Genomic DNA, 57,377 nt, shown 5'->3' on the forward strand with positions numbered 1-57,377 from the left:
CCGCGTCGCTCGACGAGCAGCTGGCCCGGCGCCTGAAAAAGCCACTCGCGCAATTGCGCTGGGGCAGCGTCGACGCGGCCGTCGCAAGCGCCAATCCGCAGGCCGGCTTCGATGTCGCGTGCGCGATCTGGCGGGCCGAACGCGACGCGATCGTCGCGCTACTGGCCGAGGCACAGGAGCGCCTGAGCAAGACCACGCACAAGCCCGATCACGTGAGCGCCGCGATCGCCGCGTGGACCGACTACTTCGCGCAGGGCGACTGCCATGCGCCGCCGCCGCGCGCCGCGCTGAAGCTGACGGCGTCGGCGTTGAAGAAGGCAACCAAGGTCAAGTTCGAGCCGCCCGCACATCCGTTCTTCGAGCATGCCGACGCGCTGGCCGCGGCCGTGGTCGCCGCCGAGGCCGCACAGCGCGCGCGCTGGCTCGCGCTGGTGCAGACATGGCTCGACTACGCGCCGGCCGAGTTGGTGGCGCGCAAGCGCACGCGCCGCGTTGTTTCGTTCGACGATCTGCTCGCGAATCTGTATCGCGCACTGGCCGCGCATGCCTGGCTCGCCGATGCATTGCGTAGCCGCTATCCGGCCGCGCTGATCGACGAGTTCCAGGACACCGATCCGCTGCAATTCACGATCTTCAGCCGCATCTTCGCGCCGGCGGGGCCGCTGTTCCTCGTCGGCGATCCGAAGCAGGCGATCTACAGTTTTCGCGCGGCGGATCTGCATACGTATCTCGCGGCGCGCGAGTCGGCGTCCGCGTGCTACACGCTCGCGGTCAACCAGCGTTCGACCGCACCGATCGTCGAGGCGTGCAACCGGATCTTCGAAGCGAACCGCCAGGCGTTCGTGCTCGACGGGCTCGACTATCAGCCAGTGCGTGCGGGCGAGCGGCGCCGCGCGCCGTTTACCGATCCTGACGCGAGCGGCGGCGATTTCCGCATCTGGACGTTGCCGCGCGGCGAAAGCCCGCTGGACAAACGCAGCGCGCAGCGCGCCGCGAGCGAAGCGTGCGCGGCCGAGATCGTGCGGCTTTTGCGAGGGGCGCGCGGAGGTGTCGTGACGATCGGCGACAAGCCGCTTGCACCGGGCGATATCGCCGTGCTCGTGCAGACGCACAAGCAGGGCAGCCTCGTCAAACGCGTGCTCGCGGCGTGGGGCGTCGGCAGCGTGGAGCTTGCGCAGGCGTCGGTGTTCGCGACGCTCGACGCCGAGCAGATCGAGCGCGTGCTGGCCGCCATCGACACGCCCGGCGATCTGCGTCGCCTGCGCGCCGCGCTCGCCACCGACTGGCTCGGGCTCGATGCCGCCGCGCTGTGGCGTCTCACGCAGGTCGCCGATGCGCCCGCGGCCGAGGCCGTTGACGAACCCGCGCCAGCGCTGGATCCCGCCGACGCGATGGGCTGGGTCGAGCGTTTTTCGCGCTACCGGATGCTGTGGCACGAACGCGGCTTCGCGGTGATGTGGCGCACGCTGATGCGCGAGCTGCGCGTCGCGCAGCGGCTCGTCGCGGGTGTCGACGGCGAGCGTCGGCTGACCAACGTGAACCATCTCGCCGAGCTCGTACAGGCGCGCGCGGCCACCCAGCCCGGCATCGCGCCTACCTTGCGCTGGCTCGCCGCGCAGCGCGAGCAGGGCGGCGGTGACGAGGCGCAACTGCGGCTCGAGTCGGATCGCAATCTCGTGCAGATCGTCACGGTCCATAAATCGAAGGGACTCGAATACGCGGTCGTGTTCTGTCCGTTTCTGAACGATGGCGGCTTGCGCGAGCCGCCATCGTCGGGCTTGCCCGATGCGCGCGAGTATCACGACGACAGCGGCGACGCCGTGCTGCACTACGGTTGCGACGAAGAGGAAGCCGAGCGCGCCTCGCGTTCCGCGGTGCGCGAGCAGGCGGCGGAACGCGCGCGGCTCGTCTATGTGGCGCTCACGCGCGCGGTGTATCGCTGCTATCTCGTCGCGGGCACGTATCTGTCGTCGCGCTCGACGAAGGAGTCGCGGCGCAGCGTGCTGAACTGGCTCGTCGGCGGCAGCGGTCACACGTTCGACGCATGGCTCGCCGAGCCGCCCGAAGAAGCCGCGCTCGCGGCGAGCTGGCAGGCGCTCGCGGGCGGACCGGTCACGTTGGGGGCGCTGCCCGAAGTGACGCGCCGCGTGCCGCTCGAAAGTCTGCGGGATCAGGGCGCACATCTGCACGCGCGCGCGAATCGGCGGCCGTTGCGCGATCAGTGGCGCATGGCGAGTTTCAGCGGCCTGATCGCGGCCGGCGGCAGGAGCGGGGATGCGCACGCGCACGCGCCGCAGGAAGACGTGCGGCCCGACCACGATGAAATCGCCGATGCGCTACCCTCCGCGCCGCTGCTCACGCCGCTCGCCGCGGCGAGCGCCCCGGCGCATGCCGACGACGACATCCTCGCGTTCCCGCGCGGAGCGGCGGCCGGCGATTGCCTGCATCGCATGTTCGAACTCGCCGATTTCACCGAGGCACGCACCTGGCCAGACGCGATCCGCGGCGCGCTGCGCGAGCGTCCGGCGCCGGCCGCGCCCGAGCTCGCCGCGCGCTTGCCCGCGATGATGCATCGGCTGATCGCCGACGTCGTCTCGACCGAACTCGTGCCGGGCATGACGCTCGCGCGGCTCGATCCGCGTCGGCGCCTGAACGAACTCGAGTTTCTGTTCGCGGCCCCGTCGCTGTATTTTCCGGCGCTGCGCGAGCTGCTGATCGAGTACGGCTATCCCGACGTCGCGCTGGAGCCCGGCGTGCTGCGCGGGTTCGTCAAAGGATTTATCGACATGATCGTGGAGCACGACGGCCGCTTCTGGATCGTCGACTGGAAGTCGAACCATCTCGGCGACACCGCCGCCGACTACGCGGCCGCGCCGCTCGAAGCGGCGATGGCGAGTCACGCGTACCACCTGCAGGCGCTGCTTTATACGGTCGCGTTGCATCGCTATCTGAAGACGCGCGTGCGCGACTATGCATATGACACGCATATCGGCGGCTACCTGTATCTGTTCGTGCGCGGCGTGCGGCCCGACTGGCGCGATGTCGACGGCGCCGCTGGTGTGCACAGGCGGCGTGCGCCGTTCGAACTGGTGGCGCTGCTCGACGCGGCGATGATCGGAGGTGGCGCATGAGCACGCCCGGCACGCTTGATGAGCGCGCGGCCGCGCCGCTCGGGCTCGAAGACATCGGCGTCAACCTGCCCGCGCCGGCCGATTTCAGCATCGCGCTCGCCGAAGGGTTCGCGCGCCGTATCGGCATGCTCGCGCGGCGCGGTGGCGCATCGACCGAGGTGGTGAGGTGGGCCGCGCGCGGCGCGTTCGCCGCGAGCCGCGCGACCGCCGAAGGGCACGTGTGCGTGCCGCTCCCGACGCTCGCGCGCCGCTTCGACGCGTCGAGCGCCGAAGTGCGCGCGGCGCTGCTCGCGAGCGGCATGGCAAGCGATGGCGCGGCGGACGCACCGGACGGAACGGATGCGGCGACGTTGCGGCCGCTCGTGATCGACGCTCAGGGGCGTCTTTATCTGGCGCGCTACTACGACTATGAGCGGCGCCTGGCCCACGCTCTGGTCGCGCATGCGACGGGCGAGGCGAGGTCCGCGAACGCCGGCGCCGACACCGCCCCCGCCGCTTTGCGCGAACGCCTGCTGCGCTACTTTGGCCCGTCGAAAGACGACGACGTCGACTGGCAGCGCGTCGCGGCCGTGATGGCGCTGTCGGGGCGGCTGACGATCGTCAGCGGCGGCCCGGGAACCGGCAAGACCACGACCGTGGTCGGAGTGCTCGCGTGTCTGCTCGATGCGCGCACCGATTTGCGCATCGCGCTGGCGGCGCCGACCGGCAAGGCGGCGCAACGGATGCAGGAAGCGTTGCTGGCGCGTGCGGGCGACCTGCCGCCCGAACTCGCCGCGCGTTTGCCGCAGACGTCGCACACGCTGCATCGATTGCTGGGGTCGGGGCCGGGCGGGCGCTTCCGGCATCATCGTGATAATCCGTTGCCGTATGACGTGGTCGTGATCGACGAGGCGTCGATGATCGACGTCGCGATGGCCACGCTTCTGCTCGACGCGATCGGGCCGCAAACGCGGCTCGTGATGCTCGGTGACAAGGACCAGCTCGCCGCGGTCGAAGCCGGCGCGGTGTTCGCCGAACTCAGCGCGCGGCCGACGTTGAGCGCGGGCGGATTGCGACGGGTCGCGCAGGCGCTCGACATCGACGAGGCGCGGCTCGCGCGGGCTTTGCCGCGGGCGTCGAGTGAGGTCGATGAAGCACCGTTGGACGATTTCTTTGTGCCACCCGAGGCACTGCAGACCTTCGAGCTACCCACGTCAGGCGATCTGTTCGGTGACAACGTGACCTCGGCGACGGACGAGCAGGCGGACCGCGATATGCGATCGGCGAACCAACGCAACCCGCTCGCGGACTGCGTCGTCTGGCTCGAGCGCAACTACCGGTTCGGCCTCGAGTCGCCGATCGGCCGTTTGTCCGTCGCGATTCGCAACGGCTCACCGAGCGCGGCGCTCGACGTATTGCAGATCGACCCGACCGAGGTCTGCGCCGCGGCGCTGCACGAGGACGCTCACACGACGCTGGCCGAGCGCACCACCGCAAGACTTGCCGGTGGCTTCGCGCCGTACGCCGACGCGCTTGCCAGGGCGCTCGCCGTCGATACGCCCGATCCGGTGCCGCTCTTCGACGCGCTCAACCGCTTCCGCATCCTCTGTGCGACGCGGCTCGGACCTCGCGGCGTCGATCAGGTCAACGCGGCGATGGCGGCTGAGGTGCGCCGCGCCGCGGGCGTCACGCTCGCGGTCGGCGCGCAGTGGTTTGCCGGACGTCCGGTGATGGTGACGCGCAACGATTACGCGCTGGGTCTGTTCAATGGCGACATCGGCATTGCGCTGCCGGGCGCGGGTGGCGCGCTGCGCGTGTACTTCCGCACCGGCGACGGCGGTGTGCGCGCGGTGTCGCCGGCCGCGCTGCCGCCGCACGACACCGCGTTCGCGCTGACGGTCCACAAGTCGCAAGGTTCGGAGTTCGAGCACGCGGTGCTGGTGCTGCCGTCGGCGTTCAGCCGGGTGTTGTCGCGTGAGCTCGTGTATACGGCGATTACTCGCGCGCGCGAACGCGTCGAGGTGATCGGCGCGCGGGCCGTGCTCGCGCAGGCGATCGCGACGCCGACGCAGCGTGATTCGGGGCTGGCCGCGCGGATTGCCGAAGCATCGCGTTGATCGCGCGACGGGAGGCAGAAAAAGCGAAGTGGCGGACTTGTGGTGCGAGCGGCGCTCAACCGGCAACCCCGCTCGCCCGCTCGATGGCCTCGACGCGGCTGCGCATCGTCCTGCGATACCACAGTGTCCACAGCGCGAGTCCCGCGTAGATGCCGTAGCCGATAAAGGGCGACACGACGAGGAAGCGTTCGATCGGCCACGTCAGCGCCATCCACGCGCGTAGCGCGGTTTCGGCGGTCAGCCCGATGCCCCACACGAGCGTCATGGTTCGCATCGCGGTGGCGAGACCGGGGCGCTCGCGCCATAGCGCCTCGAAATGCGCGGCGCCGCCTTCCATTTCGCGCGCGACCGTCGCGCGCGCGAGGTAGAAGATCAGCGGACGACGCATCGGCAGCGACAGCAGGAACACGACGCCGACCGCGCCGGACACCAGCGACTCGCGCAACAGCAGCATGCGCGGACTGCCCCCGAGCGCCATGGCCGCGACCGACAGCACGATGCCCGCCACCACCATCACGCTGAGCGCATCGACGCGCCTGAAGTGCGCGAGCTCGATCGCGCTCCACACGAGCGGCGGCACGGCGGATGCGATCAGCGCACCGGTCTCGCCGACACGCGGCAACGCGAGCCGGTAAGCAAGCCACGGCAGCAGAAAGTTGACGGCCAATTCGAGCACGAAACCAGGGCGGATTTTCATATGAATTTACGCCGTAAGCGAAAGAGCCAGTATCGATGAACCGGTTGGGCCGACGCAAATGGTTTTTGTAGCGTTCGCGAGCCGCTGCCGCCGAGCACTGCACCGTGCGCGCAGGCGCGGTCTGGCCACCTCGGGCATCTCGCGTCGAGCGCTTGTACACTGACGCATCTTCCTTCCCTACCACCAATGACATTCCGCTATCCGATCCCGCCCAACGAAATCGAATTGACCGCCGTGCGCGCGCAGGGGGCGGGTGGTCAGAACGTCAACAAGGTGTCGAGTGCGATCCATCTGCGTTTCGACGTGCGTGCCTCGTCGTTGCCGGAAGTGCTGAAGATGCGTCTGCTCGCGCTGTCCGACCACCGGCTCACGCGCGACGGCGTCGTGATCATCAAGGCGCAGGAGCATCGCACCCAGGAAATGAACCGCGCGGCGGCGCTCGCGCGGCTCGATCAACTGATCGAAAGCGTCAGCGTGACCCGCAAGCATCGCGTCGCGACGCGGCCGACCCGCGCGTCGAACCTGCGGCGGCTCGACAGCAAGGCCAGGCGCGGCGAGGTCAAGTCGGGGCGCGGCCGCGTGCAGGAGTAGCGGCGCGGGTCGCTAACGTCTGGCGCCGCGTCTGCCGGTGCGCACATCCGGCGGCGACGTCTCCGGCACGAAGTCGACGCACAGCACGTGCGTGCCGTCGCGCTCGAACGCGATCGCCGCGGTGTAGCAGTCCTGACCATCGGCGAGCGAATAATGCGGCCCCATCATCGCGACACGGCCCGGCGCTGCGAGCGCGTGCCGGAAATACGCGCGACGCGACCAGTTGCTGCGCGTCTCCGTATAGAGCGGCGCGAGCCGCTTCGGAGGCGGCGGGACCGACGCCGCCGTCACCGAAGGCTGGGTCTGCTCGCCCAGGCCGTCGGTGAGGAACACGCGGCGCGCTTCGGGCAGATGCCAGATCTTTTGCGCGGCCTGTTCGAGGTCACCGGTCGCCTTGTAGGTGTCGACGGCGGCCAGTACCGCTTCCGCGAAGCCCTCGAACCCGAGCCGCTGGTGGCCGGCGTGCGCACGCTCGTACTCGGCGAACTTGCTCCAGATCGACGCGACGAGCGCAGGCACCTTCGTGCAGGCGGCCAGCACGCTGCTCTTTGGCTGACCGAACCAGAACCCCTGTACGAAATCGACGTCGGCCTGCATCAGGATCATCAGCTCTTCATCGGTTTCGACGCCTTCGGCGAGCACGAGCGTGCCCGACTGATGCAGCATCGCGATCAGATGGCTGATCATCGATTCGTCGCCCTCGCGCTTGCCTGCGCGCGCGACGAGCGAGCGGTCGAGTTTGACGATGTCGGGGCGGAAGCGCCACACGCGATCGAAGTTCGAGAAGCCGGTGCCGAAGTCGTCGATTGCGATCAGAAAATCGCGCGGCTGCGAGGCGGCGAGCATGCTGGCGACGGCGGATTCATCGTCGGCGGGCTGCTCGAGCACTTCGATCACGATGCGCTCCTGCGGCAGCCCGAAATGCGCGGACAACTCGTCGATGAAAGCGCGCTGCGGCCAGCCGGTTTCGAACACCTGCGGGCGCGTGTTCAGAAATAGCCACCCGGTGCTGATGCCTTGCTCCATGAAGTTCGCCACATGCAGGCAGCGCGCGATGCGATCGAGTTCGCGCGCTTCGGCGGCCGAGCGCGTGCCGGAGAACAATACTTCGGGGGAGACGGGCAGACCGACGGGATCGAACGCGCGCAACAGTCCCTCGTACCCGACCACGCACTGATGCGTGACCGACAGCACCGGCTGGAACACGCTGTGCAATGTCAACGCGCGCCAGGTCGCGGTCCAGCCCGACTCGCCGCGGACCAGGTGCGGGAGCAGGCCGCTCACTGTCAATTCGCTGACGGATGGCATGGAAGCGGGCACGAGAGCTGACATGGGATCGTTGCGGCAAGGGAATGAAGGGGCACGCAAACCCATTCGGCACGCAGCGCTCGCACACCCGAAGCGCCGCCGGAACGAAACGAATGCGTCCCGCGAACACGGAGGGCGGTACCAGCCACGCTGGACTCCGGCGAATTGGTCAGAGTGAGTCTAGCAGTTTGCAGCGCGCGACAATGTGCGGGTTATCACAAACGCATGGGCGCGAAAATTGTCTGCAAAACGGCTGCCTACGGCCGTGCGGGAATCCGTTGCGGTAATGCGCCGGAGCGTCCCGCGCGCCTGCCACGCGCGAAACCGATTCTCAATCGCAATGAGTTGCCCTACCACGCCGAGGGTAGCAGGGCGCCCAGTGGTCGCCCGCCAAACTCCAGGCGCCGACGGTGCTCACATGCTGGTGCCTCTGTAGGCGCTGATGTGGCCAGTCGGGCGGCGGGCTTGTCACTGCTCTGCCGGGCGGATTCTGGCGCGACGTGACGGTGGTGCGGCATGGCGGGCAGAGGCGAGATTCGTGCGTCGCTATGCTGGCCGGCGCCCTCGCCGGCAGGTTCAGCGATCGGCGGGTATGCTGCTGATTTTTCGAAAATAGGAGATCGGGCATGGCGGAAATCGCGGTGGTTGCAATTTCGGTGGCGAAAGCGGGACATGAGGAGCGGTTGAGGGAGGCCCTCGAAGGCATCGTCGGACCGACGCGCAAAGAAGCGGGCGTGCTGCTGTACGACTTGCACCGCGACGTGCAGGAGCCGCGCCGGTTCGTGTTCATCGAGCGGTGGGAAAGCCAGGATGCGCTCGCGGCGCATGCGAAATCCGCGCATATCCAGGCTTATAAGAAGGCGGCTGCGGATTGGATCGAGCACGCGGAGATTCGCGTGGTGTCGAAGATCGCCTGAATTCGGGCTCGGGTCTCAGCGGCGCGCGGACACGCTGGACAGGTGAGGCGGCCCTGAGGCCGCCGGCGCGCCGTCAGCGATCAGTGGGTTGCTTGCGGGACATCGAGAATCAGGATGATGGTCCAGTCGGCGTCGCCTTCATGGTGATACTGGCGCTCCGCGACGATGAACGGCTGCTGCTTGCCAGCCGGGCCGAGAAACAGCACGTCGCCTTCCATCGGCAGGCATTCGACGGGCGGCAGTGCGAGGTACGCTTCCTGACCGCCACGCGGCATCAGTTTTTCGATCTTGCGAGATGCTGCTTCGGTCCATTCGATATCAAGCTGGATGTTGCTCATACTGTCCTCCGCACCAAGGTGCGCACGGGTTAGGGGATGCCGGCGGCTCGCCGGTCGGTGCGCGACTTTAGCATACAGAAAGCAGTGCGCCGGCGGCTTGCCAAGCCGGTGCGCGCTCGGAGTACCTTGCCAGCGGCGAGCGGGTCGCACAAATAAAAAAGCCGAAACCGGCGCTGCCAGCTTCGGCTTTTTCACCTTCACGACGAGGCCGCGAGGCGAGATCCGCGAAGTTGCTCAGGTGCCCGACGCGTCGGCACCCTTCTTCGGATGATGCGGAGCCATCTTGTGATGCTTGGCCGGCGCGGCGGGTGCGCTTCCCATCGACTGCTCGCGGTTTTGCAAATCTTGCGCACGCTGCTCGACGTCGGCGGCCTTCGCCGGATCGGTGCTCGTCGTGATGCCGTTGTCCTGCGCGTAAGCCGCGCCGGCTGCGGCACACAAGGAAACCAGGATCGCCATGGACACTTTCTTCATCGTTACCTCCGTAGAATGGTGGTGGACCCGAGTATTGCCTGTCCAGTGGAAAGACAATGCATTCTATCGAGCAAACTCTTCTCCAGCCGATGGCTTTGTAACCGTGCCCAACACTTGTTACGTTTTGTAATAGCTGGACGCTGGTTGAATAAACCGCGACGTCCTCAAGTGCGAGAGCGGAGCGGCCTACATCGTTCGTCAGAACCAGCCGATCGCGCGATACAGGTGAAACTGCGCGAGGCCGATTAGCTCATGCAACGCTATCTCCGCGGCCACGAGATTGGCGAAGCGCGGCAGCACGCCGATCCGCGCACGCCGCGCGCTCGAAATCTGCGGCTGCGGCTCGACGCCGAAGCGCTGAAAATCGAGCAGCGCACGCGGCATTTGATACGCGGAGGTGACGAGTATCAACGTGTCGTAATGTGATTGACCGACAATAACCGAGACGTTGCGCGCGTTCTCATAGGTCGTGCGGCTGCTTTGCTCGAGCACGATGTCCGAGCGCGCCACCTGCTGACGCAGCAGATAGGGCAGGTAGGTGTCGGCTTCGGTCGCGCTATGCCGCTGCGGATTGCCGCCGCTGACGATCACCCGGCACGTGCTCGCCGTGCGCTTGCAGGCCGCGTAGTTCTGCGCGCTGACCTCGATGCGCGAGAGTACGTCGCGCGGTGGCACCAGCACGTGGTCGTGGTCGTAGATCGTGCCGCCGCCGAGCAGGATGATCGCGGTGCGTGGCGCGAAGGTGGCGGCCGTGGCGCTCTGTCGTTGCGGCTGCGCCAGATCGAGCAGTGGCGCGGTCAGCCAGCCGGCCGCGAGCAGCCAGAACAGCGCGATCATGCAGACGATGAGCGGCCGGCGCGCACGTTTCCATAGCACGATTGCTGCAAAAAAAAGCGCTAATAAAGTGAATAGAATCAATTTAAATGGGGTAACGTATGTCTTTCGGGACAAATCCACGGGCCTGCCATCGCGCCGCGGCGGTTGCATCGTCGGTTCGTGGAGAGAACGCTAACATGCCGTTCTGACGGGGGTTCCGAAAACGAGACCAGGCAGCACCTGGCGGAAATCCGCTGTCAGACAGGCGGCGAGCTTCTGACCAGGAGCGGGTGCTACGCGCGTCGCCGGTGGCGCAGTGACGCGTGGGCATGAATGTGTCATAGCTGCACTTTAAGAAAGAAGTGAGATGACCACGTATTCCAACGAAGCGGTACTTGAAGCGCTGCGGCGAGCGCAATATCGTCAGGTTCCCTGGGCCAGAAGGCCGGGTGTCTTCCAATATCTTCGCGCGCTGGGGCTGATGGACACCGTTCGCCAGCGAACCGTCGCACCGGCGCCAGGCTTTCATGCTCCCGTCGACATCGCCGTGCTCACCGAACGCGGCAAAGCGGAGTTTGCGCGGCTCGAGCACGACGAGCGTCTGCTCACATGGACAGCGCAACGGATGAACGATTATGTTCTCGGCGCGGCCGAACCGCAGTCCGCCGCGACAGCCGAAGTCAGGTCTTAGCTCAAGGTTCATCGCTTATCTGAACTGAGTCACGGTCCGCCTGAGCCTGTCACCCCCTCGGCGGGCCGTCGCTAACGTCGACCGGTCGCCGTGCGCGTCCGGGGGCGAATCTCGGCTTCCCCATCGACGAGGCGGCGACGCGATCCGCGCAGGCCGTTGCGCGCCTTTCATGCCATCAACGCATCGAGGGCGAAAAAAAGCCCGTATCACGAAGATACGGGCATACCGGAATTACTACTGCCACGCTGTGCTAATGGCGTTGAGTCAGACTGGTGCCGCGTCCGGTGGTTCCCCGTTCGTAAGTGCGCAATGCAAGATACTGGGCACCGCGTCGCGCGACGCGCCGTCCCTAGCTGCGACTTACCGAATCAACGCCGCCGCTGATCCTCACGCGGCGCATCGGGCCGTGCGCGCACATTGCTGGCGATATCGCCGCGCAGATCGCCACGCGGCGTCGGCGGCGTGAAGTCGCGATTATGGGCCTCGCTTTGCTGCCACGCTTCCAGCGTGGCTTGGCGGTCCGGGCGCCAGTTCCACCCTTGCGGGCGTTGTTGCGCAATTGCGGGCGCGGCCATCGATGAAATCACAATGCCGCACAACAGCAGTGACATTGGTTTCATTCCGAAATCCCCCTCAACCTCGAGCCCGTCGACTCAAGGCCTGTTTGCATAAGTATTAAGGTATGCCGGGGTACGAAAGCACGCTGTAATTAATAGTAAATGGATGTTTCACCCGGACCTATCGGGTAGTTTGGGAGTCTGAGGCAGCGCGCAAGCAGCGCTGTGGCGGTCATGCGGGAGGCGCGACGAAAGGGCGCGCGAAGGGGAAAGACAGCGTCTCGAGGCAACCGTCAAATACTGGCGCGTCGTGGGCGCGCACGCAATCGTGGAAAAGTCGGCTCGATAAAAAACCGGGCACCCACAGGCGCCCGGTGACAGCGTAGTTTCGCGTCAGGCCATCTTGACCGGCGCGCGCCACGATTCCGGATTGGTCCAGAACGCGCCGCGTAGACGGTCGCGGCTCGGCGGTGCTGGCGGTTTCGCGGCCGTTGCGCCGATCCGGCCGCGCAGCGAGATTTCGCGGCCGCTCGTGCCAAGCCGTTTCACAATTTCAGCGAGCGTGCCATCGGCTTGCCACTCGTCGAAGCGCCGGCGGCAAGTCGGCGGGGACGGGTAGCGGCCCGGCAACTTGGACCAGCCTTCGCCTGTCGACAACACCCAAAGCACGGCGTTGACCACCGCCCGAGCTTCCACGCGCGGTCGACCGCGCCGTTCGCTGCGCGCCGGCTCGGCGCAGAACAAAGCCTCGACCAGCGCCCACTCGTTATCTCTCAAATCGTCGAACAGCATCATGTTTCACCTCAGCGAAGCTAACTCCGGTGCGCTGCCCCGCGCCGCGCACTCTTCACGCACTCGATGGGCGAGTGCCAAAGGGGACCGGCTTGCCACGGATTGCCATCGGAAATCATGGCGCCGACCCTGTGCGTTTCACAACGCACGAAGTGTGCCAATTTGCTGCCGATTGCCTGAAAGCCCCGTGGCGGCGGGCCAACGCGGGCGCCAACCAGGGCCGTATAAGAATCCAAAAAACCCATCTCGCAAATCGGGACAATCACCAATCTTGGGCAGATAGGCCCGGCCGGCGTGCATCCGCGCCTTTTTGCTGCATTGCAGCGACCGCGTGGACAGTGTTATGCCGCATGGATTTGGTCGTACAATGCGCATCAAACTGCGCTATTGATGAGGTGAACAAATGAATGTGACGCTGCGACAGCTCAGGGTTTTCATCGAGGTGGGGCGCTTGCAAAGCTTCAGTCGGGCCGGCGACGAAATCGGGCTCACGCAGTCGGCGGTCAGTCGCTGCGTGCGCGAGCTCGAAAGCGAGATCGGCCTGAAGCTCATCGATCGCACGACGCGCGAAGTGCAACTAACCGACGTAGGCGGCAACCTCGTGTCGAGCGTGTCGCGACTGCTGTCGGATCTCGACGACGCGTTGCGCGAGATCCGCGAAATCGGCGAGCAGCGCCGCGGACGCGTGGTGGTCGCGGCGAGCCCGACCGTCGCGTGCCGGCTGATGCCGCGCGTAGTCGCGTCGTGCGGACAGCAGTTTCCTTATGTGACGCTTGGGCTGCGCGACGACGTGCAAAGCGACGTAGTGCGCAAGGTGAAGTCGGGTGAAGTGGACTTCGGCGTGATCATCGGCCCGTTCTCCGACGACGATCTGCTCAGCGAGACGCTGATGACGGACTCGTTCTGCATCGTGTCGCGTGACGATCACCGGCTCGCCGCGCGCAAGCAGGTTACGTGGAAGGACCTCGACGGCGAGCAACTCGTGATGCTCGATTATGCGTCCGGCAGCCGCCCCCTCATCGATGCCGTGATGCAGGCGCAGGGCGTGAACGCTACCGTGGTGCAGGAACTCGGCCATTCGGCGACGGTGTTCGGGCTCGTCGAGGCGGGCGTCGGGATCAGCGTGCTGCCGTGGCTCGCGCTGCCGCTGCCGGCGGGGGCGGCGCTGGTCGCGCGTCCGCTGGTGCCGCGAGCGGAACGCCGCGTCGAACTGGTGCGGCGGCGCGACCGGTCGCTGTCGCCCGCGGCCGAGGCGGTGTGGGATCTGATCCGCCAGTTGCCGGGCCGGGCCGAGGAGTTGAATTAACGGGAGGGATCGCGTGCGATCCGTCCGACTGGTGGATTGGCGCCGGGCGCGGCCCGCCGTCCACACGCCGCCTACTGCTACGCGCTTCGCCGCTGTCCGGTTACCCGGCCCGCTCATATGACTCCCGGTGTCAATCGGGATCGGTTTTTCAGTTTCTCGAATTCATATTGTTGGAATTTCCTGAGGGCGACGTAGCAGTACATCTCGACGGTGGATCATGCTGATATCCGCGGGTTGGGTACCGCATTACAGAGGTCCGTCCGATGAGCCTTCCGCTATCTAAAGCCGCAAGTCGGATGCAATCCGTTGCGTAGCGGGCTCGCGGGTTACTCACGTGCCGGGCTACGCCGCCTTCAGGAAACTCCTCCTCCAGTCGTTGGGGTGGGTAGGGGTTACTGCTCGTGTGTTATGTCAGGCCGTCAGGCCCTCGCGCCGTGTGGCAAGCGACATCGATTGCCGACTGATGTCCCAAATGAACCCGGCGAGTTCACGGGCGATGGCGACCACCGCGATGTTCTTCTGCTTGCCGCGCGCGACGAGCTTCCGGTAGCGCCGACACAGGCGAAGCTGCGCGTCCCAGGCGCGGTCAACGATGGGCTTCGGGATGCCTTCGTGCCGGCGCTGGATCTCGGGGCTCACGCGGGCGGGGTACTGGTAGCTCCAGGCGGCTTCGACCAGCAGTTTTCGCGCGTAGCTGTTGCCGTTCTTCGTGATGCTGCCCTGACGGCGCTTGTCGCCCGACGAGTGTTCCGAAGGCGTCACGCCCAGCCAGGCCATCAGCTGACGCGGATGCGTGAAGCGTGACAGATCGCCCAGCTCGGCGAGCATGCCCACCGCCGTGGTGAACTGCACGCCGCGCATGGTCTGCAGGCCCAGCACGGCCGGATAAAAGCGCCAGTTGAGGACCGCCTCGCGCAGCGCGGCTTCGAGACGCTCGCATTGCGCGAGGCGGTCCTCAATGGTGCGCCGAAGCTCCTCGAACGCGAGTTGCTGCCATGGGCTGTCAAAGGCATACGTGCTCAGCCAGCGCCGGTGCGTCGGCCCCCAGTCGGCTCGGCCGGTGTAGCGCACGCCGTGCGAGAGCAGAAAGGCTTTCAGTCGTTGCCGGGCACGCTTCAGATCGTCCTTCGCGCTCACCCACGCGCGCGCCAGATCGCGGAACGCTTCGTCTTCCACGCTGGGCACGTACACCGCTGACAGGTCGCCGGCGCGCAGCGATCGCACGAGCTTGACCGCATCGCGTCGATCGGTCTTGACGCGCTCGCCGGGCTTCCTGGGAATCAACGATGGTGCGCACACCATGCACTCGAATCCCTTCTGCACGAGCTGACGGTAAAGCCCGTAGCCGCATGGACCCGCCTCGTAGACAACGCGGATGTGCCGCGCTTTCGACTGCAGGCGCTTGCACAGGCGATCGATATCCGTCTTTGTCGTACCAATCTTGCCAGGCAGTTCGACTTCGCCTGCGCCGAGCGCATAGGCAACCGTGATCGAGTCCTTGTGAACGTCAAGACCCACGTAGAGCGTGCTATCGTGTTCCATGCTGGCCTCCGTGTCGGAAATCGCCGGGTGTGGCCCTGTCCACACCGTGCGGCTCTGGCGGCAATGCTAACCCGCGTTTGATTCCTCACGGCGGGCCAGCCTTTGCCTCACGGGAGTCATACTGTCTAAACTACCACCTTCATCGCGCACGCCTTCGCGGTTGCGCCCCGAGCCTCTTATCCTTCACCCACCCGGAAGCCTCGATGAGCGAATTGGACCTGCCCGTGCCCTCCATCCCAATTGCGCGCGACGCCGTACGCGCGCTGCGTCCATCGCAAATCCGTGAAGTCGCGAACGCCGGTTTCGGCGTCGACGACGTGCTGCCGTTCTGGTTTGGCGAGTCCGATCGCGTCACACCCGCATTCATCCGCGACGCCGCGAGCGCTGCGCTCGCCGCCGGCGCGACGTTTTACACGCACAATCTCGGCATCGCGCCATTGCGCGCGGCACTCGCGGGCTACGTCAGCGAGTTGCACGGGGCGACGTCGCCCGAGCACGTCGCGGTCACGAGCGCGGGCGTCAACGCGCTGATGCTCGCCGCGCAGCTGGTGGTCGGCGGCGGCGACCGCGTCGTCGCGGTGACGCCGCTATGGCCGAATCTGGTCGAAATCCCGAAGATTCTCGGCGCGCATGTCGAAACCGTCGCGCTCGGCTACGGGGAACGCGGCTGGGAGCTCGACGTGGGGCAATTGCTGACCGCGCTGACGCCTGACACGAAGATGCTGATGATCAACTCGCCGAACAACCCGACCGGCTGGGTGATGAATCGCGACGACCAGCGCAGCGTGCTCGAACACTGCCGGCGGCACGGCATCTGGATCGTCGCAGACGAGGTCTATGAGCGACTCTACTATCCCGGCGACGACGCCGCCCAGGCGGCCGGTGTGCGCACCGCGCCATCGTTTCTCGACCTCGCAACACGCGACGAACGCGTGATCTGCGTGAATTCGTTCTCGAAAGCCTGGCTGATGACGGGGTGGCGGCTCGGCTGGATCGTCGCGCCGACCGCGTTGATGAACGACCTGGCGAAGCTGGTCGAGTACAACACTTCGTGCGCGCCGTCGTTTGTGCAGCAGGCGGGCATCGCGGCGCTCCAACGGGGCGAGCGCTTTACGCAGCAGCTGGTGCGCGATCTGAGGACGTCGCGCGATCATCTGGTGCGCGCGCTGTCGGCGGTTCCCGGCGTCGATGTGAAGGCTCCGCTGGGCGCGATGTATCTGTTCTTCTCGATGCCGGGCTCGACGCGCAGTCTCGATTTGTGCAAGGCGATGGTGCGGGAGGCCGGGCTCGGCGTGGCACCGGGCAGCGCGTTCGGGCCGCAGGGCGAGGGGTTCGTGCGCTGGTGCTACGCGTGCGATACGGTGCGGCTCGATACCGGCGTCGAGCGCTTGACGCGGTTTCTGGCGCGCCACGCCGGTGCCTGAGCATGCGGCCTCGTACGCCCGCGCTCCGTCTTAACTTGCCGCGAGCGGCGAAAAGCCGCGAATCGTGAGAATCTTGTTGCTGTCGACTCGACCCGGGCGGGCGCGGGGCACACTGTTCAGCGCCGCAGCGGAAGATGCAGGGCAGATCGCGGCTTTACGCCCCGGTCGTTTTTGCGTAATATGGCGCTCAGTCACGCGGTTCCTTTCAGGAATATCGCCGCTCCGTCCGGCTGGGTCTGGCTCGATAAGTCTGTTCGCCACCCCCCGGTGCGTGCTCCCATCAATATGACCGATCAAAATCGGGCGAGCGCGTCTTCAGTTCCACATCGTCTGTTTGATCCGGTTCTTTGACCACAGGGTCTGACCTAGCTGCATGAATACCCAAGAGGCGAAGATCGTCCTCGAGACTGCCTTGATCTGCGCGCAGGAGCCGTTAAAGCTCGGCGAATTGCGCAAGCTCTTTGCCGACGGCGTGTCGGCAGACACTGTTCGGACCTTGCTCGAAGACCTGAAGCGGGACTGGTCTGGGCGCGGTGTGGAGCTGGTCGGGCTGGCGTCGGGCTGGCGGTTTCAAAGCAAGCCCGCGATGCGTTCGTACCTGGATCGGCTGCATCCGGAAAAACCGCCGAAATATTCGCGCGCGGTGCTCGAAACGCTCGCGATCATTGCCTACCGGCAACCGGTGACGCGGGGCGATATCGAAGAAATTCGCGGTGTGACGGTGAATACGCAGGTCGTCAAGCAGCTCGAGGATCGCGGCTGGATCGAGGTGATCGGTCATCGCGACGTGCCGGGGCGTCCGGCGCTGTATGCGACCACGCGCCAGTTCCTCGATGACCTTGGCCTAACGGCGCTTGACGAGTTGCCTCCGCTTGCCGATCCGTCCGCACAACTGAACGCGGATCTGCTGGGTCAGCACGCGATCGAGTTTGCCGAGGGCGACGCGCAAAGCCTGCAGCAGCCGGTGCAGGATGCCGGGCACGACATGGCGGGTGAGGCTGGCGAGCCGGCTCCGCCGGAAGCGGCGCAGCACGCCGCGTCGGGATTTGAAGCAGCGCCGCCCGAGACGGTAGCCGAGTCGACGCTCGAACCGGAACCCCGTGCGGAAGCGAGCGGGCAGGCCGGCACGACGAATGCGTCAGACGCGTCGAGCGCGCCGCACGACACGCAACAACAGCCCGAACCGGCACCCACGGCAGCGCAGACCAGCGTCGCCGGCTCGGCACAGCATTACGATCCGGTCGCCCAGACCGATCCGGCAACACCCGCGCACGGCTCGGGCGTAGCTCGCAATACGGAGCACGCTGCCGAGCCGAACCCGATCGAGGCGGCGCACGACGATCCCGAGGATCGCCGCGATGCCGCGCAGGACGCAGGTTTTCTGACCGACGACGAAACCGAGTCGCGCAGCGCCTGACGTAACCGAACTTTTTTGCCGCGCCCGCAACGGGCGCGCGCGACCTGACATTTTGAGGTTGTTTTGACACATACCCACGACACCGATTCGTCCGAATCCGAGCGCCCCGTGCCGTCGGCACGGACCGACGAACGCACTACGCAAGCGTCGACAGGCGAGGGCGAGCGCCCGGCTCATGGCGCGGCGGAAGCAGAGGGCGAAGAGCGCCCCCGCCGCGGTCTGCGTCGCGGGCCGCGCAGCCTGATCGCGCGACGCCGCGCCGGCGCGAAGACGAAGGCAGCCGAGGGCGCGCCCGCGCAAGGCGCGCAGGTCGTCGCCGAAACGCCGCCGGACGGCGAGGTCGTCGCCCAGGTCCGCACGCCGCGCAAGGACGCGGGTGCGAAACAGGGCGGGCGTCGTAACGCCGGCGGTGCGAAGCGCGAGGGCGCGTCACGCGAAGACCAGCGCGAACGTCAGCCGCGCGAAGGTCAACGTGAGGGCCAGCGCCAGAATCGCCGCGGCGCCGATGCGGCCGCGGAGTCAGCTCAGGACGATCTGTTCTCATACGTGACGTCGCCCGCATTCGATGCCGACAACACCACGACTGGCGGCGTACGCGCGCCGATGCTGCGCCGAGGCAAGGCAGCGGGCCCGAAGCGCGTGCTGTCGCCCGATGACGACGCGCCGAAGCTGCACAAGGTGCTCGCCGAGGCGGGCATGGGCTCGCGCCGCGACATGGAAGAGCTGATCATCGCCGGCCGCGTGTCGGTGAACGGCGAACCGGCGCACATCGGCCAGCGCATCATGCCGACCGACCAGGTCCGCATCAACGGCAAGCCGGTCAAGCGCAAGGTCGCCGGCAAGCCGCCGCGCGTGCTGCTGTACCACAAACCGACCGGCGAAATCGTCAGCCACGCGGACCCGGAAGGCCGTCCATCGGTGTTCGACAAGCTGCCACCGATGAAAACCGCCAAGTGGGTCGCGGTCGGGCGTCTCGACTTCAACACTGAAGGTCTGCTGATGCTGACCACCTCGGGCGATCTCGCGAACCGGTTCATGCATCCGCGTTATAGCGTCGAGCGCGAATACGCGGTGCGTGTCGTCGGGGAACTCGCCGAGGGTATGCGTCAGAAGCTGCTAAACGGCGTCGAACTCGAGGACGGCCCGGCGAATTTCTTGCGCATCCGCGACGGCGGCGGCGAAGGCACGAATCACTGGTACCACGTCGCGCTCGCCGAAGGGCGGAATCGCGAGGTACGCCGAATGTTCGAAGCGGCCGGCCTGATGGTCAGCCGGTTGATCCGTACGCGCCATGGCCCGATCTCCCTGCCGCGTGGTCTGAAGCGCGGCCGCTGGGAAGAACTCGAGGACAATCAGGTGCGCGCACTGATGGCATCGGTCGGCCTGAAGGCGCCGACTGAGGAGCGCGGTAGCCGCAATGCGGCGCCGGAGCGTCGTCAGCCGGATCCGATGCAGACGTCGATGGGCTTTATCAATCGCGAGCCGGTGCTGATGTCGCACAGCCGCTTCGAGCAGCAGCCGCGCGGACAGGGTCGCCGTGGCGCGGCGGGTGGTGGCTTCGGCGCGGGCATGGGGGGCGGCACTGGTTCTGGTGTCGGTGTGGGCAATCGCGGCGCCGGGGGGCAGCGCGGCCGCGACGTCGACGGCAATCGCGCGTCGTCGCCCAACGGCGACCGTGCGCGCACTGGGGGCAAGCGGGCTAGCGCGGCCGGCAACAGCGGCGGCAATCGAGGGCCGGGCGGCAATCGTGGCGGCAACGCCAACCGTACCGGCGGCAACGCGGGTTCGGGCGGCGCGAATCGTGGCGGCGGCACGGCGCGCGGTCGCTCGCGCGGCCGTTGAGCGGGGCGCTGTACCGCGTTTGAGGGGTGGCCGTTGAACGGCCATACCCTTCGTGCAGTTCGCATGACCTGCCAGGCTGATATGACTTCCGGTGTCAATCGCGATCGGTTTTTTAGTTTCCCGAATTCATGTTGCCGGAATTTCCTCAGGGCGGCGTAGCAGTACATTTCGACGGTGGATCAAACTGATATCCGCGGGTTGGTTACCGCACTACAGATGTCCGTCCAATGAGCCTGCCGCTATCTAGAACCGCAAGTCGGATGCAGTAGTCCGTTGCGTAGCCTGGTCGCGGGTTACTCGTCCCATGCGAGAGTAGAAAGGCTTCACGCGTTCCCGTGCGCGCTTCAGGTCGTCTTTGGCGCCACCCACGTCCGTGCCAGATCGCGGAACGCTTCGTCGTCCTCGCTCGGCACGTACACTGCGGAGAGGTCACCGGCGCGCAAAGACCGCACAAGCTTGATCGCATCACGCCGGTCCGTCTTGACCCGTTCACCCGGTTTTTTCGGAATCAGCGATGGGGCGCACACCATGCACCCGAATCTATTCTGCACGAACTGCCGGTAAAGTCCGAAGCCGCATGGACCGGCCTCGTAGACAACGCAGATGTACCGCGCTTTCGACTGCAGGCGCCTGCACAGGTAATCGATATCCGCCTGCGTCGTGCCGATCTTGCCCAGCAGTTCGACTTCGCCCGGGCCCTGCGCATACGCGACTGTGATCGAGTCCTTGGGTATGTACATCGAGACCGACGTACAGCGTGCTATCGTTTTCCATGCTGGCCTCCGTGCCGAAAATCGCCGGAAGCGGCCTTGTCCGCACTGTGCTGCTCCGGCTGCAATGCTAACCCGCGCTTGATTTCTCACGGCAGGCCAGCCATTGCCTCACGGAAATGGAATGGACGCCTCCCACCGCGCGAGTGGTGGAAGCGATGAACAGACACACCTACTCACTCACGGACCGACCGTATCGGTACGGTCGGAATGGAAGATCTTTGAGGTCTTCAGCGCCAACCGGAGGAGGTCTGCCATGAACCATACGGCCGTAGGCGTCGACATTGCCAAAAGCGTCTTTCAGGTGCACTGGGTCGACCCGCACACAGGTGAAGTTGTCGACAAGGCAGTCAGGCGAGACAGGTTTCTCGGCTACTTCGCGAACCGGGAACCTTGCCTGATCGGTATGGAAGCGTGCGGCGGGTCGCAGCATTGGGCACGCCAGCTCACGACGATGGGTCACCAGGTGAAGCTGATGCCGCCGAAGTTCGTCAAGGCGTTCAACATCGGCAACAAGAACGATCCAGCGGATGCGCGCGCCATCTGGATGGCTACACGGATACCCAGCAAGCCGGTCGCGGTCAAGGCGGAAGCGCAGCAGGCCGTGCTGGCACTGCACCGGATGCGGCAGCAACTGGTGAAGTTCCGCACGATGCAGATCAATAGTCTGCGAGGCCTGCTGACCGAGTACGGCGAAGTGATGGGCAAGGGCCGCGAGGCCCTGGACAAGGCTATACCGGGAATTCTGGCCAAGCTGTCGGACCGTTTGCCTGCCATGCTGATCGATACGTTACGGGAACAGTGGAGTGGCCTGACGGGGCTGGACCGGCAAATTGCCGGGATGGAACAACGCCTGCAGGCATGGATGAAAGACGACGTCGCATGCCAGACAATCGCGGCCATACCGGGCGTCGGCTTGTTGAGCGACACGGCGGTTGTCGCGACCATGGGCGACGCGAAGGCCTTTCGCTCCGGTCGGGAATTCGCAGCCTGACTCGGCCTGGCGCCCAAATAAACGGGCTCTGGGGGCAAGGTTCAACTGCTCGGTATCAGCAAGAGAGGCGACACCTACGCGCGAACGCTGCTGATTCACGGCGCCCGTAGTGTGCAGCGACATCCAGACAAGGCCGGCGCATGGGTCGAGCAGCTCGGCAAACGCGCTGCAAATTGTTGGCGTAGCCCGACCGGCTCCCTTTCCCGACGGCTCGGGCGACCTTGCAAAAGCCCGGATTTGCCGCCACATTGTCGAAAGATTCCTATCAAATCAAGCGGAAATGCGCATCGCCCGGCGTTCCGCAGATTGCGTTTGGGCCGAAAAATGGCTACAATCGCGAAGTCGCTGGGCGTACGGTTTCATCATGTGCGGCTCAGGTGCGACCACCGGCAATAAGATGATGGGCGTTCAGCCCATTTTTTTTTGCCGCTCAGTTCATCGTGGTTCGGCATCTCGGGTTCGCACGAACGTGCGCCGGCTTGGCGCGCGGCCCGCATTGGTTGTTTGCAGAAGAGGCGAGGCTCGCTGCGCGAACATCTAAGAGGGCACTGTGCAACTGACGGAACTGATTGAAACCACGGTCGTGGGACTCGGCTACGAGCTCGTCGATCTCGAGCGCACCGGGCGCGGCATGTTGTGTATCTATATCGACCAGCCAGCCGGCATCGCAATCGAAGACTGCGAGAAAGTCACGCGTCAGCTCCAGCACGTTCTGACGGTCGAAAATATTGATTACGAGCGGCTCGAAGTATCGTCGCCCGGTCTCGACCGCCCGCTGAAAAAACTGGCGGATTTTGAACGTTTCGCGGGCAGCGAAGCGGTTATCACACTGAAAAAGCCATTGGACGGTCGGAAGTCGTACCGGGGTATTTTGCATGCTCCGCAGGGCGAGACGATCGGTCTGGAATTTGAAGGAAAAGAAGGTGCCGCGATGCTCGATTTCACGCTCGCGGACATGGACAAGGCGCGCCTTGTTCCGAAAGTTGACTTTAGGAGCCGCAAACAATGAGTCGCGAAGTGTTGATGCTGGTGGATGCGCTGGCACGCGAGAAGAATGTCGACAAGGACGTGGTATTTGCCGCGCTCGAAGCGGCTCTCGCTTCGGCCTCCAAGAAACTCTTCGAAGAAGATGCGGACATCCGCGTCCACATCGACCGTGAAAGCGGCGAGCACGAAACGTTTCGCCGCTGGAAGGTGGTGCCGGACGAAGCAGGTCTGCAGGAACCGGATCAGGAAATTCTGCTGTTCGAGGCGCGCGAGCAGCAGCCCGATATTCAGCTCGACGAGTTCATCGAGGAGCCGGTTCCGTCGATCGAATTCGGCCGTATCGGCGCGCAGGCCGCCAAGCAGGTGATCCTGCAGAAGGTGCGCGACGCCGAGCGCGAGCAGATTCTGAGCGACTTCCTCGAGCGCGGCGAACACATCATGACCGGCTCGGTGAAGCGTCTCGACAAGGGCAACTTCATCGTCGAATCGGGCCGCGTCGAAGCGTTGCTGCGCCGCGACCAGCTGATCCCGAAGGAAAACCTTCGGGTGGGCGACCGCGTGCGCGCGTATATCGCGAAGGTCGACCGCACCGCGCGTGGTCCGCAGATCGAGCTGTCGCGTACGGCGCCGGAATTCCTGATGAAGCTGTTCGAGATGGAAGTGCCGGAAATCGAGCAGGGCCTGCTCGAGATCAAAGCGGCGGCTCGCGATCCGGGCGTGCGTGCGAAGATCGGCGTGGTGGCTTATGACAAGCGCATCGATCCGATCGGCACTTGCGTCGGTATTCGCGGCTCGCGCGTGCAGGCCGTACGCAACGAGCTCGGTGGCGAAAACGTTGACATCGTGCTATGGTCGGAAGACCCCGCCCAGTTCGTGATCGGCGCGCTCGCGCCGGCAGCCGTGCAGTCGATCGTCGTCGATGAAGAAAAGCATTCGATGGACGTCGTCGTCGACGAGAACGAACTCGCGGTTGCGATCGGCCGCAGCGGCCAGAACGTGCGGCTTGCCAGCGAGCTCACCGGCTGGCAGATCAACATCATGACGCCGGACGAATCTGCGCAGAAGCAGAATCAGGAACGCGGCGTCCTGCGCGACCTGTTCATGGCGCGTCTCGATGTCGACGAGGAAGTCGCCGACATCCTGATCGACGAAGGCTTCACGAGCCTCGAAGAGATCGCCTACGTGCCGCTCAACGAAATGCTCGAAATCGAGGCATTCGACGAAGACACCGTTCACGAACTGCGCAACCGCTCGCGCGACGCGCTGTTGACGATGGCGATCGCGAACGAAGAAAAGGTCGAGAATGTAGCGCTCGACCTGAAGAGCCTGGACGGCATGGACGCCGACCTGCTCGCGAAACTGGCCGAACATCAGATCCAGACGCGCGACGAACTCGCCGAGCTGGCCGTGGATGAACTGGTCGAGATGACTGGGATGGGAGAGGATGCCGCTAAGGCGTTGATCATGAAAGCACGTGAACACTGGTTCCAGTGAGAAATGACCATGGCGCACTGAATTGAACGCGGCCGTCAGGCCGCATGACCCGATGCTAACCGCAAGGAATCGGTCCTTGCATTAAGAGGAATGAATGGCGAGTAACAACGTAGCCCAATTTGCCGCGGAACTGAAAATGCCTGCAGGCGTGCTGCTTGAGCAGCTGCAGGCAGCTGGCGTCACAAAAGCGAGCGAAGCCGACTCCTTGTCCGAAACGGACAAGGCGCGTCTGCTCGACCACTTGCGCAAGTCTCACGGCTCGACTGATGCAGACAAGCGCAAGATCACGCTGACGAAACGGCATACGTCGGAGATCAAGCAGTCCGATGCGACGGGCAAAGCTCGCACCATTCAGGTCGAGGTGCGCAAGAAGCGCACGTTCGTCCGCCGCGACGAGACCGTCGCGGAAGGCGGGGATGCATCGAATCATGTGGCCGAGAACGCGGACGCCGAAGATCTCGAACTGCAGCGTCGTGAGGAAGAAGCACGTCACGAAGCCGAGCTGCTCGAAAAGCAGGCGCAGGAGCTGAAGGCGCGCCAGGAACAGCTCGAGCGCGAAGAAGCCGAGCGTCAGGCGCGCGAGCAGTCCGCGGAAGCCGAGCGTCAGCGCGCGGAAGAAGATGCGAAGAAGCGCGCAGCGGCTGCGGCCGAGGCGGCGGCTCGCGAGAAGGCCCAGCAGGCGGCGGCGAAAGCCGCTGCACCGGTTGCCGAGAAGGCAAGCGAGCAGGACGACGAACGCGCGGCAGCGGAACGCGCCGCGCAACGCGAAGCCGCGAAGAAAGCGGAAGACGCCGCGCGAGTGGCCGCCGAGAAGGCGCGCGCCGAACAGGAGGAAATCGCCAAGCGCCGCGCGGCGGCCGAAGCCGAAGCGCGCGCGATTCGCGAAATGATGAACACGCCGCGCAAGGCGCAGGTGAAGGCGCCGGAACCGGCACCGAAGCCCGCCGAGCCGGCCAAGGCGGCCGAAGCCAAGGGCACGCTGCACAAGCCGGCGCGTCCGGCTGGTGAAGCACCGGCGCGCCCGGCAGCCAGGAAGCCGTCAGCCGCCGCGACTCCGGCGCCCGCGAGCGCACCGTCGGCGGGCGACAAGAAGAAGCCGGGCGGCGGAAAGAGCGGCTGGCAGGACGACGCAGCGAAGCGCCGCGGCATCAAGACGCGCGGCGATTCGAGCGGCGGCGTCGATCGTGGCTGGCGCGGCGGTCCGAAGGGGCGTGGCAAGCATCAGGAGCAGGCCACCACGTTCCAGGCGCCGACCGAACCGATCGTGCGTGAAGTGCATGTGCCGGAAACCATCACGGTCGCGGATCTCGCGCACAAGATGGCGGTGAAGGCTTCGGAAGTCATCAAGGTGATGATGAAGCTCGGCCAGATGGTCACGATCAACCAGATGCTGGACCAGGAAACGGCGATGATCATCGTCGAGGAACTGGGCCACCATGCGCTCGCGGCGAAGCTGGACGATCCGGAAGCCATGCTGGTCGAAGGCGAAGCGAGCGACGCCGAAGCGCTGCCACGTCCGCCGGTCGTCACGGTGATGGGCCACGTCGACCACGGCAAGACCTCGCTGCTCGACTACATCCGCCGCGCGAAGGTTGCGGCAGGCGAAGCTGGCGGTATTACGCAGCACATCGGCGCCTACCACGTCGAAACGCCGCGCGGCGTGATCACGTTCCTCGACACGCCGGGTCACGAAGCCTTTACGGCAATGCGTGCCCGCGGTGCAAAGGCGACCGATATCGTGATCCTGGTGGTGGCCGCCGACGACGGCGTGATGCCGCAGACGAAGGAAGCGATCTCCCACGCGAAGGCTGGCGGCGTGCCGCTCGTCGTCGCGATCAACAAGATCGACAAGCCGGAAGCGAATCCGGATCGCGTGAAGCAAGAGCTCGTCACGGAAGGCGTCGTGCCGGAAGAGTACGGCGGCGACTCGCCGTTCGTGCCGGTGTCGGCGAAGACCGGCACGGGCATCGACGATCTGCTCGAAAACGTGCTGCTGCAGGCCGAGGTGCTGGAGCTGAAGGCACCGGTCGAATCGCCGGCCAAGGGTCTCGTCATCGAAGCGAAGCTCGACAAGGGTAAGGGTCCGGTCGCAACGATCCTCGTCCAGTCGGGCACGCTGAACCGCGGCGACGTCGTGCTGGCAGGCAGCGCCTACGGTCGCGTGCGTGCCATGCTCGACGAAACCGGCAAGCCGACCAAGTCCGCGGGTCCGTCGATCCCGGTCGAAATCCAGGGTCTGTCGGAAGTGCCGCAGGCTGGCGAAGAAGTAATCGTGATGCCGGACGAGCGCAAGGCGCGTGAAGTTGCGCTGTTCCGTCAGGGCAAGTTCCGCGACGTCAAGCTCGCAAAGCAGCAGGCCGCGAAGCTCGAGAACATGCTCGAGCAGATGGGCGAGGGCGAAGTGCAGTACCTGCCGCTCATCGTCAAGGCCGACGTGCAGGGTTCGCAGGAAGCGCTGGTGCAGTCGCTGCAGAAGCTCTCCACCGACGAAGTACGTGTGCAGATCGTGCACGGAGCGGTCGGCGGCATCAGCGAGTCGGACGTCAATCTCGCGACGGCGTCGAAGGCGGTCATCATCGGCTTCAACACCCGCGCGGATGCGCAGGCTCGCAAGCTCGCGGAAGCGAATGGCGTCGACATCCGCTACTACAACATCATCTACGACGCCGTGGATGAGGTGAAGGCGGCAATGTCGGGCATGCTGGCGCCGGAGAAGCGCGAAGTCGTGACGGGCACGGTCGAAGTACGCCAGGTATTCAAGGTGCCGAAGGTCGGCACGGTGGCCGGCTGTATGGTCACGGACGGTTTCGTCAAGCGCTCGTCGTCGGTGCGCGTGCTGCGCAACAACGTAGTCATCTTCACGGGCGAGCTCGATTCGCTCAAGCGGTTCAAGGACGATGTGAAGGAAGTCCGTCAGGGCTTCGAGTGCGGTATGTCGATCAAGAACTTCAACGATATCGTCGAAGGCGACCAGTTCGAAGTCTTCGAGGTCACCGAAGTCGCGCGTACGCTGTAATTCACGCGGCACGTCACAACGGGCGGAACGGGCTTGACGCCCGCTCCGCCCGTTGTTTTTGAGCCAGCAGTGTCGAGTTTGTTGCTGGCTTGGTTGCCGCGTTCGTCGCAAATGGACTCTCACCCGCCGCGGCGACCGCGACGCCGTCGTATCGAACGAATATCGAACACGGCTCGCGCGAACCAATTTTTTGCATCCGTCTTAGCGGAGCACACAACACCATGCCTAAGAAACGTACTACTCCCAATCGCAACGTGCAGATCGCCGATCAGATCCAGCGCGACCTGGCTGAGCTGCTGCGCGAGGTCAAGGATCCGCGCATCGGCATCGTCACGTTTCAGAGCGTCGAGCTGACGCCCGACTACGCGCACGCGAAGGTCTACTTCACGACGCTGACGGGCGACCCGCAGCAAACGCTCGAAGCGCTGACGCACGCTGCCGGCCATCTGCGCAATCTGCTGTTCAAGCGCCTGCATATCCACACGGTGCCGACGCTGCATTTCCACTACGACAAGACGATCGAGCGCGCCGTGGAGATGTCGCGTCTGATCGACGAGGCAAATTCCACGCGCGCGAAAGACGACTGAGCGTCCGCCATGCCGTGGCGTTCCACGTAGCGCGCGGCGCCGTTTTTCGTTTTCCCGAACGTTCTGCCTCCCTCGACATGACCGCACCTCAACGCCCCCGCGTGCCGCGTCGCGCGCTCGACGGCGTGCTGCTGCTCGACAAGCCGCTCGGCCTGTCGAGCAACGACGCGCTGGTTCGCGCTAAACGTCTTTACCTGGCGAAAAAGGCGGGCCACACCGGCACGCTCGATCCGCTGGCAACCGGCCTGCTGCCGCTGTGTTTCGGCGAGGCCACCAAGTTTTCGCAAGACTTGCTCGAAGCCGACAAGACCTACGAGGCGACGATGCGCCTCGGTATCCGCACGACCACCGGCGACGCCGAAGGCGAGGCGTTCGACATCCGCGACGTCGACTGCGACGAAGCGGCGGTGCGGGCGGCCTTGCCGAAATTCATAGGCGAGATCGTTCAGATTCCGCCGATGTACTCGGCGCTCAAGCGCGATGGCAAGCCGCTGTACGAGTACGCGCGCGCTGGCCAGACGGTCGAACGGGAAGGGCGGCAGGTGACGATTCGCGCGCTCGCGCTGATTGCGTGCGCGTTGCCGGATGTGACGTTTCGCGTGACGTGCAGCAAGGGCACCTATGTGCGCACGCTTGCCGAGGATATCGGCGAGGCGCTCGGCTGCGGCGCGCATCTGGTCGCGCTGCGGCGCACGGGCGTCGGCGCGCTGACGCTGGAGCATTCAGTCACGCTCGACGCGTTGTCCGACGCGACTGAACTCGAACGCGACGCATGGCTGCAACCGGTCGACACGCTGCTGTCGACGTTCCCGCAGGTCTGTCTGAACGACGATGACACGCGCCGCTTCCTTCACGGCCAGCGCCTGAAGCTGTCGTCGTTGACGATCGCCGCCGACGCGGTGACTGCCCCGCGCGTAAGGGTGTACTCGGCGCAGGGGCGGCTTCTCGGGGTCGCGAAGCCGGGCGAAGGCGTGCTCGCACCCGACCGTCTGATCATGACGACGGAGAGCTAGAGGTCGCCGTTTTGCCAGCCCGGCGCGGACAATAAAAAAAAGGGATCGCCATCGAGGCGATCCCGTTTTGATCATGCCCTCCGGTGGAGCGATGTCGAACTAAAGCAACACCACGAACACCCCCTCAATGCGCCGCGGCCGCCGCCGCTCCCGCATCGCCGCCTGCCCGTTCCGGCCGCGTGATCCAGATGAGCGCGATCAGCGAGACAAAAATACCGGCCGAAATGAAGAACAGATCGTTTACGCCGAGCTGCGCGGCCTGCTGCGTGACCATGGTATTGAAGAGACCATAGGTCTGCTGCTGATCCAGGCCCGCCGCGCCCATCTGATGAATCGATTGACCGAACGCCGGGTTGTAAGCATTCGCCTGCTCGGTCAGTTGCGCGTGATGCATGATCGTGCGGTGATCCCAGGCGGTCTGGAAGATCGACGTGCCGATACCGCCGCACATGATCCGCACGAAGTTCGACAACCCCGAGGCCGCTGGAATCCGATGGCCCGGCAAGCCCGACAGCGTGATCGACACGAGCGGAATAAAGAAGCCGGCCATACCGATACCTTGAATCAGCGTGGGTAGCATCAGCGAGTACGTATCGACGCCCGTCGTATAACGCGAGCGCATCCAGAAACACAGCGCGAAAATCAGGAACGACAGCGTCGCGATATAGCGCGGATCGGTACGCGGCAGCACCTTGCCGGTCAGCGGCGACAACAGGACCGCGAACACACCGACGGGTGCCATCACGAGTCCGGCTTCGGTCGCCGTGTAGCCGATATCCGTCTGCAGCCACAGCGGCAACAGCACGAGATTGCCGAAGTAAAGCCCATAGCCGATCGACAGCGCGATCGTGCCGCCGGTGAAATTGCGCCGGCTGAACAGCGACAGATCAACCACCGGATGCTCGGCCGTCAACTCCCATACGATGAAGAACGCGAGCGCGATCACCGCGACGAGCGCGAGCGCGACGATCGTCGTCGACGAGAACCAGTCGAGGTCCTTGCCCTTGTCGAGCATCACCTGAAGCGAGCCGACCCAGACGATCAGAAGACCGAGGCCGACTCCGTCGATTGGCGCCTTCCTGATGACCGAATCGCGGTTACGGAAGATCATCCACGTCGCGGCGGCCGCGACCGCGCCGACGGGAATGTTGACGTAGAAGATCCACGGCCACGAGATGTTGTCGGAAATCCAGCCGCCGAGAATCGGACCGGCAACCGGTGCGATCAGCGTGGTCATCGCCCACATCGATAGCGCCATCGGCGCCTTCGCGCGCGGATAGCTCGCGAGCAGCAGCGTCTGCGACAGCGGGATCATCGGGCCGGCCACCGCGCCTTGCAGCACGCGCGACGCAAGCAGGAACGGCAGGTTCGGCGACAGCCCGCACATCCATGACGACAGCACGAACAGCACGATCGACGCCATGAACAGCCGCACCTGGCCGATGCGGTCGGTGAGCCAGCCGGTCAGCGGCACCGAGATCGCGTTGGCCACTGCGAACGACGTAATCACCCACGTGCCCTGGTCGGACGATACGCCGAGGTCGCCGGAAATGGAGGGGATCGACACGTTCGCGATCGACGTGTCGAGCACGTTCATGAACACGGCGAGCGACACCGCGATGGTGCCGATCACCAGTTGCGCGCCCTCGAGCGGCGGGTGAGGGACTTGCGCCTGAGCCTGAGCCATTAAAAGAGCCTTCTATGAATCATCGGGCGGCCCCTCAGCTCTTATGGGCCGCCGGTTTCGCGGCGGCCGCGGCGCTCGCCGCGGTCGACTTCTGCGCGCCGCCGTTCGCGTTCGTGCCGGCGTTTTCCGAGATGATGCGAGCGATTTCCGCATCGGCTTCCGCGCCGTACTTGTCGAAGACGTTGGTCTGGTAAGCCGTGGACGGCGCCTGACCGAGCTGGCCGCCGGTGTCGTCCTTGATGTTCACGTCAGCTTGCATCGACAGACCGATACGCAGCGGATGCTTCTCCAGTTCCTGCGGATCGAGCGAAATACGCACCGGCAGACGCTGCACGACCTTGATCCAGTTGCCGGTCGCGTTCTGCGCGGGCAGCAGCGAGAACGCCGAACCCGTGCCGGCCGAGAAGCCGACCACCTTGCCGTGATACGGCACCGACGAGCCGTAGACGTCGGCCGTCAGTTCGACCGGCTGGCCGATGCGCATGTGCTTCAGTTGCACTTCCTTGAAGTTCGCTTCGACCCACACGTCATGCAGCGGCACGATCGCCATCAGCGGCGAGCCCGGCGATACGCGCTGGCCGAGCTGCACCGAGCGTTTTGCGACATAGCCTGTGACCGGCGCCGGCAGAGTATTGCGAGCGTGGTTCAGGTATGCGTCGCGCAGCTTCGCGGCGGCGGCCTGCACGTTCGGGTGATCGGCGATCGTGGTGTTCGCGGTCAGCGCGCGGTTTGCCGCGAGTTGCTGTTTGGCGGCGTCGAGCGCGGCTTGCGCGCTCTTCACGGAGTCGCGTGCGTGCGAAATTTCTTCCTGCGATACCGCGCCGGTCTGCGCGACCGTCATACGGCGCTTCAGGTCGTCCTGGGCGCGCGACAGATCGGCCTGGCTCGCCGCGACCCGCGCTTCGTACTGGCTGTCGTCGGCGAACAGACCGCGCACCTGGCGCACCACCTGCGCAAGATTGGCCTCGGCCTGTTCGAGCGCGACGCGCGCGTCGGCCGGGTCGAGCACGACGAGCGGGTCGCCGGCCTTGACGACCTGGGTGTCGTCCGCGTTGACCGCGATCACGGTGCCCGTGACCTGCGGGGTGATCTGCACGACGTTGCCGCTCACGTAGGCGTCGTCGGTGTCTTCATGGAAGCGCGCGACGAGGAAGTAGTACAGGCCGTACGCGATCGCGGCAATCAGAATCACGATGACGAGCAGCGTCATCATGCGCTTGCGTTTGCCGTTGTTCGCCGCTTGCGGTGGAGTGGCGGGCTGCTGGGGGGTGCTCATTGATGTGCTCCGGGTTCTTTTGAACGTCGTCGTTTATTCGGGTGTTCGTGTCTATGCCTATGCGTCGGCGCGGGCGGGCTCGCTCAGTTCGCGGCGGTGCTCGTGGCGTGGTTCGCAGCGTTGGCCGATGCGGGAGCATCGGTCGGCACGACGAGACCGGTCTGGGTTGCGTCGAAGCCGCCGCCCAGTGCCTTGATCAGACCGATCTGCAGACTGCGGCGGCGCATTTGCAGACCCGTGACCGTCTGCTCGGCGGCAAGGCGGTTTTCGTCGGCGGTGAGCACCTGCAGCTGCGGCGACAGGCCGGCCTTGTAGCGGATTACGGCGAGTTGGTACGCCTTGCTCGACGCATCGAGCGCGCGCTGGGCGTCGCCCTCCTGGCGGTCGATCGAGCGGATCGACGACACCTGCGTCGATACGTCCTGCAGCGCGTTGATCAGCGTCTGGTTGTAGTTCGCGACGTCGCCCTCGAAGTCGGCGTAGCGGCCCTTCAACTGCGCGCGCAACGCGCCGGCGTCGAAGATCGGCAGATGGATCGCCGGGCCGAACTGGATCTGACGGCTCGACGCGGTCAGGAAACGGCCCCAACCGAACGCGTCGAAGCCGAAGCCGGCCGCGAGATTCACGTCCGGGTAGAACTCGGCTTTCGCTTCTTTCACGTCATGCATCGCGGCTTCGACCTGCCAGCGCGCGGCGACGATGTCGGCGCGACGCGCCACGAGGTCGGCCGGGATATTGCCCGGCAGAGCGACCACGTCGCCGCCGGTGAGCACCGGCTTGTCGATCTGCAGGCCACGGTCCGGGCCTTTGCCGAGCAGCGCGCCCAACTGGTAGCGCACGACGGTGATCTGGCCGTCGAGGTCGGTCAGGTTCGACTGGCTCGTCGCGACGTTGCCGGCGGCGGTCTGCTTCTCGACGTTGGTGTCGAGGCCGGCCGTCACGCGGTCATTCGTGATACGGCCAACGTCCTGGCGGTTCGCGATTTCACGCGCGGCGATGTCGCGGAACGCATACAGCTGCGCGAGCTGGTTGTAGGTGCTCGCGACCGACGCGGCGAGCGTCACGCGCGCCTGCTGCATATCGGCCTCGGCGGCCTTCTGCTGCGACACGGCCTGGCCGAGCCGCTGACGGTTCTTGCCCCACAGGTCGAGGTCCCACGACGCGCTCGCGAGCACGTTGTTCTCGCTATACCAGGTGCCGCCGAACGGAGGCGGGTAAAGGGAGTTTGCCGAGTACAGCTCGCGGGTCCACGAATAGCTCGCATTGACCTTCGGGAACAGCGCTGCGCGCGAGCTTTCGATATACGACGAAGCCTTTGCGAGCCGCGCTTGCGCCTGGGCGATCGACGGGCTGCCCTCGAGCGCTTCCGCGATCAGCTTCGGCAGTTGCGGGTCGCCGAACTGGTTGGCCCAGTCGAGCGATGGCCACTGGCCGCCCTCGTTGGGCAGACTCTGCGTCGACTCGTACTGCGTCGGCGATGCGATCTGCTTGTCGCTTTTGACGCCGAAGTAGTTCGCGCACCCCGTGAGGGCGAGCGCCGTCACCGCGGCGGCGACAGCGGCCCGGCTCGACAGCGCGGGCGCGGACAGGGAAAGGGATTTCATCGCTCGACTCTTCTTTGAGTGGAATGTATTGATGGACGCAGCAAGCAAGCTATTACGATTTGCTATCGGAATGGCTTGCGGCGTCGCGGGAAAGTCCCGTGTGTTCGCCGGAATTGACGAGCACGCGACGCAGCATGCTCTTCAGGAAGCCCACTTCTTCCGGGGTGAACCCGTTCAGCAGGTTATCGAGCACGCCATTGAAAATGGCCGGCATGCGAGCCGCGATGGCATGGCCTTCCGGCGTCAACGCGAGGCGCACGACGCGCCGGTCTTCGTTGCTGCGCACCCGCGTGAGCAGGCCGCGCTTTTCGAGCCGGTCGATCAGGCGCGTGACGGCGCTTGCGTCGATACCGTATTCACGCGCCAACTCAGCCGCGAGCAGGCATTTGCCGCTCGCCACCATGAACAGGATGCTGCCTTGCTGGCTGGTGATGCCGAGTTCGGCCATGCTGCGCTGCGTGACCAGGTTTAATAGCGTCGATTTCACCCGTGAAATGAGATAGCCGACGCTTTCGCCGAGCTGGTACTCGCTGAGATTCGGCGTGGGTTCGTTGGACGGCTCCGTCATGATTCTCGTGCGAATGCAATGGTTGACTAGGCATTAGTATAGCTGGCTGTTGATTGACGCGACAAGCGTTAATACAGCTTAGGCAAGGATTATTTCGCGCTAAAGCAACAAACCGTACGGAATGACGTAGGGCGGGGCAAGGCGCGATTCGCGCAACTCGCGCAGAGCGGACGGTCTATCGGGGAATACCAGAAAGGATCATCCGTGCGTGCTATAATTTCGGGTTCCCAAAAGTGCGCTTTGGGCTTGTTGTCGTGGTTAGGCTCCTCAACCAGCAGCATAAGCAAGCGGCGCACTCAACCGTCTTCAGGTTTCCTATGACCCGCGCCCTACGCAACATCGCCATCATTGCTCACGTCGACCACGGCAAGACCACGCTCGTCGACCAGCTCCTCCGTCAGACCGCCACGTTCCGCGAGAACCAGCAGATCGCCGAGCGCGTGATGGACTCGAACGACATCGAAAAAGAGCGCGGCATCACGATCCTGTCGAAGAACTGCGCGGTGGAGTACGAGGGCACGCACATCAATATCGTCGACACGCCGGGGCACGCCGACTTCGGCGGCGAAGTGGAGCGCGTGCTGTCGATGGTCGACTCGGTGCTGCTGCTCGTTGACGCGGTGGAAGGCCCGATGCCGCAAACCCGCTTCGTCACGAAGAAGGCGCTCGCACTGGGTTTGAAGCCGATCGTCGTGGTCAACAAGGTCGACCGTCCGGGCGCGCGGATCGACTGGGTGATCAACCAGACCTTCGACCTGTTCGACAAGCTCGGCGCGAGCGAAGAGCAGCTCGACTTTCCGATCGTCTACGCATCGGGCCTGAACGGCTACGCGGGTCTCACGCCTGATGTACGCGACGGCGACATGCGTCCTTTGTTCGAGGCAATCCTGCAGCACGTGCCGGTGCGCCCGGCCGACCCGGAAGGTCCGCTGCAATTGCAAATCACGTCGCTCGACTACTCGTCGTACGTTGGTCGTATCGGCATTGGCCGTATCACGCGCGGCCGCATCAAGCCGGGCATGGCTGTCGCGGTGCGCTCGGGGCCGGAAGGCGAAATCCTCAATCGCAAGATTAACCAGGTGCTGTCGTTCAAGGGTCTTGATCGCGTGCAGGTCGACTCGGCTGAGGCGGGCGACATCGTGCTGATCAACGGTATCGAGGAAGTGGGCATCGGTGTGACGATCTGCTCGCCGGAACAGCCGGAAGCGCTGCCGATGATCACCGTCGACGAACCCACGCTGACGATGAACTTCCTCGTCAACTCCTCGCCGCTCGCGGGCCGAGAAGGCAAGTTCGTCACGAGCCGCCAGATTCGCGACCGCCTGATGAAGGAACTGAATCACAACGTCGCGCTGCGCGTGCGCGATACCGGCGACGAAACGACGTTCGAAGTGGCCGGCCGCGGCGAGCTGCACCTGACCATTCTGGTCGAAAACATGCGTCGCGAAGGCTACGAGCTGGCCGTGTCGCGTCCGCGCGTCGTGATGCAGGAAATCGACGGCGAGAAGCACGAGCCGTACGAAAATCTGACCGTCGACATGGAAGACACCCACCAGGGCGGCGTGATGGAAGAACTTGGCCGCCGCAAGGGCGAAATGCTCGACATGGCATCGGACGGCCGTGGCCGCACGCGTCTCGAGTACCGTATTTCGGCGCGTGGTCTGATCGGTTTCCAGTCGGAATTCCTCACACTCACGCGCGGTACGGGTCTGATGAGCCACACGTTCGATTCTTACCAGCCGGTCAAGGAAGGGGCGGTCGGCGAACGTCGTAACGGCGTGCTGATCTCGCAGGACGACGGCGCGGCAGTCGCATACGCACTCTGGAAGCTGCAGGACCGCGGCCGCATGTTCGTGTCGCCGGGAGAAGCGCTGTATGAAGGCATGATCATCGGCATCCACAGCCGCGACAACGATCTCGTCGTGAACCCGATCAAGGGCAAGCAGCTTACCAACGTGCGCGCGTCTGGCACCGACGAAGCCGTGCGTCTCGTGCCGCCGGTTCAACTGTCGCTCGAATACGCGGTCGAGTTCATCGACGACGACGAACTCGTCGAAGTCACGCCGAAGTCGATCCGTCTGCGCAAGCGCTACCTGAAGGAACACGAGCGCCGCAGCGCGAGCCGCAACAAGGTTGCCGGCGAATAAGCCGGACTCGAATATCCGTCTGGATAGCAGGAAGCGGAAGCCACCTTCGGGTGGCTTCCTTGTTTTTGGCGCATCAAAACGTTTGGCGCTGCATCATGCCTGCCACTTTCCGGGGCGGCACACATGTAGACACCCATCGCGCCGTTCGCCTTCATTTCTCACAGAACACTGTTGCGCGCTGTGAAAAGGCACCCCGTCACCCGTGAAACCCCGCCATCACAGGCTTTGCGCCTGTGCCGTTCGCTATCTGGGCCATTCGTTCTGTGCTATGCTCCCGGGTGCAAAGTTTTAGGTCCTTCCAAGCAAGACTTGATTCGCGCAATCCGCTAAACGGTCAGGCCGTGTCGCGGAAGGTTCGGTAACCCGCTATTTCTCGAGAAACTCGAAGAAAGGTGAGCGTAAAAATGATGAAGCAATTCCAGTCGAACTCTTATCTGTTCGGCGGCAATGCTCCGTACGTTGAAGAAATGTACGAAGCGTATCTCGATAATCCGGCGTCAGTGCCCGAGACCTGGCGCAGCTATTTCGATGCGTTGCAGAACGTGCCCGCATCGGACGGCAGCAACGCCAACGACGTGGCCCATGGCCCGATCGTCGAATCGTTTGCCCAGCGCGCCAAGGCCAATGCCTTCCTGCCGCGCGCAACGGCTGGCGGCGAAGATCTCGCAACCGCCCGCAAACAGGTTTACGTCCAGTCCCTCATCGGCGCATATCGCTTCCTCGGCTCGCAATGGGCCAATCTCGATCCCCTGAAGCGCCGCGAACGTCCCGCGATCCCCGAACTTGAACCCGCGTTCTACGACTTCACCGAAGCCGACATGGACCAGGAGTTCAGCGCAACGAATCTGTACTTCGGGTTCGAGCGCGCGACGCTGCGCGAGATCGTCAAAGCCCTGCGCGACACGTACTGCGGCACGATCGGCGCCGAGTACATGTACATCAGCGATCCGGAGCAGAAGCGCTGGTGGAAGGAACGCCTCGAATCGATCCGTTCGACGCCAAGCTTCAACAACGACAAGAAGAAGCACATCCTGAATCGCCTGACGGCCGCCGAAGGCCTCGAGCGTTTCCTGCACACCAAGTACGTCGGCCAGAAGCGCTTCTCGCTCGAAGGCGGCGAAAGCTTCATCGCGGCGATGGACGAAGTCGTGCGTCACGGCGGTCTGCGCGGCGTTCAGGAAATCGTCATCGCGATGGCTCACCGTGGCCGTTTGAACGTGCTGGTCAATACGCTCGGCAAGATGCCCGCAGACCTGTTCGCCGAATTCGAAGGCAAGCACGTCGATGATCTGCCGGCTGGCGACGTGAAGTACCACAAGGGCTTCTCGTCGGACGTCGCGACGGAAGGCGGCCCGGTTCACCTGTCGCTCGCGTTCAACCCGTCGCACCTCGAAATCGTCAACCCGGTGGTCGAGGGCTCGGCGAAGGCGCGTATGGACCGTCGCGGCGACGAAAACGGCGTTCAGGTGCTGCCGGTGCAGATCCACGGCGACGCGGCTTTCGCGGGCCAGGGTGTCGTGATGGAAACGCTGAACCTCGCGCAAACGCGCGGTTACGGCACGCACGGCACGCTGCACATCGTCATCAACAACCAGATCGGCTTCACGACGTCGGACCCGCGCGACTCGCGCTCCACGTTGTACTGCTCGGACGTCGTCAAGATGATCGAAGCGCCGGTGCTGCACGTGAACGGTGACGATCCCGAAGCGGTCGTGCTGGCCACCCAGATGGCGATCGACTTCCGCATGCAGTTCCACAAGGACGTCGTCGTCGACATCGTCTGCTTCCGCAAGCTGGGCCACAACGAGCAGGACACCCCGGCGGTCACGCAGCCGCTGATGTACAAGACGATTTCGAAGCACCCCGGCACGCGCGCGCTGTACGCTGAAAAGCTCGTTCAGCAGGGCATCATCAAGGCCGAGGATGGCGAGGAATTCGTCAAGGCCTATCGCAAGGCGATGGACGAAGGCCACCACACGGTCGACCCGGTGCTCTCGAACTACAAGAGCAAGTACGCGGTGGACTGGGTGCCGTTCCTGAACCGCAAGTGGACCGACGCGGCCGACACGGCCGTGCCGCTCGCGGAACTGAAGCGCCTCGCCGAACGCATCACCACGATTCCGGAAAGCTTCAAGGTTCACCCGCTCGTCGAGCGCGTGATCAACGACCGTCGCGCCATGGGCCGCGGCGAAGCGAAGCTCGACTGGGGCATGGGCGAGCACCTCGCGTTCGCATCGCTGGTCGCTTCGGGCTACGCAGTTCGTCTGACCGGTCAGGATTCGGGCCGCGGCACGTTCACGCACCGTCATGCGGTGCTGCACGACCAGAACCGCGAGCGCTGGAACGACGGCACCTATGTGCCGCTGCAGAACATCGCCGAAGGTCAGGCGAAGTTCACGGTGATCGACTCGGTGCTGTCGGAAGAAGCGGTGCTCGGCTTCGAATACGGTTACTCGACCGCTGAACCGAACACGTTCGTCGCGTGGGAAGCGCAGTTCGGCGACTTCGTGAACGGCGCGCAGGTCGTGATCGACCAGTTCATCTCGTCGGGCGAAGTGAAGTGGGGCCGCGTGTCGGGCCTGACCATGCTGCTGCCGCACGGCTACGAAGGCCAGGGTCCGGAGCACTCGTCGGCGCGTATCGAGCGTTTCCTGCAACTGTGCGCAGACCACAACATGCAGGTCGTTCAGCCGACCACGCCGGCGCAGGTCTTCCACCTGCTGCGTCGCCAGATGATCCGCCTGTTCCGCAAGCCGCTGATCGTCGCGACGCCGAAGTCGTTGCTGCGTCACAAGGAAGCCGTGTCGGATCTGTCGGAACTCGCGAAGGGTTCGTTCCAGCCGGTCATCGGCGAAGTGGACGAAACCATCGACGCGAAGAAGGTCAAGCGCGTGCTGGCCTGCTCGGGCCGCGTGTACTACGACCTGGTCGCGCATCGCCGTGAAGCGAAGGTGAACGACGTCGCGATCATCCGTATCGAACAGCTGTATCCGTTCGCGCACAAGCAGTTCGAAGCGGAAATGAAGAAGTACGACAACGCAACCGAAGTGGTGTGGGTGCAGGACGAGCCGCAGAATCAGGGCCCCTGGTTCTACATCGAGCACCATCTGAAGGAAGGCATGAAGGAAGGGCAGAAGCTGGCGTACAGCGGCCGTCCGGCTTCGGCCTCGCCGGCAGTCGGCTACTACGCGAAGCACTACGAGCAGCAGAAAGCGCTGATCGAAGGCGCTTTCGGCCGTCTCAAGAGCGCGTCGATCGCTAAATAAAGAAACAGACGAGCCGGGAAAGCGCAGTGCGCTTTCCCGCGCCGCGCCGAACGACCCCATGAGGTTCAGGCGCGGCGTTCACGGTTCGCAGGCGGTCGTGAAGAAGCGCCGTCACCCGATACGTATTCAGGATACTCATAATGGCTATTGTTGAAGTCAAGGTTCCCCAGCTCTCCGAGTCGGTCTCGGAGGCAACCATGCTGCAGTGGAAGAAGAAGCCCGGCGAGGCTGTCGCTCAGGACGAAATCCTCATCGAAATCGAGACCGACAAGGTCGTGCTCGAAGTGCCGGCACCGGCAGCAGGCGTGCTCGCGCAAGTCATTTCGAACGACGGCGACACGGTCACGGCTGAGCAGGTGATCGCGAAGATCGACACGGAAGGCACCGCAGGCGCCGCCGCTGTCGAAGCCGAAGTGAAGCCGGCTCCGGTCGCGGCTGCGGCTCCCGCACCGGCGGCTCAGGCGGCTGCCGCAACGGGCTCGAACACCGCTGCTTCGCCGGCTGCCGGCAAGCTGATGGCCGAGAAGGGTCTGGCTGCTGGCGAGCTCGCCGGCACGGGCCGCGACGGCCGCATCACGAAGGGCGACGTGCTCACCGCTGGCCAGGCTGCTCCGGCGGCTGCCAAGGCCGCACCGGCTCCGGCTGCCGCGCCGAAGGCTGCGAAGCCGTCGCTGCCGGACGTCAAGGCACCGGCGTCGGCCGACCAGTGGCTGAAGGACCGTCCGGAACAGCGCGTGCCGATGTCGCGTCTGCGTGCGCGTATCGCCGAGCGTCTGCTCGAATCGCAGCAAACCAACGCCATCCTTACGACGTTCAACGAAGTGAACATGGCGCCGGTCATGGATCTGCGCAACAAGTACAAGGACAAGTTCGAGAAGGAGCACGGCGTGAAGCTCGGCTTCATGTCGTTCTTCGTGAAGGCGGCTGTTCACGCGCTGAAGAAGTTCCCGCTCGTGAACGCGTCGATCGACGGTAACGACATCGTCTATCACGGCTACTTCGACATCGGTATCGCTGTCGGCTCGCCGCGTGGTCTGGTGGTGCCGATCCTGCGCAATGCAGATCAGCTGAGCCTCGCCGACATCGAGAAAAAGATCGCCGAATTTGGCCAGAAGGCGAAGGACGGCAAGCTGTCCATCGAAGAAATGACCGGCGGTACATTCTCGATCTCGAACGGTGGCGTGTTCGGCTCGATGCTGTCGACCCCGATCATCAACCCGCCGCAGTCCGCGATTCTCGGCGTGCATGCCACCAAGGAACGCGCAGTGGTCGAAAACGGCCAGATCGTGATCCGCCCGATGAACTACCTCGCGCTGTCGTACGACCACCGAATCATCGACGGCCGCGAAGCAGTGCTGTCGCTGGTCGCGATGAAGGATGCGCTGGAAGATCCGGCTCGCCTGCTGCTCGACCTGTAAGCGCACGTTCCACCGACGCCGGCCGGCGGTTTGCGCGGGCCGGCGTCATCCGTAGCACGTCTTTAGCATTCCGCAGTACAGGAACGGCGCGCGCCACCTCGGGTGGCCCGGCGCCGTTCCGCCATCAAAGGGATTGTCATGTCCAAAGAATTTGACGTCGTCGTGATCGGCGCAGGCCCTGGCGGTTATATCGCAGCCATCCGCGCAGCGCAGCTCGGCAAGACCGTCGCATGTATCGAAAAGTGGAAAAACCCGGCCGGCACGCTGAAGCTCGGCGGCACCTGCCTGAACGTCGGCTGCATTCCGTCGAAGGCGCTGCTCGCTTCGTCGGAAGAGTTCGAGAACGCGTCGCATCACCTTGCCGACCACGGCATCTCGGTGGAAAACGTCTCGGTCGATATCTCGAAGATGATGGGCCGCAAGGACGGCATCGTCGAGAAGATGACCAAGGGCATCGAATTCCTGTTCCGCAAGAACAAGATCACGTGGCTCAAGGGCCATGGCAAGTTCACCGGCAAGACGGACGCCGGCGTGCAGATCGAAGTGAGCGGCGAAGGCGAAGATGGTGCAAGCAGCGAAGTCGTCACGGCGAAGAACGTGATCATCGCAACGGGTTCGAAGGCGCGTCATCTGCCGGGCATTCCGGTCGACAACAAGCTGATCGCCGACAACGAAGGCGCACTCTCGTTCGACACGGCACCGAAGAAGCTCGCCGTGATCGGCGCAGGCGTGATCGGTCTGGAACTCGGCTCGGTGTGGCGCCGCCTCGGCGCGGACGTGACCGTGCTCGAAGCGCTGCCGGAATTCCTCGGCGTGGCTGACCAGGCGCTGTCGAAGGAAGCGGCCAAGCAGTTCAAGAAGCAAGGTCTCGACATCCAGGTCGGCGTGAAGGTCGGCGAAGTGAAGGCGAGCGAGAACGGCGTGACGATCGCCTACACGGACAAGGACGGCAACGCGCAGACGCTCGAAGCCGACCGCCTGGTCGTGTCGGTCGGCCGCGTGCCGAACACCGACAACCTCGGCCTCGAAGCGATCGGCCTGAAGGCCAACGAGCGCGGCTTCATCGACGTGGACGACCACTGCGCGACGGCCGTGCCGAACGTGTACGCGATCGGTGACGTGGTGCGTGGCCCGATGCTCGCGCACAAGGCTGAGGACGAAGGCGTGCTGGTTGCCGAAGTGATCGACGGTCAGAAGCCGCACATCGACTACAACTGCATTCCGTGGGTGATCTACACCGAACCGGAAATCGCATGGGTCGGCAAGACGGAGCAGCAACTGAAGGCGGAAGGCCGCGAGATCAAGACCGGTCAGTTTCCGTTCATGGCTAACGGCCGCGCGCTCGGCATCAACAAGGCGGACGGTTTCGTCAAGATGATCGCCGACGCGAAGACCGACGAACTGCTCGGCGTGCACATCATCTCGGCGAACGCATCGGACCTGATCGCGGAAGCCGTGGTGGCGATGGAGTTCAAGGCGGCGTCGGAAGACATCGGCCGTATTTGCCATCCGCACCCGTCGCTGTCGGAAGTCATGCGCGAAGCGGCACTCGCCGTCGACAAGCGCGCGCTGAACATGTAAGCACGCACGCCTGACCGAAACGCAACCTTGGCATCACCAAAGGCGGGCGGGGTTCAATCCCTCCCGCCTTTCTTTTTGCAGCAACACGATGAACGTCACCGAATACTACGAAAAAGAACTGCAGACGCGCGGTTATCAATCCGATCCGGCGCAGCGCGCGGCGGTCGACCGCCTGCAGCGGTGCTATGAAGAGTGGGTCGCATACAAGTCGCGCCGCTCGAACGCGTTCAGGAAGCTGATCATTCACCCGGATCTGCCGCGCGGCGTGTACATGTGGGGCGGCGTGGGCCGCGGCAAGAGCTTCCTGATGGACAGCTTCTACATGATCGTGCCGTTGCATCGCAAAACCCGTCTGCACTTTCACGAGTTCATGCGCGAAGTGCATCGCGAACTCGAAGAACTCAAAGGCCGGGCCGATCCGCTCGACGAACTCGCGCGCCGCATTGCGAAGCGCTATCGGCTGATCTGTTTCGACGAATTCCACGTGTCGGATATCGCCGACGCGATGATCCTGTATCGCTTGCTCGACAAGCTGTTCGAGAACGGCGTGCAGTTCGTGATGACGTCAAACTACGCGCCCGACACGCTGTACCCGGACGGCCTGCATCGCGACCGCATGCTGCCCGCGATCGAGCTGATCAAGCAGAAACTCGACGTGATCAACGTCGACGCGGGGATCGATTATCGCCAGCGCACGCTCGCGCAGGTGGAGGTCTACCACACGCCACTGGACGCCGCTGCCGGCAAGGCGCTGCGCGACGCTTTCGGGCGCCTCGCCGCGGTGCCCGACGAAAGCCCGCTGCTGCATATCGAGAAGCGCGAGCTGAAGGCGCTGCGCCGCGCGGACGGCGTGGTCTGGTTCGACTTCGCGACGCTGTGCGGGGGCCCGCGCTCGCAGAACGACTACCTCGAACTCGCGACCCGCTTTCACGCGGTGATCCTGTCGGACGTACCGCAGATGTCGGTGCGCATGGCGTCGGAAGCGCGCCGCTTCACGTGGCTCATCGACGTGTTCTACGACCACAAGGTCAAGCTGTTGATGTCGGCTGCGGTGCCGCCGGAGCAGTTGTACGTCGACGGTCCGATGGCTAATGAATTCACGCGTACGGTGTCGCGCATCGTCGAGATGCAGTCGAAGGAGTATCTCGACACGCCGCGCCGGATCGTCGACACGTCCCTAACCTGAGCTACCGCGCACGACACATTTTCAGGATTCGGAGTGGTCTGATATTCCGCGCACGGATGACTGGCTATCTTTTGTCGTTGTTCTGACAAAGGAGGAAGCATGAACCCGTATCGCGAAATCACCGATGAAGAATGGCAGCGCGTTGCGCCACTGCTGCCTGAACTCCGGCCGCGTACCGAAATGCGTGGCCGTCCACTTGCCGATACCCGCTCGGTGCTCAACGGCGTACTTTGGGTCATGTATAGCGGCGTCACCTGGTCCGCAATGCCGCGCCGCTACCCGTCATATCAGACCTGTCATCGCCGCTTCAAGTCGTGGTACGAATCGGGCGTGCTCAAGCACGTCACGGAGCAACTGCTCGGCACCGAGAGCGAAGAATTCTGCAGATTGATGGAAGCGCGTATGCGCACGCACGCGAGCGTGCAGCACAAGCGCGCCGCGTCCAAGCGCGTGCCCGCGGCGTTTCGTGTTCCGGCCGCCGGATACAATCCGGTACCGGCCACGTCGGTGCCGGCGTCGCCGATCGCTTACACTGCACCGCTCAAGCAGGCAGCATGACCATCGCAAACAGCTTGCCCCAATGAAAACGGCCGCGCGATTCTTGATCGCCGGCCGTTTTTTATGTCGCACCTCCTGGCGCAGAGCGCGCATCATGCGCACATTCAGGCGACGAGCCAGGCGCCACGCATGCGCCGCCCGTCGACCCTCATTGCTGCCGTATCCACGTTTGCGAGCGGCCAAGCAGCGCGACCCCAATGTAGCCACGCACCACGAGCTTGTTGCCGCCGTCCTCGAGATGCATCTTGCATTTGTAGACCTTGCCGTTTTCAGGATCGAGAATCTGGCCGTGATCCCACGCGTCGCCATCCTTCTTCATGCTGTTGATGATGGTCATGCCGAGGACCGGTTGATCCTTTCGCGCGTCGGTGCATTCGGTGCAACGGCGATCCGGCTGGTCGTTCGCGCCGAGACCCTTGATAACCTTGCCGTTCAGTTCGCCATTGCCGTCCTGTGTGATCTGCACGAGCGCCTTCGGCTGGCCCGTGTGATCGTCGATGGTTTGCCACGTGCCGATCGGTGTATCGGTCTGCGCCATCGCGGTCGCGGCGCTGGCGAGCAGGGCGCCGGCGAGCGCGGCGTGACGGGCGGTGCGCAACGCAAGCGCGCCGGCACGTCGAGTGAATTGCGTCATTGTCTTCCTCCTTGATATGAGACAGCGCGATCATGGTCGCGCTGCGTTATGGGCATCGTGGTCGGATGTGCGGTACCGGCCCTCGCGATGCGCAACGATGCCAGCGGTGTGCCGTTCGCATCGTCAGCGCAGAATACGCGAAAGTGCATGCGTCGTTTGATAGTGGAGCTTCTAATCCGCTCGCGCACTTCTGAACCCTGTCAATTCAGCTGGCAGCGGAACCTCGCGTTGATGCGCGGACTGTGCGATGCGCTCTCCAGCGGCGCGTCACCGAGCGCTTTTCCGACGGACACATCGAGGCTGTAGCAGTGTGCATCCGAAACGCCGAAGCCGAACACGATCGATGAAAACTGCAACTGCGACGGCGTGCCCGCGTGCAGATAGACGGGCGCTACGTCGAACGACACGTACGGCGAGAACGAGCGCAGATATGTGAAGCCGAGCGTGATCGGCCGGTTGGCCTCGACCGTCGCGCCCCAGCCCGAATCGCCCGACGCATTGCCCGGCTCATAGCATGTCCTTGCCGACGAGCGGTTGAAGCGTTGCGCGACTTCGTCGAACAAAATCAACTTCCCGCCGTCGACCTGCACGGTCACGTTCGGACCGCGGTGGGGCGCCTCGATCAGCGGCAGCGAATCGAACGGGTTGTCGCCTGCCGCCGTGCCGGTGCGGCGGGACTACGCTTGTGCCTGTTCTATAGAAGCAAACGCGCAAGTACCAAATTTTTGACGAAGAGCCCGAAACCCGCGAAAGTGAGTGATAATTCCCCGTTTCCTACTAAAACAAAATCTGTTCAACAGGTATCACATGGACCGAAAGTCGAAGCTACGAGAGATTGCTCTGGCCGCATGCATCGTATTGGGGGCCCTTCAGGGCGCGAATGCACAGGCTCTGCAGAACAGTGGTGCGAGCGGTACGGTGGTGTCCCAGCCGGGTACGACGAGTGCGTTGCCCGACACCTCGCAGGCCGGCCAGGCGGAAACCACTGCACTGACGCCGGATGAAAACCGGCAATCCGCCACCGGGAACGTGGCTGAATTGCAGCAGATGATCCGCGGCCCGGATCTGACCGAATTGCGCACTACGTATAACGGCAGCTATGGCGCGAGCCTGCTGTTCTACGGCAAGGAGATGACCTACTACGTCGCGCTGTTCCAGCAGAAAAACTTCTGGCGGGTCATCAAGTCGCAGGACGCCGCGCGCGCCGAGCTAATCTACAAGGATTTCGCGCGGCAGACGATGCAACTGTCGGACATCGAGATCCGCCGTACGCAACTCGAAGCGCAGAAGGCGTTCACGCAGCGCATGGTCGCGCTGTCGCAGGAACGCGCGAGCCGGCTGCAGGCCGACCTCGACGTCGCGCGTCAGCAGCAAAGCATCGTCGCGAGCCAGCAGGAGCAGAAGCGCGCCGAGGCGACCGAACTGGCGCAGCAGAAGGCCGCCGCGCAGGATCAGTTGCGCGTCGCGCAGCGCCAGGTGCGCGACCTGCAACGTCAGCTCAATAGCGGCTTGCCGGTGCATTGAGCACGACGGTGTGAGCCTGCTGGAGTGGCGGGACGGCGCGGAAATTGGTGCGCCGTCCGGCTCGTCCGTGGGCGTTACCGTTGTTGTGTTTGATCGGTGCTTTCCGCACCCCGCCAACCCGCGGATCGCACTTTTACCGCCGGGCTTTTCGGCATTTGCACTCGGCATTTTTCGCGAGCCCTGACGGCTCATTGCCGTGTCGTTGTGCGCCGCCGTCGTACATCGCAAGACGGCGCGACTTCAATGCCGCTTGCGCGTATCCGCTTGCGTTTTACGCATCCGTTCGCGAGACGGCTGCGTCATGTCGACGGCGATCGGATCGCTGGCGGGAAAGCTTTCCATCAGCGCTTCGTCGAGCCGCGTATCGGCGGACGTCGGCGGCGTCCGGCGCGTGCGCGCAGGTCGGGAGGCATGCTGGTTTTTGCTGGTCATGGCGCGCTCCATCGGTAGAGGGTCAATCATTCAGCATAGCGCATCGCGGCTATCGGCGAACGACCGCCGGTTGGCGCAGGCGCGTCGTTTAAAACCTCCCGGCATCGATTCGTTCTCCGGGTGTCCCGGCCGTGCTCGAACCGCGCTCGAACCGCGCTCGAACCGCGCTCGAACTGCGCTCGAACTGCGCTCGAACTGCGCTCGAACTGCGCTCGAACTGCGCTCGAACTGCGCTTGAGCCGCGAGCGACACCTCGACCGATCCATCACACAGCGAACCAGATGAGCGGGAAAAAGCCGGCGGGCACGCGACGAGTGCTCGCAGCCCACGTTGCGGAAGCCGAACTGGAACACCTGGATTGGGCGACGCGGCAACCAGCGCACCTGTTCGACGCCGGCTACTGGCGGCGCCGCGTGCTGGCGGTCAAGGGGAGATTCGAGCTGACCGAGCGTCAGCTGACCCAACTGGAGAAAATTCTGCGGCGCCTCGGTCCGTCCACGGAGTAGCGAGGCGCGGCCGTTACCGCTTCTTCGTATTTATTCCTGATTGCCGCCGGGGCTACCGCCGCCGTGATTGCCGCCATGATTGCCGCTTTCGCCGCCGGTGCCGAACAGACGCCGCCGCCGCGTGACGACCACGGGACCTTCGGAGTTGCCGCTACGCTCGCTCGGCGCGCGTTCCGCCGACGGCGCACCGTACGATTCACGCCCTTCACGCGGCTCGCGATGTTCGCGCGAACCATGCGGACCGCGCGCGCCATGTTCGCCATGCGACGTTCGGCCCGTGCGCGGCGCCGGCCGCGTGCCGGTGTCGAGCTGGATCGTGGAGATCGCGCGCTTGTAGATGCCTTGCAGGCCAACCGGCGTGCGCAGCATCACCAGGTACTGATCGAACGACTCGATGCATCCGGTCAGGCGGATGCCGTTGACCAGGTAGATCTCGACGCGCTTTCGTTCCTTGCGCGCAGCGTTCATGAAGTCGTTTTGCGGATGCGATTCTGCGGAAGCCATGGACAATTCAGGTTAGATAGACGGTGGTTCGCCGCGATTTTACCCTTTCTACCCTATGCGGGGGCAGAACGCGTCGGCGGGGCGGACTTTGTCCACTATAACGACTTGTGAGCACATAAGCATCCGATAACGCGGGACTGTAACGTTGAGTTACGAATCTGCTGGTCAATGTCGTCTTCTTCCGGTCTCTCCAGGCATTGCCGGCATGGTTGGCGGAAAAGGAAGAACATAGGGGCATGTTGCGCGACCACGGCGGCGGCGTCGAAGCGCCGCGAAAAAGCCCGGAGAAACAGCGCAGCGAAACAGCGCCACGACGGCGATGGAATAAACCACGCGATCGCGGCGTTAAGTCCAGTATGGCAGTACCGCATTCCGCGGCTGCCGCCCGCTGCGCCGGTCGGTCGATCGCGTGCCGGGCATCTGCCAGGAGGTTCACCATGAAAGTATCCCGTATTCTGTCAGCGCTCTTCGTCCTGCTCGCGCTCGCGTGCGGCTCCCTCGCGCACGCGGCCGATACCGACAACGCCGCGTCGGGTTCGAGCAACAACAGCAACAGCAGCGGCGGCGGCTACTAACGCCGCGACCGAGCCTGGCACGCCGGGTGACATTCGAAGCGGAAGTGATCGCGTGGTTGCCCCAGCTGCGCCGCTATGCGCGCGCACTGACGGGCGACCGCGCCTGGGCCGACGATCTCGTGCAGGATACGGCGGAGCGCGCGCTTGCGCGCTGGTCGGCATTCCGGCCGAACAGCAACCTGCGCGCGTGGCTGCTGACGATCCTGCGGCATCTGTACATCGACCAGTTGCGCGGGCGCCGCGAGATCGCCGTCGACGACGAAAGCGCGCCGTGGCGCAATCTCGAGGCGCCGCACGGCGAGGTCGACGGTCTGGTGCTGCGCGATGTGCAGCGCGCGCTGTACTGCCTGCCGCTCGAGCAGCGTGAGGTGCTGCTGCTGGTGTGCGTCGAGGAGCTGTCGTACCAGGAGGCATCGAGCGCGCTGGGGGTGCCGATCGGTACGGTGATGTCGCGGCTGTCGCGCGCGCGCGAGCATATGCGCACGTTGCTGTGCGAGGAACCCCCAGGACCGATGCACGGACCACAGCCCCGTGCGCCGCGGGCGGCGCATACAGTCGCGCCGCTGAAAGTGGTGAGAAACCGATAATGAACAACGATGACTCCGATTCCGGCTTGCATGACGAGCTCGATCTGCGCGCGCTGTCGGCCTATGTCGATGGCGAATTGCCGGAAGAGCAGCAAGCCGCGATCGAAACGCAGCTTCGCCAGCACCCGCAGGCCGCCGCGCGCGTGGCCGCGTGGCGCGCGCAGAAGGCGGCGCTGCGGGCGCTGTGCGGCGTGCCGGACAGCGATGCGCGGCAAGCGCAAGCAGGGCAGGGGGCCGACGATCGGCAGCAAGCCGCTGAATCCGGCGAGCGAAGCTATGCAGGCAGCCAGCCCACGGAGGCGGAGGAGCCGGCTTTTATCGTCGTGCGTCGGACGCGGCCGTGGTGGCAGCGTGCGGGTCTCGCCGCCTGCTGGCTCGCGGCTGGCGCCGGGCTCGCGCTGGCCCTCGGTCCGCTCGCGCCGCGGCTGACCGGCGGCGCGTGGAGCGGCCTCGGCGGACAGCCGGCCGGCTTTGCGCAGCGCGCGGATGTCGCGTACGCGGTGTACTCGCCGGAGCGGCGTCATCCGGTCGAAGTCGCCGCCAGCGAAGAGGCGCATCTGATCACCTGGCTGTCGAAGCGGCTGAATCGTCCGCTGTCGGTGCCGTCGCTGCAGGAGTATGGTTATTCGCTGGTGGGCGGCCGGCTGTTGCCCGGCGAGGCCGGGCCGGCTGCGCAGTTCATGTACGAGAACCAGGCCGGCGCGCGCCTGACGCTGTACGTGACCGGCGTCACACGCGACGAAACCGCGTTCCGTCTGTTTCGGGACGGCAACCGCCGCACCTTCTACTGGATCAGCGACGGCATGGGCTACGCGCTGTCTGGCGCGATCGCGGAAGGCAAGCTGCGCGAGATCGCGATCGACGTGTGCAGCGCGCTCGGTGGTAAGCCTGAGACGTGGCAGCAGTAGCGGGCGGTAGGGTGTCGTCAAGGCAGTCAGCGGCGACGCACGCATAGCTGCCCGCGCGACTGCACCTGCGGGTTACCCGACCGACAAGGAGACGCCTTGCCCCAGACGCTGCCGCCCAACCTGTCCGCCGCGCAGTTCGACCGCGCGCTCGCCGGCTGGCGCGCGATCGTCGGTGAAGCGCATGTGCTGCGGTCCGAAGCCGGCCTCGCCGCCTATGTCGATCCGTTCGCACCTGGCGAGCCGGGGGCGTTTGTCGCGAGCGCCGCGCTGCTGCCCGCGTCGGTCGATGAAATCCGCGCGGTGCTGCGCATCGCCAATCAGTACCGGATTCCGCTGTGGACCGTCTCGACCGGGCGCAACTTCGCGTACGGCGGCGCGGCGCCGCGTCTCAGCGGCTCGGTCGTGCTCGACTTGCAGCGCATGAACCGCATCCTCGAAGTCAACGAAACGCTCGCCTACGCGCTGGTCGAACCGGGCGTCAGCTATTTCGATCTGTACGCGCATCTGCGCGACAAGGGCTACAAGCTGTGGGTCGATCCACCGGCTGCCGGCTGGGGCAGCGTGGTCGGCAACACGCTGGAGCGTGGCTTCGGCTATACCGACTACGGCGATCACGCGGCGGCCCAATGCGGGATGGAGGTCGTGCTCGCCAACGGCGACGTGCTGCGCACCGGCATGGGCGGCGTCGAGATCGGCACCGCGTGGCAGCTGTATCAGCCGGGCTACGGGCCGTCGTTCGATGCGATGTTCATGCAGTCGAACTACGGCATCGTGACGAAGCTCGGCGTGTGGCTGATGCCCGCGCCGCCAGCGTATCTGCTCGGCGAAATGCAGTTTCGTCGCGAGGCCGATCTGGAGGAGATCGTCGAGATTCTGCGGCCGTTGCGGCTCGACGGCACGATCCGCAATCACGCGGTGATCGAGGGCGGATTGCGGCGCGCGGCGAGCCTGTCGCCACGCCGGCAGTGGTACGACGGCGCGGGCGCGATGCCCGGGAGCGCGGTGCAGGCGATGCTCGACAAACTCGACGTCGGGCGCTGGAACCTCCATTTCGCGCTGTACGGCACGCCCGAGTTGATCGACGCGCGCTACGCGCTGATCGAGCGCGCGTTCGCGCGGGTGCGAGAGGCGCGGTTCACGGCGGCGCGCTATGCGGGCGATGCTCTGCCGACTGGCGGCGGCGATCGCAACATGGCCGGCATTCCCGCGATGAGCGCGTTTCGCATGCTCGACTGGCGCGGCGGCGCGGGCGCACACGTCGACTTCGCGCCGATCTGTCCGGCGACCGGGCGCGACGCGATGCGCCAGTACACGATGGTGAAAGCGCGCGCCGCCGAATACGGCCTCGACTACTACGGTGGCTTCACCGCGGGCGCGCGGCATCTGCATCATATTTTCGCGGCGATTTTCGATCGCGACGACGCGAACCAGGTGGAGCAGGCCGGCGCGCTGCTGCGCTCGCTGATGAGCGACGCGCGCGCGGCCGGCTACGGCGAATATCGCGCGCATCTCGCGTACATGGATTTCGCGGCCGCGCAATACAGCTTCAACGACGGTGCGTCGCTGCGCTTCGCGGAAACGCTGAAGGATGCGCTCGACCCGAACGGCATTCTCGCGCCGGGCAAGCAGGGCATCTGGCCGGCGGCGTGGCGCGACCGGCGGGGGTACACGTGAACGACGCGTGCGGACACGCACGGCAAACCGACGCGCAAACAGATTGGAACGTACACGCCAATGGATCGACGCACTTTCATGCTCACCGGTGCATGCCTCGCGACGGCCGCGGGCGGCGCATGGCCGTGGCTCGCGCAAGCCGCCGCGTGCGCGGACGATGCGCGCGCGTTCGCGATCGTCGACTCGACGCTCGAATGCGGCGCGTCGTTCGCACGCTATGCCGCGCATCTTCGGTTGCCGACCTTCGAAACCGGCGACGATGCGGGCGCGCTCTGGTTCACCACACTTGCGCCGCTGCTCGACGATGGGCGGACCCCGCACGCGATGCCCGCGCTGATCGGCTTCACGCGCGCGTCCGATTACTTCGTCCTGCAACACCTCGCGCTTCGCACGGGACGCTTCGTCGAGCATCGTCACGAAGCGCGCGAGGGGCTGCATGCGCAACCCGCCCACGTGGCCTTCGCACTGACGCCGCGCAGCGCGCGCGGCTAAAACTTGTAGTTCTTGTTCTTCGGATCGAAGGTCGAATCGTCGAATGGCTTCGGCGTGATGCTCTCGAACACGATCTGCTCGAAAATCTTGCCGTCGTTGTCGTAAGACTCGACGCTGCGAAAGAACGGATGACGCAGATCGAGCCCGAGCGTTTCCCTTTTCGCGTAGAACTGTGGCTGACCGACCGGTGTTTCGAACGTGAACGCGACGACGCGCACACCGTCGATCGTCTTCACTGCGATCTGCACCGAACGCGGCAAGCCGGCCTCGGTGTACTTTTTTCCTTCGCTCAGGTATTGATCGGCAACGTACTCGGTGCCGAGATCGCGCACGCTGTGATTCGATTGCGAGCGTGCGAGCGTGCCGGTCAGCGACGTCCACAACGGCATCACGTTCATGATGCCGCCGAGGTGGCCGTAGGTTTCGTCGCTACGTTTCGATTCGTCGTAGATGATTTCCTGGCCCGCATGCGCGCCGTCGGGCAGCCACTTCGCGTAGATGCGCAGCGGGTCGTGCGCGACGCGCACCAGCATGTGATCGGGCTGGTCGGGCCATATGCCGCGAATGCGTTCGGAGCGCGACATCGTTAACTCGTACGACGGGTAGTCGTTCGGCCCTTCCTTGATATAGCGCGGCAGCGTCAGCGGATCGAGCGACTGGAACAGCGCGACCAGTTGCGCGTCGTCGAGCTTTTCGAGCGTGCCGCCTTGCTGCGCGGCGCGCAGCCATTTGACCTGCTGGTCGAGTGTCAGCTTGCCGACCTGCGCGGCCGGCGTGGTGGGCGGCTTGACGGCGCTCGCGGTGTTGAGCGGGGGCGGGCGATCGTCGTTCTGCGCGAAGGCCGTCGGCACCGACAGCAGGCCGACCGCGACGAGCAGCGCACCCGGCAAGCGCTGTCGCAGGCGATGCGAACGGGCGGACATGCGGTGCTTCATGAATTTCTCCAGAAAGTGACGCGGCCGCTCATGCAACATGCAAGGCAATAACGCGAAGCAACAAAGCAATAACGCTTTGAAGCAACGCTTATTCCCGTCAGGCAGACTTCTGTTTCGCGAGCTCCTCGTCGCGCAACGCACGGCGCAGAATTTTGCCGACGTTGGTTTGCGGCAGCTCGTCGCGGAATTCGACGAGCTTCGGCACCTTGTAGCCAGTCAGATTCTTGCGGCAGTACGCGATCACCTGCTCGGCGGTCAGTGCCGGCGTGCGCCGCACGATGAACACCTTCACGCGCTCGCCCTGCTCGGGGTCGGGCACGCCGATCGCGGCGACTTCGCGCACTTCCGGATGCGCGGCGATCACGTCCTCGATTTCGTTCGGATACACGTTGAAGCCCGACACGAGGATCATGTCCTTCTTGCGATCGATCAGACGGATAAAGCCGCGCGAGTCCATCACGCCGATGTCGCCGGTCGCGAGCCAGCCGTCGTCGTCGATCACCTTCGCGGTTTCGTCGGGGCGGTTCCAGTAGCCCTTCATGACCTGCGGGCCCTTCACGCACAGCTCGCCCGCCTCGCCGATATTGGCCCAGCTGCCGTCGTCTTTCCTGAAGCGCACCTGCGTGGACGGCGCGGGCAAGCCGATCGAGCCCTCGAAGTCGCGCAGATTGGTCAGATCGACCGGATTCATCGAGACGATCGGCGAGCACTCGGTGAGTCCGTAGCCCTCGACGATCGGCTTGCCCGTCACCGCCTTGAAGCGCTCGGCGACGGCTTTCTGCGTCGCCATGCCGCCCGCCATCGCGAGCTTCAGGTCCGAGAAGTCGCGCCGACAGAATTCCTCGTTGTCGAGGAACGCGTTATAGAGCGTGTTGACCGCGGTCATGCCGGTGAATTTTTCGTGACGGATGATCATCATCACGCGCTTCATGTCGCGCGGATTCGCGATCAGGATGTTGCGCCCGCCGAGCCCCATGAAGATCAGCGCATTCACGGTCAGCGAGTAGATGTGATAAAGCGGCAGCGGCGTGAGCACCGTTTCGCCCTCGCCGGACAGCTGCCCCGCGGCCCACGCCTTGGCCTGCAACAGATTGGCGAGGATGTTCCGGTGCGTGAGCATCGCGCCTTTCGCGACGCCGGTCGTGCCGCCCGTGTATTGGAGGAACGCGATGTCTTCGTGGGTCGCGCGCACCGGTGTGTGCGGCCGTGCATAACCGGCCGAAAGCGCTTTCAGGAGCGGCACCGCCTGCGGCAGCTTGTAGGCGGGCACCATCTTTTTCACGTGACGCAGCATGAAATTGAGCAAGTGTCCCTTCAGGTTCGCGCCGTCGGCGAGCAGATCGCCGAGCCCGGTCACGATCACGTTGCGCACCTTGGTGCCCGGCAACGCATCTTCGAGCGTCTTCGCGAAGTTCTCGAACACGACGATCGTCTGCGCGCCGCTGTCTTTCAGCTGGTGCGCGAGTTCGCGCACCGTGTAGAGCGGATTCACGTTGACGACCACGGCACCCGCCTTGATCGTGCCGAACAGCGCGACCGGGTACTGGAACGTGTTCGGCAGCATGATCGCGACGCGCTCGCCCGGCTCCACGCCGATGCTTTGCAGGTACGCCGCGAACGCGCCCGCCTTGCGGCCCAGCTCGCCGTACGTCAGGTTCGCGCCGACGCTCACGTACGCGACGCGCTCGCGGAACCGCGCGGTGCATTCGTCGAAGAACTGGTCGATCGACTCGTATTGCGTGACGTCGATGTCGCGCGGCACGTCGTTCGGATAGGACGCGTACCAGATGCCGTCGGTGTTCGGAGCGGGGTGGGGCACCGGGTTTTGACGAGGCGTGCCGCCTGCGTCCGGCACGTGCAGCGGGGCTTGGGTGGGCTCGGTCATCGGTTGCCTCCTGAAAATGTTGGTATGCGCTGCCGCGCTAGCGTTCCAGAATCGCGACGACCCCCTGGCCGCCCGCCGCGCAGATCGAGATCAGCCCGCGTGCGCTGCCGGCCGGTTTGTCGAGTTGCGCCAGCATCTTCGCGAGCGCGGCGACGATACGTCCGCCCGTCGCCGCAAACGGATGGCCGGTCGCGAGCGAACCGCCGTTCACGTTGAGCCTGGTGCGGTCGATCGCACCGAGCGCGCCGGCGAGGCCAAGCTGCGTGCGGCAATATTCGTCATCCTGCCATGCCGCGAGCGTGCACAACACCTGGGCCGCGAACGCTTCGTGGATTTCGTAGAAATCGAAGTCCTGCAACGTGAGACCGGCGCGCGCGAGCATGCGCGGCACCGCGTAAGCGGGCGCCATCAGAAGGCCTTCCTGCCTGTCGAAAAAGTCGACCGCCGCGGTTTCCGACCAGCTCAGATACGCGAGCACGGGCAAGCCGCGCTCGGCCGCCCACGCTTCGCTCGCGAGCAGTACCGCGGATGCGCCATCGGTCAGCGGCGTCGAGTTGCCGGCGGTCAGCGTGCCCGCGTCGCGGTCGAACACGGGCTTCAGGTTCGAAAGCTTTTCGAGCGACAGGTCGGCGCGCAGGTTGTTGTCGCGCGCGAGGCCTTTGTACGGCGTCATCAGATCGTTGACGAAGCCGCGCGCGTACGCATCGGCGAGCTTGCGATGGCTCTCGTACGCGAGCACGTCCTGCGCCTCGCGCGAGACGTTCCAGCGCTTGGCCATCAGCTCGCAATGCTCGCCCATCGACAGCCCCGTGCGGGGCTCGCCGTTGCGCGGCAACAGCGGCTTGAACAACATGTCGGGCCGCAGCCTGCTGAGCGCGGCGATACGCTGACCGGTACTCTTGCCGCGATTCGCTTCGAGCAGGATCTTGCGCATGCGCTCGTTGACGCCGATCGGGGCGTCGGACGTGGTATCGACGCCGCCCGCGATGCCCGCGTCGATCTGCCCGAGCGCGATCTTGTTGGCGACGAGGATCGCGGCTTCGAGGCCGGTGCCGCAGGCCTGCTGCACGTCGTAGGCGGGCGTTTCCTTCGCGAGCGTGGTGGACAGCACGGACTCGCGCGTCAGGTTGAAGTCGCGCGAATGCTTGATGACGGCGCCCGCCGCGACTTCGCCGAGACGCACGCCGTGCAGGTCATAGCGATCGATCAGCCCTTGCAGTGTGAAGGTCAGCATGTCCTGATTCGATGCGCTCGCGTACGCGGTGTTCGAGCGGGCAAACGGAATCCGGTTGCCCCCGATGACGGCGACGCGGCGCACGGCAGGTTGCGGGTGGGACATGCTCGGCTCCTTTGGGTCGTTCCCAGATTATTGGTCGATGCGAACGGCGCGCTCGCGGTTCACAGCAGCCGCCACTGCATGCGCCCGCGCAAATGCGGCTTTTCCCCGGCGATATCGCGCACCTCGAGATCGCGCTCGATCAGCGAAGGCGATGCGCTCCACAGCGACGCTTCGCCCGGCAGCAGCATCGGCACCCTGAACTCGGCGCTGAGTGTCGCTTCGGCGAGCGGCTTCGGCGGCTGCAGCGACGACGCCGCGCGCGCGAGCGTCCACATGCCATGCGCGATCGCGCGCGGAAAACCGAACGCCTTTGCCGACAGCGCGCTGATGTGGATCGGGTTGTAGTCGCCGGACACGCTCGCGTAGTCGCGGCCCAATTGCGGCGCGAGTTGCCAGCGCGCGATCCGTTGCAGCGCATCGGGGCCGAGCGTCAACGCTTCGAGCGGATGGCCGAGCGCCGGCACCGCGCGCTTCAGATAGATGCTGTCGCCGTCCCACACCGCCTCGCCGCGCCGATAGATGCGCGTATGCACGACGAACGCCTGACCTCTGTCGTGACGCAGTAGCGCGCCGAATTCGACCTCGATGCGCAGCAGGTCCTTGTAGGCGAGCGGGCGGCGCAGCCGCACATGATTGGCCAGATGCACGAGACCGAGCGCGGGCCACGGAAACGCGGGGTCGGTCAGCATCAGCAGATGCAGCGGAAACGCGAGCAGGTGCGGGTAGGTCAGCGGCACGCCGTGCTCGGGAATGAAGCCGCACACGCGCGCATAGCGCCACACGGGGCCGGGCTCGAGCACGACGGCGGGGCGCACGAGCCGCAACGGCGGCAGCCGCGTGTCGCGGCCGCGCTTGACGATGCCCGTCAGCGCGCGCCCGTACAGCTTTGCCGGCGCGGGCAGCGTTTCGATGACGACGGTTTTCGGCCGCGCGCCGTCGCCGCCCGGCGCGGGCGCAAGCTGACGGCTGCCGAACGGATCACGCGGTTCGTTCATACCCATGCTCCCGTTCAGGCGCCAATCACGCTTTGACCGCACACGCGCACGACCTGGCCCGTCACGCCGGCAGAGCCCGGATGAGCGAGCCATGCGATGGTCTGCGCGACGTCGACGGGCTGGCCGCCCTGGCTCATCGAGTTCATGCGGCGGCCAGCCTCGCGGATCGCGAGCGGAATCTTCGCGGTCATCTGCGTTTCGATGAAACCGGGCGCGACCGCGTTGATCGTGATGCCGCGCGCGCGCAGTGGCGGCGCCATGCTCTGCACCCGGCCGATCACGCCAGCCTTGGACGT

At 64.9% G+C, this 57,377-nt stretch carries 47 protein-coding genes and 3 pseudogenes (2 of these 50 cut by a window edge); 28 read left to right on the forward strand and 22 right to left on the reverse strand.

Annotated features, from left to right (window positions below; all coding sequences use genetic code 11):
- Positions 1-3,131 carry the 3' portion of an exodeoxyribonuclease V subunit beta gene (gene recB, locus HDG39_RS22325; protein WP_184008707.1) on the forward strand. Its footprint begins 595 nt before the window's first position, so the window shows 3,131 of its 3,726 coding nt (coding positions 596-3,726); the start codon falls outside the window, past its left edge; it ends in the stop codon at positions 3,129-3,131.
- Positions 3,128-5,227: an AAA family ATPase gene (locus tag HDG39_RS22330; protein WP_184008709.1), complete on the forward strand. Its 2,100-nt coding sequence runs from the start codon at positions 3,128-3,130 to the stop codon at positions 5,225-5,227. Before recB ends, HDG39_RS22330 begins: the two co-directional genes overlap by 4 nt.
- Positions 5,228-5,282: 55 nt before the next feature.
- On the opposite strand, the gene HDG39_RS22335 is transcribed toward HDG39_RS22330, so the two are convergent.
- Positions 5,283-5,924: a VC0807 family protein gene (locus HDG39_RS22335; protein ID WP_184008711.1), complete on the reverse strand. Its 642-nt coding sequence runs from the start codon at positions 5,922-5,924 to the stop codon at positions 5,283-5,285.
- A gap of 186 nt (positions 5,925-6,110) precedes the next feature.
- On the opposite strand from HDG39_RS22335, the gene arfB reads away from it, so the two are divergent.
- Positions 6,111-6,515 (forward strand): alternative ribosome rescue aminoacyl-tRNA hydrolase ArfB, encoded by a 405-nt coding sequence (arfB, locus tag HDG39_RS22340; RefSeq protein ID WP_184008713.1) that lies wholly within the window; start codon positions 6,111-6,113, stop codon positions 6,513-6,515.
- Positions 6,516-6,527: 12 nt separating this feature from the next.
- Here arfB and HDG39_RS22345 read toward each other — a convergent pair whose 3' ends face one another.
- Positions 6,528-7,823, reverse strand: coding sequence for an EAL domain-containing protein (locus tag HDG39_RS22345; protein WP_184008846.1), 1,296 nt, complete (start codon positions 7,821-7,823; stop codon positions 6,528-6,530).
- Positions 7,824-8,449: 626 nt separating this feature from the next.
- Between HDG39_RS22345 and HDG39_RS22350 the strand changes: the two genes are divergently transcribed.
- Positions 8,450-8,740 carry a putative quinol monooxygenase gene (locus tag HDG39_RS22350; protein WP_018418372.1) on the forward strand — a complete coding sequence of 97 codons (291 nt, stop codon included), beginning with the start codon at positions 8,450-8,452 and terminating at the stop codon, positions 8,738-8,740.
- Positions 8,741-8,820: 80 nt separating this feature from the next.
- Here the strand turns inward: HDG39_RS22350 and HDG39_RS22355 are convergent, their stop codons facing one another.
- From HDG39_RS22355 to HDG39_RS22365, 3 genes are all read right to left on the reverse strand, one after another.
- A complete protein-coding gene (locus HDG39_RS22355) occupies positions 8,821-9,078 on the reverse strand; it encodes a hypothetical protein (RefSeq protein ID WP_018418371.1) in 258 nt (85 codons plus the stop codon).
- A 234-nt stretch (positions 9,079-9,312) separates the two neighbouring features.
- On the reverse strand, positions 9,313-9,552 hold the full coding sequence (locus tag HDG39_RS22360; protein ID WP_018418370.1) for a hypothetical protein: 240 nt from the start codon (positions 9,550-9,552) through the stop codon (positions 9,313-9,315).
- 198 nt (positions 9,553-9,750) lie between these two features.
- Complete coding sequence (locus tag HDG39_RS22365) at positions 9,751-10,470, reverse strand: YdcF family protein (RefSeq protein ID WP_409259199.1); 720 nt, start codon at positions 10,468-10,470, stop codon at positions 9,751-9,753.
- A 265-nt stretch (positions 10,471-10,735) separates the two neighbouring features.
- Here HDG39_RS22365 and HDG39_RS22370 point away from each other — a divergent pair, with 265 nt between their 5' ends.
- Complete coding sequence (locus HDG39_RS22370) at positions 10,736-11,059, forward strand: hypothetical protein (RefSeq protein WP_018418368.1); 324 nt, start codon at positions 10,736-10,738, stop codon at positions 11,057-11,059.
- A gap of 368 nt (positions 11,060-11,427) precedes the next feature.
- Here HDG39_RS22370 and HDG39_RS22375 read toward each other — a convergent pair whose 3' ends face one another.
- Entirely contained in the window at positions 11,428-11,679 is a 252-nt protein-coding gene (locus tag HDG39_RS22375; RefSeq protein WP_184008715.1) for a hypothetical protein, read from the reverse strand.
- A gap of 333 nt (positions 11,680-12,012) precedes the next feature.
- Positions 12,013-12,408 (reverse strand): annotated as a pseudogene (locus HDG39_RS22380) (transposase); the annotation flags it as partial.
- A 403-nt stretch (positions 12,409-12,811) separates the two neighbouring features.
- Here HDG39_RS22380 and HDG39_RS22385 point away from each other — a divergent pair.
- Positions 12,812-13,714, forward strand: a complete 903-nt coding sequence (locus HDG39_RS22385) for a LysR family transcriptional regulator (RefSeq protein WP_184008717.1) — start codon at positions 12,812-12,814, stop codon at positions 13,712-13,714.
- A 411-nt stretch (positions 13,715-14,125) separates the two neighbouring features.
- Here HDG39_RS22385 and HDG39_RS22390 read toward each other — a convergent pair whose 3' ends face one another.
- Positions 14,126-15,256 carry an IS110 family RNA-guided transposase gene (locus HDG39_RS22390; RefSeq protein ID WP_184008719.1) on the reverse strand — a complete coding sequence of 377 codons (1,131 nt, stop codon included), beginning with the start codon at positions 15,254-15,256 and terminating at the stop codon, positions 14,126-14,128.
- 203 nt (positions 15,257-15,459) lie between these two features.
- Between HDG39_RS22390 and HDG39_RS22395 the strand changes: the two genes are divergently transcribed.
- The 3 genes from HDG39_RS22395 to rluB all read left to right on the forward strand — a co-directional run bounded on the left by HDG39_RS22395 (position 15,460) and on the right by rluB (position 19,939).
- Positions 15,460-16,680 carry a pyridoxal phosphate-dependent aminotransferase gene (locus HDG39_RS22395; RefSeq protein ID WP_184008721.1) on the forward strand — a complete coding sequence of 407 codons (1,221 nt, stop codon included), beginning with the start codon at positions 15,460-15,462 and terminating at the stop codon, positions 16,678-16,680.
- Positions 16,681-17,053: 373 nt separating this feature from the next.
- Positions 17,054-18,097, forward strand: coding sequence for an SMC-Scp complex subunit ScpB (gene scpB / locus HDG39_RS22400; RefSeq protein ID WP_184008723.1), 1,044 nt, complete (start codon positions 17,054-17,056; stop codon positions 18,095-18,097).
- A gap of 63 nt (positions 18,098-18,160) precedes the next feature.
- Positions 18,161-19,939: a 23S rRNA pseudouridine(2605) synthase RluB gene (gene rluB / locus HDG39_RS22405; RefSeq protein WP_184008725.1), complete on the forward strand. Its 1,779-nt coding sequence runs from the start codon at positions 18,161-18,163 to the stop codon at positions 19,937-19,939.
- Positions 19,940-20,254: 315 nt separating this feature from the next.
- Here rluB and HDG39_RS22410 read toward each other — a convergent pair.
- Positions 20,255-20,713 (reverse strand): annotated as a pseudogene (locus HDG39_RS22410) (IS110 family transposase); the annotation flags it as partial.
- A gap of 252 nt (positions 20,714-20,965) precedes the next feature.
- Between HDG39_RS22410 and HDG39_RS22415 the strand changes: the two are divergent.
- From HDG39_RS22415 to truB, 6 genes and pseudogenes are all read left to right on the forward strand, one after another.
- A pseudogene (locus tag HDG39_RS22415) lies at positions 20,966-21,868 on the forward strand (IS110 family RNA-guided transposase); the annotation flags it as partial.
- A 385-nt stretch (positions 21,869-22,253) separates the two neighbouring features.
- On the forward strand, positions 22,254-22,712 hold the full coding sequence (gene rimP / locus HDG39_RS22420; protein ID WP_006052964.1) for a ribosome maturation factor RimP: 459 nt from the start codon (positions 22,254-22,256) through the stop codon (positions 22,710-22,712).
- Positions 22,709-24,184: a transcription termination factor NusA gene (nusA, locus tag HDG39_RS22425; protein ID WP_018418361.1), complete on the forward strand. Its 1,476-nt coding sequence runs from the start codon at positions 22,709-22,711 to the stop codon at positions 24,182-24,184. The genes rimP and nusA overlap by 4 nt, the downstream gene beginning before the upstream one ends.
- A gap of 94 nt (positions 24,185-24,278) precedes the next feature.
- The gene (infB, locus tag HDG39_RS22430) at positions 24,279-27,200 is read left to right on the forward strand and encodes a translation initiation factor IF-2 (RefSeq protein ID WP_184008727.1); all 2,922 of its coding nucleotides are present in this window, start codon (positions 24,279-24,281) and stop codon (positions 27,198-27,200) included.
- 221 nt (positions 27,201-27,421) lie between these two features.
- Positions 27,422-27,787: a 30S ribosome-binding factor RbfA gene (gene rbfA / locus HDG39_RS22435; protein ID WP_008922231.1), complete on the forward strand. Its 366-nt coding sequence runs from the start codon at positions 27,422-27,424 to the stop codon at positions 27,785-27,787.
- A 77-nt stretch (positions 27,788-27,864) separates the two neighbouring features.
- On the forward strand, positions 27,865-28,800 hold the full coding sequence (truB, locus tag HDG39_RS22440; RefSeq protein ID WP_184008730.1) for a tRNA pseudouridine(55) synthase TruB: 936 nt from the start codon (positions 27,865-27,867) through the stop codon (positions 28,798-28,800).
- Positions 28,801-28,924: 124 nt separating this feature from the next.
- Here the strand turns inward: truB and HDG39_RS22445 are convergent, their stop codons facing one another.
- From HDG39_RS22445 to HDG39_RS22460, 4 genes are all read right to left on the reverse strand, one after another.
- Positions 28,925-30,487 carry a DHA2 family efflux MFS transporter permease subunit gene (locus HDG39_RS22445; RefSeq protein WP_184008732.1) on the reverse strand — a complete coding sequence of 521 codons (1,563 nt, stop codon included), beginning with the start codon at positions 30,485-30,487 and terminating at the stop codon, positions 28,925-28,927.
- 34 nt (positions 30,488-30,521) lie between these two features.
- Entirely contained in the window at positions 30,522-31,763 is a 1,242-nt protein-coding gene (locus tag HDG39_RS22450) for an EmrA/EmrK family multidrug efflux transporter periplasmic adaptor subunit (RefSeq protein ID WP_184008734.1), read from the reverse strand.
- 83 nt (positions 31,764-31,846) lie between these two features.
- Positions 31,847-33,367, reverse strand: coding sequence for an efflux transporter outer membrane subunit (locus tag HDG39_RS22455; RefSeq protein ID WP_184008736.1), 1,521 nt, complete (start codon positions 33,365-33,367; stop codon positions 31,847-31,849).
- A 52-nt stretch (positions 33,368-33,419) separates the two neighbouring features.
- A complete protein-coding gene (locus HDG39_RS22460) occupies positions 33,420-33,935 on the reverse strand; it encodes a MarR family winged helix-turn-helix transcriptional regulator (RefSeq protein ID WP_018418354.1) in 516 nt (171 codons plus the stop codon).
- A gap of 317 nt (positions 33,936-34,252) precedes the next feature.
- Here HDG39_RS22460 and typA point away from each other — a divergent pair, with 317 nt between their 5' ends.
- From typA to HDG39_RS22490, 6 genes are all read left to right on the forward strand, one after another.
- Complete coding sequence (gene typA, locus HDG39_RS22465) at positions 34,253-36,082, forward strand: translational GTPase TypA (RefSeq protein ID WP_184008738.1); 1,830 nt, start codon at positions 34,253-34,255, stop codon at positions 36,080-36,082.
- A gap of 404 nt (positions 36,083-36,486) precedes the next feature.
- Complete coding sequence (locus HDG39_RS22470) at positions 36,487-39,348, forward strand: 2-oxoglutarate dehydrogenase E1 component (protein ID WP_184008740.1); 2,862 nt, start codon at positions 36,487-36,489, stop codon at positions 39,346-39,348.
- 140 nt (positions 39,349-39,488) lie between these two features.
- Complete coding sequence (gene odhB, locus HDG39_RS22475) at positions 39,489-40,766, forward strand: 2-oxoglutarate dehydrogenase complex dihydrolipoyllysine-residue succinyltransferase (RefSeq protein ID WP_184008742.1); 1,278 nt, start codon at positions 39,489-39,491, stop codon at positions 40,764-40,766.
- Positions 40,767-40,904: 138 nt separating this feature from the next.
- Positions 40,905-42,347 carry a dihydrolipoyl dehydrogenase gene (gene lpdA / locus HDG39_RS22480; protein ID WP_184008744.1) on the forward strand — a complete coding sequence of 481 codons (1,443 nt, stop codon included), beginning with the start codon at positions 40,905-40,907 and terminating at the stop codon, positions 42,345-42,347.
- An 88-nt stretch (positions 42,348-42,435) separates the two neighbouring features.
- Positions 42,436-43,533: a cell division protein ZapE gene (gene zapE / locus HDG39_RS22485; RefSeq protein ID WP_184008746.1), complete on the forward strand. Its 1,098-nt coding sequence runs from the start codon at positions 42,436-42,438 to the stop codon at positions 43,531-43,533.
- Positions 43,534-43,632: 99 nt separating this feature from the next.
- Entirely contained in the window at positions 43,633-44,091 is a 459-nt protein-coding gene (locus HDG39_RS22490; protein ID WP_184008748.1) for a transposase, read from the forward strand.
- A gap of 148 nt (positions 44,092-44,239) precedes the next feature.
- Here the strand turns inward: HDG39_RS22490 and HDG39_RS22495 are convergent, their stop codons facing one another.
- Positions 44,240-44,725 carry a DUF2147 domain-containing protein gene (locus tag HDG39_RS22495; RefSeq protein WP_184008750.1) on the reverse strand — a complete coding sequence of 162 codons (486 nt, stop codon included), beginning with the start codon at positions 44,723-44,725 and terminating at the stop codon, positions 44,240-44,242.
- 200 nt (positions 44,726-44,925) lie between these two features.
- Positions 44,926-45,321, reverse strand: a complete 396-nt coding sequence (locus HDG39_RS22500) for a hypothetical protein (RefSeq protein ID WP_409259198.1) — start codon at positions 45,319-45,321, stop codon at positions 44,926-44,928.
- Positions 45,322-45,532: 211 nt separating this feature from the next.
- Between HDG39_RS22500 and HDG39_RS22505 the strand changes: the two genes are divergently transcribed.
- Positions 45,533-46,249, forward strand: coding sequence for a DUF2968 domain-containing protein (locus tag HDG39_RS22505; protein WP_184008752.1), 717 nt, complete (start codon positions 45,533-45,535; stop codon positions 46,247-46,249).
- 240 nt (positions 46,250-46,489) lie between these two features.
- Here HDG39_RS22505 and HDG39_RS22510 read toward each other — a convergent pair whose 3' ends face one another.
- Positions 46,490-46,681: a hypothetical protein gene (locus tag HDG39_RS22510; protein ID WP_184008754.1), complete on the reverse strand. Its 192-nt coding sequence runs from the start codon at positions 46,679-46,681 to the stop codon at positions 46,490-46,492.
- Between the two features lie 281 nt (positions 46,682-46,962).
- On the opposite strand from HDG39_RS22510, the gene HDG39_RS22515 reads away from it, so the two are divergent.
- Positions 46,963-47,187: a hypothetical protein gene (locus tag HDG39_RS22515; protein WP_184008756.1), complete on the forward strand. Its 225-nt coding sequence runs from the start codon at positions 46,963-46,965 to the stop codon at positions 47,185-47,187.
- A 30-nt stretch (positions 47,188-47,217) separates the two neighbouring features.
- Here the strand turns inward: HDG39_RS22515 and hfq are convergent, their stop codons facing one another.
- Positions 47,218-47,691 carry an RNA chaperone Hfq gene (gene hfq, locus HDG39_RS22520; RefSeq protein ID WP_184008757.1) on the reverse strand — a complete coding sequence of 158 codons (474 nt, stop codon included), beginning with the start codon at positions 47,689-47,691 and terminating at the stop codon, positions 47,218-47,220.
- A gap of 437 nt (positions 47,692-48,128) precedes the next feature.
- On the opposite strand from hfq, the gene HDG39_RS22525 reads away from it, so the two are divergent.
- The 5 genes from HDG39_RS22525 (at position 48,129) to HDG39_RS22545 (ending at position 51,927) form a co-directional block, all read left to right on the forward strand.
- A complete protein-coding gene (locus HDG39_RS22525; RefSeq protein WP_018418341.1) occupies positions 48,129-48,266 on the forward strand; it encodes a hypothetical protein in 138 nt (45 codons plus the stop codon).
- 26 nt (positions 48,267-48,292) lie between these two features.
- Positions 48,293-48,853, forward strand: a complete 561-nt coding sequence (locus tag HDG39_RS22530) for a sigma-70 family RNA polymerase sigma factor (RefSeq protein ID WP_184008759.1) — start codon at positions 48,293-48,295, stop codon at positions 48,851-48,853.
- Positions 48,853-49,761, forward strand: coding sequence for an anti-sigma factor family protein (locus HDG39_RS22535; protein ID WP_184008761.1), 909 nt, complete (start codon positions 48,853-48,855; stop codon positions 49,759-49,761). The genes HDG39_RS22530 and HDG39_RS22535 overlap by 1 nt, the downstream gene beginning before the upstream one ends.
- A 96-nt stretch (positions 49,762-49,857) precedes the next feature.
- Positions 49,858-51,435 carry an FAD-binding oxidoreductase gene (locus tag HDG39_RS22540; RefSeq protein WP_184008763.1) on the forward strand — a complete coding sequence of 526 codons (1,578 nt, stop codon included), beginning with the start codon at positions 49,858-49,860 and terminating at the stop codon, positions 51,433-51,435.
- Between the two features lie 60 nt (positions 51,436-51,495).
- Positions 51,496-51,927, forward strand: a complete 432-nt coding sequence (locus HDG39_RS22545) for a hypothetical protein (RefSeq protein WP_184008765.1) — start codon at positions 51,496-51,498, stop codon at positions 51,925-51,927.
- On the opposite strand, the gene HDG39_RS22550 is transcribed toward HDG39_RS22545, so the two are convergent.
- The 5 genes from HDG39_RS22550 to HDG39_RS22570 all read right to left on the reverse strand — a co-directional run.
- Positions 51,924-52,862 (reverse strand): DUF1571 domain-containing protein, encoded by a 939-nt coding sequence (locus tag HDG39_RS22550; protein WP_184008767.1) that lies wholly within the window; start codon positions 52,860-52,862, stop codon positions 51,924-51,926. The genes HDG39_RS22545 and HDG39_RS22550 overlap by 4 nt on opposite strands.
- Positions 52,863-52,959: 97 nt before the next feature.
- On the reverse strand, positions 52,960-54,747 hold the full coding sequence (locus tag HDG39_RS22555; RefSeq protein WP_184008769.1) for an AMP-binding protein: 1,788 nt from the start codon (positions 54,745-54,747) through the stop codon (positions 52,960-52,962).
- A 37-nt stretch (positions 54,748-54,784) separates the two neighbouring features.
- On the reverse strand, positions 54,785-56,086 hold the full coding sequence (locus tag HDG39_RS22560; protein ID WP_184008771.1) for an acetyl-CoA C-acetyltransferase: 1,302 nt from the start codon (positions 56,084-56,086) through the stop codon (positions 54,785-54,787).
- Positions 56,087-56,145: 59 nt separating this feature from the next.
- A complete protein-coding gene (locus tag HDG39_RS22565; RefSeq protein ID WP_184008773.1) occupies positions 56,146-57,081 on the reverse strand; it encodes a MaoC/PaaZ C-terminal domain-containing protein in 936 nt (311 codons plus the stop codon).
- A gap of 14 nt (positions 57,082-57,095) precedes the next feature.
- Positions 57,096-57,377: the 3' portion of a 3-oxoacyl-ACP reductase gene (locus HDG39_RS22570; protein WP_184008775.1), read on the reverse strand. The gene runs 1,134 nt beyond the window's last position; 282 of the gene's 1,416 nt are visible here — the last part of the coding sequence; its start codon lies beyond the right edge, outside the window; the stop codon is at positions 57,096-57,098.

This window comes from Paraburkholderia lebeckiae (assembly GCF_014201005.1).
Classification (GTDB): Bacteria; Pseudomonadota; Gammaproteobacteria; order Burkholderiales; family Burkholderiaceae; genus Paraburkholderia; species Paraburkholderia tuberum.

What these genes read in the sequence shown, in the direction of transcription:
- HDG39_RS22330 (WP_184008709.1), top strand. Translation starts at nt 3,128, where the DNA reads ATGAGCACGCCCGGCACGCTTGATGAGCGCGCGGCCGCGCCGCTCGGG.
- HDG39_RS22335 (WP_184008711.1), bottom strand. Translation starts at nt 5,924, where the DNA reads ATGAAAATCCGCCCTGGTTTCGTGCTCGAATTGGCCGTCAACTTTCTG.
- arfB (WP_184008713.1), top strand. Translation starts at nt 6,111, where the DNA reads ATGACATTCCGCTATCCGATCCCGCCCAACGAAATCGAATTGACCGCC.
- HDG39_RS22345 (WP_184008846.1), bottom strand. Translation starts at nt 7,823, where the DNA reads ATGCCATCCGTCAGCGAATTGACAGTGAGCGGCCTGCTCCCGCACCTG.
- HDG39_RS22350 (WP_018418372.1), top strand. Translation starts at nt 8,450, where the DNA reads ATGGCGGAAATCGCGGTGGTTGCAATTTCGGTGGCGAAAGCGGGACAT.
- HDG39_RS22355 (WP_018418371.1), bottom strand. Translation starts at nt 9,078, where the DNA reads ATGAGCAACATCCAGCTTGATATCGAATGGACCGAAGCAGCATCTCGC.
- HDG39_RS22360 (WP_018418370.1), bottom strand. Translation starts at nt 9,552, where the DNA reads ATGAAGAAAGTGTCCATGGCGATCCTGGTTTCCTTGTGTGCCGCAGCC.
- HDG39_RS22370 (WP_018418368.1), top strand. Translation starts at nt 10,736, where the DNA reads ATGACCACGTATTCCAACGAAGCGGTACTTGAAGCGCTGCGGCGAGCG.
- HDG39_RS22375 (WP_184008715.1), bottom strand. Translation starts at nt 11,679, where the DNA reads ATGAAACCAATGTCACTGCTGTTGTGCGGCATTGTGATTTCATCGATG.
- HDG39_RS22385 (WP_184008717.1), top strand. Translation starts at nt 12,812, where the DNA reads ATGAATGTGACGCTGCGACAGCTCAGGGTTTTCATCGAGGTGGGGCGC.
- HDG39_RS22390 (WP_184008719.1), bottom strand. Translation starts at nt 15,256, where the DNA reads ATGGAACACGATAGCACGCTCTACGTGGGTCTTGACGTTCACAAGGAC.
- HDG39_RS22395 (WP_184008721.1), top strand. Translation starts at nt 15,460, where the DNA reads ATGAGCGAATTGGACCTGCCCGTGCCCTCCATCCCAATTGCGCGCGAC.
- scpB (WP_184008723.1), top strand. Translation starts at nt 17,054, where the DNA reads ATGAATACCCAAGAGGCGAAGATCGTCCTCGAGACTGCCTTGATCTGC.
- nusA (WP_018418361.1), top strand. Translation starts at nt 22,709, where the DNA reads ATGAGTCGCGAAGTGTTGATGCTGGTGGATGCGCTGGCACGCGAGAAG.
- infB (WP_184008727.1), top strand. Translation starts at nt 24,279, where the DNA reads ATGGCGAGTAACAACGTAGCCCAATTTGCCGCGGAACTGAAAATGCCT.
- rbfA (WP_008922231.1), top strand. Translation starts at nt 27,422, where the DNA reads ATGCCTAAGAAACGTACTACTCCCAATCGCAACGTGCAGATCGCCGAT.
- truB (WP_184008730.1), top strand. Translation starts at nt 27,865, where the DNA reads ATGACCGCACCTCAACGCCCCCGCGTGCCGCGTCGCGCGCTCGACGGC.
- HDG39_RS22445 (WP_184008732.1), bottom strand. Translation starts at nt 30,487, where the DNA reads ATGGCTCAGGCTCAGGCGCAAGTCCCTCACCCGCCGCTCGAGGGCGCG.
- HDG39_RS22450 (WP_184008734.1), bottom strand. Translation starts at nt 31,763, where the DNA reads ATGAGCACCCCCCAGCAGCCCGCCACTCCACCGCAAGCGGCGAACAAC.
- HDG39_RS22455 (WP_184008736.1), bottom strand. Translation starts at nt 33,367, where the DNA reads ATGAAATCCCTTTCCCTGTCCGCGCCCGCGCTGTCGAGCCGGGCCGCT.
- HDG39_RS22460 (WP_018418354.1), bottom strand. Translation starts at nt 33,935, where the DNA reads ATGACGGAGCCGTCCAACGAACCCACGCCGAATCTCAGCGAGTACCAG.
- typA (WP_184008738.1), top strand. Translation starts at nt 34,253, where the DNA reads ATGACCCGCGCCCTACGCAACATCGCCATCATTGCTCACGTCGACCAC.
- HDG39_RS22470 (WP_184008740.1), top strand. Translation starts at nt 36,487, where the DNA reads ATGATGAAGCAATTCCAGTCGAACTCTTATCTGTTCGGCGGCAATGCT.
- odhB (WP_184008742.1), top strand. Translation starts at nt 39,489, where the DNA reads ATGGCTATTGTTGAAGTCAAGGTTCCCCAGCTCTCCGAGTCGGTCTCG.
- lpdA (WP_184008744.1), top strand. Translation starts at nt 40,905, where the DNA reads ATGTCCAAAGAATTTGACGTCGTCGTGATCGGCGCAGGCCCTGGCGGT.
- zapE (WP_184008746.1), top strand. Translation starts at nt 42,436, where the DNA reads ATGAACGTCACCGAATACTACGAAAAAGAACTGCAGACGCGCGGTTAT.
- HDG39_RS22490 (WP_184008748.1), top strand. Translation starts at nt 43,633, where the DNA reads ATGAACCCGTATCGCGAAATCACCGATGAAGAATGGCAGCGCGTTGCG.
- HDG39_RS22495 (WP_184008750.1), bottom strand. Translation starts at nt 44,725, where the DNA reads ATGACGCAATTCACTCGACGTGCCGGCGCGCTTGCGTTGCGCACCGCC.
- HDG39_RS22505 (WP_184008752.1), top strand. Translation starts at nt 45,533, where the DNA reads ATGGACCGAAAGTCGAAGCTACGAGAGATTGCTCTGGCCGCATGCATC.
- HDG39_RS22510 (WP_184008754.1), bottom strand. Translation starts at nt 46,681, where the DNA reads ATGACCAGCAAAAACCAGCATGCCTCCCGACCTGCGCGCACGCGCCGG.
- HDG39_RS22515 (WP_184008756.1), top strand. Translation starts at nt 46,963, where the DNA reads ATGAGCGGGAAAAAGCCGGCGGGCACGCGACGAGTGCTCGCAGCCCAC.
- hfq (WP_184008757.1), bottom strand. Translation starts at nt 47,691, where the DNA reads ATGGCTTCCGCAGAATCGCATCCGCAAAACGACTTCATGAACGCTGCG.
- HDG39_RS22525 (WP_018418341.1), top strand. Translation starts at nt 48,129, where the DNA reads ATGAAAGTATCCCGTATTCTGTCAGCGCTCTTCGTCCTGCTCGCGCTC.
- HDG39_RS22535 (WP_184008761.1), top strand. Translation starts at nt 48,853, where the DNA reads ATGAACAACGATGACTCCGATTCCGGCTTGCATGACGAGCTCGATCTG.
- HDG39_RS22545 (WP_184008765.1), top strand. Translation starts at nt 51,496, where the DNA reads ATGGATCGACGCACTTTCATGCTCACCGGTGCATGCCTCGCGACGGCC.
- HDG39_RS22550 (WP_184008767.1), bottom strand. Translation starts at nt 52,862, where the DNA reads ATGAAGCACCGCATGTCCGCCCGTTCGCATCGCCTGCGACAGCGCTTG.
- HDG39_RS22555 (WP_184008769.1), bottom strand. Translation starts at nt 54,747, where the DNA reads ATGACCGAGCCCACCCAAGCCCCGCTGCACGTGCCGGACGCAGGCGGC.
- HDG39_RS22560 (WP_184008771.1), bottom strand. Translation starts at nt 56,086, where the DNA reads ATGTCCCACCCGCAACCTGCCGTGCGCCGCGTCGCCGTCATCGGGGGC.
- HDG39_RS22565 (WP_184008773.1), bottom strand. Translation starts at nt 57,081, where the DNA reads ATGAACGAACCGCGTGATCCGTTCGGCAGCCGTCAGCTTGCGCCCGCG.